The sequence below is a fragment of the Paraeggerthella hominis genome (assembly GCF_021044775.1).
In the GTDB taxonomy this organism is placed as follows: Bacteria; Actinomycetota; Coriobacteriia; order Coriobacteriales; family Eggerthellaceae; genus Paraeggerthella; species Paraeggerthella hominis.
Genome location: NZ_JAJNOQ010000009.1, coordinates 1 through 57,671, shown reverse-complemented (window position 1 = coordinate 57,671; position 57,671 = coordinate 1). Strand labels below are relative to the sequence as shown.

The following is a 57,671-nucleotide window of genomic DNA, read 5'->3' as shown; positions in this document are numbered from 1 at the left end:
GCCGTTCGGCTTCCGCCTTGTCAGCGACGCGCTGTTCGGCTGGGAATTCGCCGACGAAGAGGACTGGCGCTAACGCACAGGCAACGCGATCCCCGCAAAGGCGCGCCCTGCGCGGGGATCTTCGCAAAAAGCACCGGGGAGCGCGATCGAAACGCTTAGGCGCCCAGGCCGAAGAACGCGGCAACAAGACGCATGCCGTACAGCACCACGACTATCCCGCAAACCACATTCACCACGCGCAGCATGCCGTCGCTGAACCGGCTGCCCAACGCGTTCACGGCAAGGGCGATCCCCTGAAACCACACGAGCGACGCCGAGCACGCTCCAACCACGAACGCAACGCCTTCCGCACCGACGAACGTCGCGCGAAAGGCGCCCAGCATCAAGGCGCCGTCGATGAGCGCTTGCGGATTGCACCAGGTAACCACGAACGCCGCCGAAACGATCGACGCGAAGCCGGCTTCGCGTCCGAAGCGCGGAGCTTTTCTCGAAGCCCCGGAAGCCGCTTGTGCGGCGGGATCTTCGCGCTTCGCCGCAATGAGACGAACGCCTATCACGACTACCAGAAGACCGCCGACCAGCTGAATTGCACGAGACAGGCCGGGCACTGCATCCATAAGCAAGCCGATACCGAAAAAACTCGCGAGCGTCAACGTCATGTCGAACAGCGTAACCGCAAGCGAAGTCGCAAGAGCGCGCCGTCGAGTGCCGGAAACCGCCGCATTGATCACGAACAGGTTCTGCATTCCAATTGGCGCCAAATACGCCAAGCCCATCGCAAAGCCCTGCAGCAAGACGGCAACCATGGCCCTATCCTTCCAGCCTGGAATCGCCTTCGAGCAACAACGCGCTGGTAGCGGCAATCCGCATGCCCAGATCAGCAGCCGATTCGTCACGCAAATCCGCCAGATCGACCAGCGCGCGTTCAAGAAGCCCTCTCCACGCACCGGCTTCAAGGGACGCCCCCGGCGCAGAGGGCTCGTCGGTTTCCAGCAACAAACGCTCGCGGGGCACGGCCTGCGCATAGGCGCGCCCGCGCTTCGTGGCCAGCATGCGCGGGCCTACCGAAAAGAAGCAGCCGAGCCGTATCGCGCGCTGCAGATCATCGGACGAGCCCGAGAACCAATGGAACACGCATGCACTGTCCTCTGTCGCGCGATGCCGTTCGAGCGCATCGAGGACCGCGCCCGCCGCGCGCACCGCATGAAGCGTTAGCACCTTGCCGCCCAGGTTGGCGCATGCAGAGACCACGCGATCGAACGCACGCTCCTGCGCCTCGCGCGACGCAACGTGCCTTGCACCAAAGTCCAGTCCGATCTCGCCGACGAATCGGGTCGATCCCACCAGATGCTCAAACCGCTCCAGCGCCCGGTTCGCGCCGTCCGACTCGCCTTCGGCCACCCACCAGGGATGCAGGCCCAAGGCCACGCGCACGTTGCCGCACGCTGCCAACTCCTGCACGGCGCGCTCGTAGCCCTCGGGCGTCACCGTTGCCGAGAGGGCGCTCACGCCAAGCTCATCAAGGCCGGCTGCAAGCGAAGCCGCATTCGGTGCGAAGTCCACATGGCAGTGCATGTCGAAAAGGCGCATCGACGAAACGTCGCCGTCGATCGCCGAAGATGCCGTCCCCAAAATAGTCACTGACCGATTCCCGCCAGCTCGCGAAGCACCTCGCCCGCAATCATCTGCCCCATGATGGGCGGCACGTACGATGCGGTGCCCAGGTTCGATCGCTCGCGCCGCGCAGCTCCTTCGCGCACGGGCACCTCGACCGGCTGCTCGCATGAATACAGCACCCGCAGACTGCGAATGCCGCGCTTGCGACCTTCCTTGCGCATGATGCGGCACAGCGGGCAGTTCACCGTTTCGTACACGTCCGCCGCGCGAAAGCACTCGGGATGCAGCTTGTTCGCCGCTCCCATGCTGCTGATCAGGCGCATGCCCTCGCGGTCTGCATATTCAGCGATCGCCAGCTTCGTGGAAATGGTGTCGATCGCGTCCACCACGTAGTCGGCACGCGCGCCGAACTCGCCCAAAAGAGCGGGGGCGTTTTCGGCTAGCACGAACGTATCCAGCGCCTCTACCTGGGCGTTCGGGTTGATGTCGGCCACCATGGCGCGCACCACCTCCGTCTTCTTGCGCCCGATGGTGCTATGAAACGCAATGGCCTGACGATTGATGTTGCTCGCCTGCACCACATCGTGGTCGACCACGATCAAGCGCCCCACCCCGCCGCGTGCGAGCGCTTCGACGCAGTTCGATCCCACGCCGCCCAAGCCCAGCACCATGACGGTGGAGGCGGCCAGGCGCTCGACGCCTTCTCGGCCCATGATCAATTCGAGTTTCGATACGGCATCGTCTGCAGCGCTCATGGCAATCCTTTCTATCGGCGAACATGGTAGCATTGCGCAACTCCCAAACGAAGCAGAGGACGGAAGCTGGGCGCGAATCAGCGCTTTAGGACCGACGGCCCCGCCATGCGCTCGGAGCGCTTGCCTGCACGCCCGGACGCGTGCTACACTCGCACGACAACGTTTCGCGGACGCCCCCATGTCAAGCGCCCGCCACTCCAAGGAGAGCGATACATGAAGTTCTAGCGATGCCCCAACCCCGACGTATCCCGGCGCCTGCACGGCGCTCGGCCCTGCGCGGACTCGCATCGCAGATCCATACGCTCGATCCAACGCCCTCGCGCCGCTCAGCGCGCCGGCGAACCCCCTACGCGAACATCCGCATGCAGGGCCTCCAAATCCACAGGAGGTCTTCATGGTTCTCACCTTGCACGATATCGGCTACGCCTACCCCGGGTCGCCCGCACCCGCCATCGAACACGTCTCGGCTACGTTCGCCGAAGGTTGGTGCGGCGTCATCGGCGACAACGGCTGCGGCAAGAGCACGCTCGCACGCATCGCATGCGGCCTGATCCAGCCCGACATCGGCAGCGTCTTTCCCCAGCGCACGGCAACGTACTGCCCCCAAGACGCCGTCACCTCGCCCGATCTGCTGTACGACTTCGCATGCGATTTCTCCCGCCACGCAATCGCGCTGCGCGAAAATCTGGGCATTAAAGACGACATGCCCTGGCGCTTCTACGAACTTAGCTTTGGGGAGCGCAAGAAAATCCAAGTGGCCGTGGCGCTTTGGCAAGACCCCGACGTATTGGCGCTCGACGAGCCCACGAACCACGTGGACGCGCCTTGCCGCGCCGCCATTGCGCAAGCGCTCAAGGGCTATCGCGGCATCGGCATCCTCGTATCGCACGATCGCGAGCTATTGAACGCCCTGGTCGAACGCTGCCTCATGTTCGAAGGCGGAGCCTGGTCCATGCGCCCGGGAACCTACGACGAAGCGCGCACGCAGCATGAACGCGAGCGCGCCGAAGCCCTGGCCAAGCGGGCAACCGCCAAGCGAGAGGCCGAACGCCTGACAGCCGAAGCGAACGAGCGGGCCCAGCAAGCCGCGCGAACGGCCGCCCGGTTGAGCGCCCGGCACCTGGACAAGCACGATAGCGACGGAAGGGGGAAGCGTCGGCTTGCCGTATACTCCGGGCAGGACGGCAAGACCGGCGCACTCGCGTCGAACATGGACGCACGCGCCGGACGAGCCCGACAGGAAGCGCAGGGCATCCGCACGGCGAAACGCTACAACGGGTCGCTCTGGCTGGAGTCGAAACCCCATCCGCGCGCAACGCTCCTGCTCATGGACGAACACGCCATCCCCTGCGGGCAGGGTCGGCTCGAGCTTCCGAAACTCGCCCTCGGAAACACCGATCACATCGGCATCTCCGGACCGAACGGTGCGGGCAAATCGACGCTCGTACGCCACCTGCTCCAACAGCTTCCCAACGACATCGCCGTCCTGACGATCCCGCAGGAAGTGTCGCCCGCCGAAGCAAGGCGCCTAGCGAACGACCTGCTTTCAACCGACGAAGCCCGCATGGGACGCCTGCTCTCGATCGTCACCCAGCTCAACTCGAACGCAAAACGCATCCTGGCCGGGAGCGAAGTGAGTCCGGGGGAGCTGCGCAAATTGATGCTGGCCCAAGGCATGCTGGACGAGCCGGCGCTCATCGTGATGGACGAACCCACCAACCACCTGGACCTGCATTCGGCAGAAGCGCTCGAACGCGCGCTTGCGGCTTACCCCGGCGCGCTCGTTGCCGTATCGCACGACCAGGCGTTTCTGAACGCTTGCACCAGCACGCGCTGGCACGTGGAGGGAGGGCGCGTGAGCGTGCGATGATCGAGCCCTTCCCAAGCGCTCCACGAAGCGTAGGTTGCCCGCACGCGAAAGCAGCCCCATAATCGATGCAATCGAAACAGGGTCGTTGCAGACCGCCACAACCACCGAACGGAGCACTTCATGTCCACCTACATTACCGGCGACACCATCCGCAAGCTGCGCGAGCGAAAAGGATGCACGCAACGCGAGCTTGCCAGCCGCCTCGGCGTCACCGACAAAGCGGTTTCCAAATGGGAAACGGGAAAGGGGCTTCCCGACATCACGCTGGTCGAGCCTTTGAGCGCGGCGCTCGACGTGTCGGTGGCCGAGCTGCTTTCGGGAGAATGCGCCCACAACTCGAATCGCTGCGCCAACATGCTGCGCACGCGGTTCTACGTCTGCCCTCTGTGCGGCAACGCCGTCCATGCAACCGGCGAGGGCGCGTTCAGCTGCTGCGGCATCCTGCTCCCCGCCCTTGACGCCGAAGACGCAGACTCTGCCGACAGCGTCCATCGTCTGGAAATCGACGTGGTAGAACATGACTTCTACGTAACGATGGACCACCCCATGACGAAGCAGCATTTCGTCAGCTTCATCGCCTACGCTACAACGGACCGCCTGCACCTGCGCAAACTGTACCCGGAGCAAAACGCCGAAGCGCGCTTCCCCATCATGGGGTCGGGAGCCGTCTACGCTTTCTGCAACCAGCACGGCCTGTTCAAGGCGAAGGCCGCACGACCTAAGCCGTCACGCTAGCCGAACCGCCCGACGGACTCGCAGGCGGTTGCGAGCCCGTCGGGGTGGTCGAGCCTGCGGACGACCCCGATCCCGATCCAGAGCCCGATCCCGATCCGGAACCCGTCGCGGAGCCCGAACCGGACGACCCGGAACCGCTGCCCGGCGTCGCTTCCGACCCGGAACCGCTGCCGCCGGTCGACCCGCCGGCATCAGAGCCGGAACCAGATCCCGACCCGGTGCCGGACCCCGATCCGCCCGACGCGTCCGATCCGGATCCCCCCGTGCTCGACGAGCCGGAACCGGAGCCAGCACTGGAGCCCGAACCGCCGGAGGTCGACCCGCCCGCGCTCGGCGAACCCTGCTGGCCGTTCGAGGACCCCGACCCCGCCGAGGAGCCGCTTCCCTCATCGGAGCCTTGCGAGCCGCTGTTCGCCGCCGAACCCGCCGACCCGGATTGGCCCTGTCCGCCCGAAGCGCCGCCCGCGTCCTGCGGCGCCTCCTGCTTCTGCACCGAAACCAGGGGCTCCGGGCGCGCACCGAAACCTTCGCCCTGCGTGATCAGGTTGATCGCAAAAGCGGATACCAGCACCGCCACCATCGCGGAAACGGCGGAGACGGCAACGATCCTGCGCTGGGCCCTGCGCTTGCGCTCGCGATTGTCGCGCACCCGCTGCGCCGTCACGTCACCGAGAAGCGCGGCATCCCCGATCCGGGGCGTGAGCGACCGACGCACGGTAACCGGACGCAGCACCGCGGTTTCGCCAGCGGGCGGCAAGACGACGGTCGGCGCGTCGTCCGAACCGTCGTCGGGCACGTAGCCCGGCTCGCCCGGCTTCAGCTCGCGCAGCTTCTCGGCCGAAGCGGTGAAGAACTTCTTGTACAGCTGCGACGCCACCGCCGAGACGATGGAGCCCACGCCCACGCCGATCACCGATCCGTAGATGCCTATCTGAGACGCCAGCAGCATGGAGGTGACGGCTGCAAGCGCACCGGCGACCACCTGCGGCAACGACAGGTCGTCGAACAGCGCGCGCAGCGAACCGCCCCTCCCGGTGTTGTCCTCACGTGCATTCCGTTCCATCGTGCGCCCTCCTCGCGAACCCCAGCGTTCGCCCATTCGTTTTCTCGTCTTCGAACATACCCCACTCATGTCGTATGCTTATGTGGTTCATCTAAACGTTATCTGCAAGCCACAGAACGTCCAATCCTCCACCGCGATGCAGTACCGCGCAGAGCTTGGACGGTCGAAACGAACACGGAATGCGAGGCTCCATGCGCCTGAACCGATCAAAGCACTTCGACGTCTTGGTGGTAGGAAGCGGCATCGCCGGAACCATGGCGGCGCTCTCGGCAGCGCGTGCAGGAGCGCGCACGGCAATCGCCAGCCTGGGACCCCTGTTCTCGGGCTCGAGCTTCTACCCGGGCACCTGGGGCCTGGGGCTCATCGGCCCCGAGTCGCCCTCCGACGAAGCCGACCTTGCGAAGCAGATCCTCGACGTAGGCTGCGGCATGACCGATCCCGCGCTGGTCGCATCGTTCGTCGGCGGCATCTCCAGCGGAATCGAGCAGTTGGAAGCGCTCGGCGTAACGCTCAAGGAGCCAAAGCGAGCGCAGGAGCGCGAGTTCGTCCCCTGCTTCGATCGCAAGCATCGCCTGTGGCGCGGCATCGAGCGCGCGCCCTTCGAACGGGCCGCAGCCGCCGAACTTGCGCGCCTGAACATCGACGTGCTTTCCCCTTGGGAGCTGATCGACCTGGTCATGCAAGAAGGAACCGCCACAGGCGCCGTGCTGTTCGACCATGCGACTCGTTCGTTCGAGCTGGTCGCATGCGGCGCCGTCGTGCTGGCGACGGGAGGCTACGGCGGGCTGTTCGAGCGCCGGCTCACGGCGGACGACGTGCAGGGAACCGCCCAGGCCCTTGCGCTGCGCAGCGGCTGCACGCTCGTCAACCTGGAGTTCATGCAGATGATGCCCGGCCTCGTCCGCCCGAAAAGCGGCATCGTGTTCAACGAGAAGACGTTTCGCTTCGCCCAGCTGCTCGACACCGAAGGGCGCGACGCGCTGCGCGAGGTCGCAGACGCTCGTTTCGCGCTGGAGGCGCGCTCGGGGCACGGACCCTTCACGGCGCGGCTCGCATCACGCGACGTGGACCTTGCGCTGGCGAACGCAGGTCCGCGCGGGCTGACCGTGCGCTACCGTTTTGACGGCGCTTCCCCGCTGCCCGAGTTCGTGCGCACGTACTTCGACTGGCTGAAGCGGGACAGAGGCATCCAAATCGACGACGAGCTGGTCATCGCTCCGTACGCCCATGCGGCGAACGGCGGCATCCTCATCGACGAGCACGCGGCAACCGGCGTCGACGGGCTTTACGCCTGCGGCGAGGCGACGGGCGGCATGCACGGAGCCGACCGCATCGGCGGCCTCTCAAGCGCGAACGGTATCGTGTTCGGCCTGCGGGCGGGAGCTTCGGCGGCGTCACGAGCCGCAAGGGCGAATGCGCAAAGCAATCGACAGCCGCAAGCTCACGCCGCCTTCGAAGGAATCGGCATCGAGCACGGCTCGGACATCCGGGCGGCGCTGAGGCGCATCATGACCGAAAGCTGCATGATCGTGAGAAGCGAGGACGGCCTGAGCGCGGCTCAGGAAGCCCTGGAGAACCTGGCCGCGCAAACCGAATCCGCGAAACGCCGAACCGAAGACCCGCGCCAGGTTGCGGAAGCGGCGCGCATCACGGCCCAGCTGACGCTTGCGCGATCCATCGTGGAAGCGGCGCGAACGCGCACCGAAAGCCGCGGCGCGCACTATCGCCTCGACTTCCCCGCCTCGGATCCCGCCCAAGCGCGGCCGCTCGCCGTCAGCCTGGGAAGCAACGGCAGCCCCGCGGCGCGCCCGTTGCGCCAACGGCGCTGAAGCGGCGCTACGAACGCACCGCCGGGACCACCGCCAGATCGGCCAGCGTCACGCCGTCGACGTAGTCTTCTATCGTCTTGTCCAGGCCCGCCCAAAAGCGGACGGTGGTGCACTCCGACAAGCGCGGACATCGATCGTCGCCGTCAAGGCCCATGCACGCCACCGGAGCCGTGCTGCCTTCCACGGCGCGCAGCACGTCCCCGGCCTTGATGGCGGCGGGGTCGCTGGCCAGCACGTAGCCGCCTCCCTTGCCGCGGACGCTGCGAAGCAGCCCCGCCTGAACGAGCGGGCGGGCAAGCTGCTCAAGGTACTTGAACGAGATATCCTCCCGCTCGGCAACCTCGCGCAGCGCAACTTTCGCGCCGTCGCCCGCCTGGGCTACGTACACCATGAGCCGCAACGCGTAGCGGCCTTTCGTCGATACGAGCATCGAAACTCCTTCCCTCTGCGCCGCGCGAGCTCCGGCGAAATCAGCACGCCGGCCATCTGCCGGGCACCGAACGTTTTGCATAAATTCTATCAACTTTCTAGGATTAATGCTTGACTTTTCACGGTATCGGATTATTTTAATCCTAGCAAAATTATATGATTAACTCACGACGAGAGATTTCGGGCAATGCACCTACCAAAGCATACTATCCGCCCCGAAACGAAAGGAACGTTCGCATGATCGGAGAGAGCACGCTCCTGTCCGTACAGGGGCTCACGGCATCGGCCAACGACAAGACCATCCTGAACGCGGTTGATCTGAACATCGGATCGGGCGAAACCCACGTCATCATGGGTCCGAACGGTGCCGGCAAATCCACGCTCGGACACGTTGTCATGGGCAGCCCCGTCTACACGGTCGAAAGCGGAACGGTGGAATTCGACGGCCAGGACATCACCGACCTCGCCCCGGACAAGCGCTCGCGCGCGGGGCTGTTCCTCAGCTTCCAGGCACCGGTCGAGATTCCGGGCGTCCCCGTTTCCAGCTTCCTGCGCGCCACCACGACAGGCCGCGAAGGATTCGACATGAAGGGCAAGCTGTTCCGCAAGCACGTGCGCGACCTCGCACGCGAGCTGGACATGGATCCCGCCTACCTCGACCGAGAGCTGGGCGTGGGCTTTTCCGGCGGCGAGAAGAAGAAGCTCGAGATGCTGCAGCTTCTGCTGCTGCGACCGAAGCTGGCCATCCTGGACGAAACGGACTCCGGCCTTGACGTCGACGCCCTGGGCGTGGTTTCGCGAGGGATCGATGCGTACCGCCGCTCGTGCGAGGGCACGCTGGCCATCATCACCCACAACACCCGCATTCTGGAGCGATTGGACATCGACCGCGTCCACGTGCTGGTGCGCGGGCGCATCGTCGAAAGCGGAGACGCGTCGCTCATCCGCGAGATCGACTCCCACGGCTTCGAGCGCTTCGAGCTCATGGACCAGGCCAGCGACGCTCCCGCCGACGCGGTGAGCGCCGGTTGCGCCGCACAGCATGGCTGCGCCGCAACCGCGTAGGGAGGAAGCCATGACGAAGCAACGAACGTACGTCGACGACATCGACCGCAGCCTGTACGATTTCGCGAACGACGAAACCGGCATCGAGCGCCTTGACGCGGGGCTTACGCCGTCCATCGTACGCGAGATATCCGAGCGCAAGAACGAGCCCGGCTGGATGCTGGACTTCCGCCTGCAATCCCTCGACACGTACCATCGCATGAAAAACCCTGATTGGGGCCCTGGGTTGAGCGGCCTCAACATGGACGACATCGCCACGTACGTGAAGCCCAACACGGAGATGCAAAGCGACTGGGACAGCCTTCCCGACGACGTCAAAAACACGTTCGACCGCCTGGGGATACCCGAGGCCGAGCGCGAGTACCTTGCCGGCGTGGGGGCGCAGTACGATTCCGAGCTGGTCTACCACAGCATGCAGGACACCGCCGCCAGCATGGGCATCGTCTACTCCGGCATCGAGGAAGCGCTCCTTGACCCGGATTGGGAGCCGCTCATCAAAGAGAAGTTCATGACGCTCATCCCGCCCACCGACCACAAGTTCGCCGCGCTGCACGGCGCGGTGTGGAGCGGCGGGTCGTTCGTCTACGTTCCGAAGGGCGTCAAGCTGGACTTTCCCTTGCAAAGCTACTTTCGCCTGAACGCGAAGGGAGCCGGTCAGTTCGAGCACACGCTCATCATCGTGGAAGACGGCGCCGACCTGCATTTCATCGAAGGCTGCTCCGCGCCGAAGTACAACGTGGCGAACCTGCACGCCGGAGCGGTGGAGCTGTTCGTGGGCAAGCAGGCGCGCCTGCGCTATTCGACCATCGAGAACTGGTCGAAGAACATGTACAACCTCAACACCAAGCGCGCCCGCGTGGACGAAGGCGGATCCGTGGAATGGATCAGCGGATCCTTCGGCAGCCACGTCGGCTACCTCTACCCCATGTCCATCCTTGCCGGACGGAAATCCACGTCGAGCTTCACCGGCATCACCTTCGCCGGAGCGGGACAGAACCTGGACACGGGCTGCAAGGTGGTGCTCGCCGCACCCGATACGTCCGCGTCCATCGAAACGAAATCCATCTCGAAAGGCGGTGGCATCTCGACGTTCAGGTCGTCCATCGTAGCCACCGAAGCGGCGAAGGGATCCGCGGCCAGCGTGTCGTGCCAGTCGCTCATGCTCGACGACATCAGCCGCTCAGACACCATCCCGGCCATGGACATTCGCTGCAAGCACGTGGACATCGGACACGAGGCCACCATCGGCCGCATCGGAGACGACAAGGTCTTTTACCTGATGAGCCGCGGCATACCCGAAGAAGAGGCGCGCACGATGATCGTGAACGGCTTCGCCGACCCCGTGTCGAAAGAGCTGCCCCTTGAGTACGCCGTGGAAATGAACAACCTGATCAAGCTTGAAATGGAAGGGGCCATCGGATAATGGAAACCCTCACGATAGAACGCGCGAACGCCATGCCCGCCCCCACGTGGCACAGGCTTCGCATGAACGATGTCGACATAGAACTGCCCGCCGGCTTGACGCACGCGCGCTGCGTGGAGACACTTGCGCCGCCGTCGCTCATCGGCAAGGCGAACGCGTTCGAGCGCGTGGTCGAACGCGCCCAGGCGGCGCTCGACGAAAGGACGCCCGCATCAGAGACCGCGCCTCGAGCCATCGTCGCGGCAGCCTGCGGCACGACCGATCCCGCCGACCTGGACGTTCCCGCGCTCACGCCCTTTCAGCAGATCGCCGCCGAAAGGGAGCTGGAAGGCAGCATGGTGGAGGCATTTGAAACGGGCATGGGCCACCAAGCGCGGGAATATCTTGAATTCGCGGCAGGAGAACCAATTGTGCTGGCCACGAGCCCTGGGGAAACCGCGCGCGCATCCATTCGCATCGAAGGCGTTGACGGCGCGGTCAACGCAGCCGCCATCGACCTGGTCGCGGCCCCGAACTCATCGCTTGCGCTTACCGTCACGATGGACTCCCCTCATGCGGGCGAAGGCGCAGTCGGGACGCGCATCCGCGCATTCGTCGGCGAAAACGCCCGCATCGACCTTGCTTGCACGCAAACGCTCGACGACTCTTGGACGGCGCTCGACGACACCGGCATCGTGCTCGACCGAAACGCTCGCATGACCGTGCGCCACGTCGTGCTGGGCGCGGGCCGCAGCTACACGGGCCTCGCGGCCGACCTGCGAGGAGACGACGCGCGCCTGGATGCGGACACGCGCTACCTGGGGCACGCCCAAGAGCAGCGAGACTTCAACTACGTGGCGCACCAGCGGGGACGACGCACCGCCTGCGTCTTCAACGCCAACGGCGTGCTGGCCGGAGCGTCCTCGAAAACGCTGCGCGGGACCATCGAGCTTGCGCACGGATGCAAGGGGTCCGAAGGGTCCGAGCAGGAAACCGTGCTTCTTGCCGACGAGCGCGTGGAGAACCGCACGGTGCCCGTGATCCTCTGCGACGAAGACGACGTGGCCGGAAACCACGGAGCCACGATCGGCCACGTGCGTCCGGAGCAGCTGTTCTACCTGGCCAGCCGAGGGGTATCCCCCGATGCAGCCGAGCGCCTGTTCGTCACTGCCACGTTCGAGGAAGCGGCGCTCAGCGCCGAGGACGACAGAACCCGCGCCGCCGTAGCCCGTTTAGCCGCCGCACGCAGCATCGTTTTCGAGGAGGCAACCGCATGAGCGTCGACATAGCCGCCAATCCGTACCGCAAGGACTTTCCGCTGCTCGCGGCAAACCCAAGCCTGGCGTTTCTGGACAGCGCCGCCACGGCGCAGCGGCCCGCCGCGGTTCTGGACGCCCAGCGCGCATTCTACGAGACCATGAATGCGAACGCGCTGCGCGGCCTGTACCGGCTTTCGGTGGACGCCACCCAGGCCATCGACGATGCCCGCGCGCGCATCACGCGCTTTATCGGCGCCCATAACCCCCGCGAGCTGGTATTTTGCCGCAACGCCAGCGAAGCGCTCAACCTGGTTGCAAAGGCTTTCGCGCCCACGGTGCTCGAGCCGGGCGACGAGGTGTGCATCACCATCATGGAGCACCATTCGAACCTCGTCCCCTGGCAGCAAGCATGCCGCGACGCAGGAGCCGACCTCGTGTACTTGTACCCTGACGAAAACGGCGTGATCACGAACCAGGAACTGGATGTCAAAATAGGGCCGAAGACCAAGATCGTGGCTGCCGCGCACGTATCGAACGTCCTCGGGATCGAGAACCCTCTGGCGGCCATGGCCGAACGCGTCCATGCTCAGGGGGGCTACCTGGTGGTCGACGGCGCCCAGTCGGTGCCCCACATGCCCGTGGACGTGCGCGCGCTCGGCTGCGACTTCTTCGCCTTCTCGGCGCATAAGGCGTTCGGCCCCTTCGGCGTGGGCATGCTCTGGGGCAGCCTGGACTTGCTTGAAGAGATGCCCCCGTTTCTCACGGGCGGCGAGATGATATCGTCGGTCACGCAGGCCGACGCCGTCTGGGCTCCCGTGCCCGAAAAGTTCGAAGCGGGCACGCAGGACGCTGCGGGCATCGCCGCGTCCGCCGCGGGCATCGCGTACCTCGAGAGCATCGGCTGGGACGCCGTGCAAGCGCGCGAGCAGGCGCTCGTGCGCGCATGCATGGACCGCCTGGCGAAGCTTCCCTACGTCCGCGTTCTCGGCCACCCCGACCCGGCGCAGCATCATGGCGTCATCAGCTTCAACGTGGACGGCATACACCCGCACGACGTGGCCAGCATCCTCGACGAGCACAACGTTGCCATCCGCGCCGGTCAGCACTGCGCGCAGCCGCTGCTGACATGGCTGGGAGAAGAGTCGTGCTGCCGAGCCTCGCTGGCGCTCTACAACGACGAAAGCGATATCGAGGCGCTTGCCGAGGGCCTCGACACCGTCTGGAGGATCTTCAATGGCTAGCATCTACACCGCGGCGCTCATGGAGCACAACGCGCACCCCGACTACAAGTACCAAATGGACGAGCCCACGTGCACGCACGACGGCGTGAACCCCAGCTGCGGCGACGAGCTGACGCTGGCGCTGCGCCTAAACGGAGACGTGATCGAAGAAGCCGCCTTCACCGGCCACGGCTGCGCCGTGAGCCAGGCGGCAGCCGACATGATGGCCGACCTGATCACCGGCGAAACCATCGCCGAAGCGCAGCGCCTTTCCAGCCTCTACCTGGACATGATCAAGGGTCGCCCGCTCACCGACGAGGAGCGCGCCGACCTCGACGAGACCGCCGAGCTCGAGTCCATCGCCCGCATGCCCGCCCGCGTCAAGTGCGCCGAACTCGCCTGGCGCACGCTGGAGAAGCTGCTCGAGCAGGAAACGGAGGCAGGACGCAAGGCGCAGTGACGTCGAAACGACAGCGCGCACTCGTTCCACCACTGCACGGGTCGTGCGGATGCTTTTGGCAAAGAAGGGGCGCCTCCGTCAGACGGGGGCGCCCCTTTCATGCCGCTACTCGGCATAGTCGTGGAGCACAGCCTCGATGTTGTTGCCCTCGAGGTCGTAGACGAACGCCGCATAGTAGCCAGGATGATAGTCGCGGAGACCGAACGCGCCGTTATCGGCGCCACCAGCGTGAAGCCACAACCGACTCTACACAGCACCCTCTCCGATTTCGTCATCGCGCTCCGCCAGGCAGCGCTCCAGCATCCTCTCGATTTCGCCTACGTCGCGCTCCCTACCCCTGCTGTCGGTTGGCAACCTGAGCAGCGGGAGCCCGCACCGCTTGAGAATCGCATCCTTCATCCGATCCCGTTTGTACTGCTTTGTACCTTCCTTGTGGAATCGCCAGGCATCGACCTCGACGGCCAACAAAGGACGCTTGTTCATCTCGCGGAAGAAGAGGAAATCCACGTGCGTGCGCGGATCCCTCACGTACCTCTCCTCGAGCGGCGAAAGGGAGATGCCCTCGCCTACCAACGTGGACAATCCCACATGGCACCGGAACGACACCCGCGCGAAACGACCCGTTGCGAGCATATCCTCCAAAGCCGTCGCCATGAGGTCCTCGGAATCGTAGCGGGAGACACGCGGATACTTGCCCAAATACCTCGCTCGCTCTTCGGCGTATTCCTTGTACAGCAGGTCGAACACGGACCTGATGTTGCTCTGGACGATTTTGAACCCGTTGTACTCGATATAGCGTGCAAGCTCCTCGATGTCGTTGTCCTTACGTCCGCGAGGATTCTGCGACGCGACGACGCGAAGTTTCTTGACCGCACGAGAAACCGCGACGTTGACCATTTGGGGGTCGCCGACGAAGGCTCCAATGTTGTTTTCGACAGTGGAGAGTATGATGGCGTCGTTCTCGCGTCCTTGGAACTTATGAACCGTCGCCACGGAAACGCCTTCGGGGACCGCCTTTTTCAGCTCGCACACCTGGGGGTTGAACGGCGCGATCACGCCGATGTCCCGAATCTCCGAATCGACCAGCTCGGGAATGATCTCGTCGCACACCACAGAGACTTGGCGCATGTTCCTGCGCCCTCGCTCGTGGTTGCCTGGCACGGTGCGATGGAAGGAGAGCACGTCCCGCTCGCCCTCGTCCTTCGTCATAATGACAAGATCGTCGTCGTAGTACATCTTGTTGCAGAAGCCGATAATTCGAGGATGACAGCGATAGTGCTCTTTGAGCAAAGTCGGTTCCAATGCAGGCCAAAGGCCGAGAACCGACGTGAGCATGCTATGCTTCGCATAGCGGTAGCAATCCGGGACGCGATATTTATCGGCAATACGGTCGGTTTCGTCCGCGCGCTCCCTCTTCACCACATTGGCAAGCTGCTTATGATCGCCGACAACGACCACGTTTTTAGCGCATGCGAAAGCCAAAGCTCCAGCCGCCACGCTTATCTGGGAAGCCTCGTCCATGAGAACGCTGTCGTACCTGAAGCCTGGACCGAGGGAAGTCGTGATCGAATGCGTGGTGCTCAACACCACCGGATACTCTTCCGCGAACGCCGCCGATCCGCTCCGCAAGCTCCTTAGCTCGAACGTCCTACGATCCCGATTCGGCGAGTAACGCTTTGCAAGCTGGGCTTTGAACGCCCGCATGGACTTCTCCTCGATAGTCGCCATGTTCGCCTCGAAGTCGTACGACCTTTCCTTTAGGAGGCGAGCCTCGTCCCTCAACTCTCTGAGTTTCGCCCGATAGAACGCGTCTTGCAGCAAAGGCACAACGAGGAAGTCATCGCGCTCGATCGCATCGAGGTAGAACCCGCCGAAGAAGGCCCTGACGTAGGCGCGGTACAGAAAACCAACGGAGCGGCCCTCCTCGACGCGTCGACCTTCCCGCACCCAAAAACGCAAGATGTTTCGTGAAGTCCGTCCGAAGCGCGGATCATGAGGCTCGACTGCTCCCTTGCCAAGGCTCTCCGCATAGTCCTTGAAGTACTCGTATTCTCTTTCGTACGCGATTATCGATGCCTCGATTTCGGCGAGGCGCCCGCGATCTTCGAGAGCTCGCCCCAATCCGCTCACCAGCTCTCTCACCTCGGCGATAAGTCTTTCGCGCTCTTCCGAGGCTATGCCCCAGGCCTTGAGGTCGTGTGGGTATGCCGGCTGGTTTCCAAAGAACTCTTTCTTGATTTTGCTTCTACCTAACAGAGCGCAAACGAAACCCACATCGTTTCGGCCAAGCTTGTCCGCAACATTCTCCACAGCTGACACGTTGTTCGATACGACGGCCGTAGTGCGACCCTGCATAATGTTATTGGCGATGATATTGAGGATCGTCTGGGTTTTCCCCGTTCCAGGAGGCCCCTGCACCACGCTGAGCCTATCAGAGAAGGCCCGCTCGACAGCCGTCTTTTGGCTCGCATTGAGGCCGAAGGGGTAAATGAGCGTCGCAGGGTCGTTCTGCTGGGAGCCGGGAACGTCGCCCGACAGGTAGCAGGAGAGCATCGTGCTGCTCGCGACCGCCCCCACACCATCGTACCGCTCTTCGAGCACAGGCCTATCCGTTTTCTCGTTCAGGAGCTCGTCCGTGGATGCAAGGGCCCGAAGGTACTCGAACACGTTCTTTGGCCGCGGGTCTGCGAGCACATCCTTTTCAAGGGACACCTCGTTCATTGCATACACTCTGCAACTGCCGTTCGAGAAGCGCACGGCTAGATAGCCATCGTACATCGCAATGCGCTCCACATTGTCGAACGCCCAACCGCTCCTCCTGACAACCGTTGAACGCGGATCCCTCGTTTCCCTCGGGTGAACTTCTTTCACGCGAACCCTTCCGTAGGGGTAGGCCCTCTTTCCTTCTTTGTGCCTGATCCAGCACTTCTCCCCTACGTATTCGTATTCGTACACCTCGGCAGGCTCGTTATCGAAAGGAACCGATCCGTTATCCCTAATGAAGAATATTCGCTCGACTGGGTCCGCTAGCTCCATACGGCCACCTCCTGGACAGCCAACGATACGAGAATGGCCGCCGCCGTGCTCGCAAGGGTGCCGACAAGGTAGCATTCGGCGAACTCCTTGTCGTCGAGCATCTTGAAACGAGCGATACTCTTGGCCGTCAGCACGAAGGCGATCGCGCCGAACTGACCGCAGAGCGCTAGTACGGATATGATGGTGCGCTCGAGCATGCCTATCCAGCGTCCCGCTCGCAACTCTGCGATCGCACTCTCGCCATCATGCGTCGCATCGGCACCTTCAAGCCTCACCGCCCCGAGTAGGAGGCGGACGAGAATCGCCGCCGGACGCCAGACGATCAACAGCACCAAGCCCGTCGCCAAAGCCATCGCGGCGGATGTCGGGCCCATGACGCCGGCGAGAACCCCAACGATCCCGATCATCGGCGAGCCATCGCAGAACGCCGCGACCACCACTGCACACAATAATATGTGCAACGTCTGATCGACGCCGAAAACGGCCAGCGACGAGCCGATTCGATTCTCGAGTCGAGCCTTGCCGAAATCTATGAGCGCATGAGATATCGACAAGATAAGCCAAGCAAGGACGATACCGTCAAGCGGAAGCGCTACGGAAACGAAAAACGCCATGCACAGCGCATAGCATCCGCAATGAAAAGCAAGCAGAACCCCGCTTTCGCCCTTGCCTCGAGCGACGCGGTTCGTCTGCAGATAGAAATCGGCGATGACGTGCCCCGTCAGCACAAGCACCAAAGCGAATCCCAGCGTCATAGAGCGCTCACCACCCGAACTCGCGCGTCGAGCAATAGGAAAACAAGGCCGTGGCATTCCGTTCTTCGGCGACGCACCCCTGAGCGAGAAGGCGGTCGATCCCCTGGCGCGACATACCGGAACGCTGGGAAAGCGCATACGAGACCCCCACAAGGTCCCCTTCGAGACAGCGAAACGAACCGGCATTCCTTCCGACTTCGAGCTGCACCGGCTCGAAGAAGCCGTCTGCTCTGTCGTCAAAGGACGACAACAAGCCTTTGAATAGCTCCGATTCGGCCCGGCGGCATGAAGAGCCAAGCGTGCGCAACTCCAGCAGATTTTTGAGACGTGTTTTCAAGCTGTCCGAAAACACGTCACGACCGCAAGCGATCAGCATCGGGTAAAAGAGCTCGACCGCAAGCGCCATGTCGTTCTGGGTCGCCGTCCTCATCTTGCCTATGCTCAGCGAATGATCCGCAAGGGTTGTGAGGACCTCGTCCGAAAGCCCCCTGGATCGGAAAACGAAATCGAAACGTCTCCTTTTCTGGGCCTCGAGGATAGCGGAGCGCGCGTAATGGTAGGCTTCGCCGTCCTGGCTTGTAGATGCCCCTTCTTCAAGACGCACGTCCCACGTCCCAATTCCCAAACCGCCACGAAGCACCCCAGGACCAAGCAGAAAGCACAGAAGGCGATAGTAGAGAAACGCCGTTGCAGGCTCTCGGAAGAGCCCTTGGACCTCGTCGCCCGCGCTGAAAACAACGTCCTTCTCAATGCCCCCATTAAAGAGTTCGTTGGCAAAGAACAACGATTCGTTTGTCAGATCTTGTAAATATTCACGTTCTTCTGCCCGGTATTTGCGAGATCCTTTGATGTCCGCAATGAATGCCACATAATGCTGCACGACCGTCTCCTTGAAATTGAAGCCACCTGATCGGGAGTTTTATTATAGCAGCAAGATATATTGCTTTTACTAGTACCAATGTTTTTTGTTGCTAATATCAAATAGCAACAAAAAACATTGCCATTGCACGTTAGCGCGCAATGGACGAACCAGATGTCTGGGAGAGTCGCGAACCGCGGAGCCGTAACGCGGCATTTCAAGATATTGTCGCCCGAAACGGACGGTTTTCGGCTCGATTCCGTACGTTTCGGGCGACAATGCATCTCACAACAAGGAGGGTCCACCGCAGGTCGTTCGAACCTGCGGTGGACCCTCCTTGCTGTATCGTCGCCGAACGTTAGAAGTCGAACATCGCCGTCGAGAGGTAACGCTCGCCTGTATCGGGAAGAATCACCACGATGGTCTTCCCCTCGTTTTCCGGGCGGCGCGCCAGCTCGGTGGCGGCGGCCACGGCCGCTCCCGAAGAAATGCCCACGAGCAAGCCTTCCTTCGCCGCCAGTTCGCGCCCCGCCGCGAAAGCGTCCTCGTCAGCCACGGTGATCACCTCGTCGTACACCTCGGTGTTCAGCGTGTCGGGCACGAAGCCCGCGCCAATGCCCTGGATCTTGTGCGCGCCCGCACGTCCCTCGGACAGCACCGGCGAAGTCGCGGGCTCCACGGCAACTACCCGAACGTTCGGGTTCATGCGCTTCAGGTACGCGCCCGTGCCGCTCACCGTGCCGCCCGTGCCCACGCCCGCCACGAAGATGTCCACATCGCCGCCGGCAGCTTCCCAGATTTCCGGGCCCGTGGTGGCCTCGTGCACCGCCGGGTTCGCCGGGTTCACGAACTGGCCGGGAATGAACGAATTGGGAATCTCGGCCGCCAGCTCGTCGGCGCGCGCGATGGCGCCCTTCATGCCCTGCGCGCCCTCGGTCAGCACGAGTTCCGCACCGTATGCCTTCATGAGGTTGCGGCGCTCGACCGACATCGTTTCCGGCATGGTGATGATAAGGCGCATGCCGCGCGCAGCGGCGATAGCAGCCAAACCGATGCCGGTGTTTCCCGACGTAGGCTCGATGAGCACGGTGTCCTGGTCGATAAGCCCATCGGCCAACGCCTGGTCGATCATGGCCTTCGCGATGCGGTCCTTCACCGACCCGCCCGGATTGAACGATTCAACCTTGCCGACGATCTTCGCCTTCAGGTTGTGGTTGCGCTCGTAATTCGTCAGCTCCACCAGCGGCGTAGCGCCGATCAGCTCCGACACGCTCTTGTAAACCGTCATATCTCGCCCGCTTTCTCATCTGCGCCCGGCAAGCTCCCGGCCGACAATCGGCCTCAACCCCAGGCTTCCCTTGTGTCGCAGTAAATCCTACTTTCTTTATAGGTTTTAGTCAAGAACCCCTTCCGGCAAAATCTCGAATCCCTCGGCATCCAACTCCGGCGCGCCCTCGGCACGTCGCCGGGCAACCAGCCGCTTCGCTGCAGGAATGGACGCCAGCAGCGCCGCTCCCATGACGACGCTCGCCACGATGACCATGATCCACACCGGCGCGAACGACAGGTAGGCGTCGAACATCACGCCCGACACCACCGCTCCCACCGCGGCGCCCAAAAGCTCGAACGCCGTGACAATGCCCGTCACCGTGCCAAGATCCTTCTTGCCGTACTCCTTCACCACCATGATAGGCGGCGCCACCGTGCCCATGCAGGTGGCGAACCCGAAGAACAAGCAGGCCAAAATCGGGCCCCAGTCGGTAGCGGGAAACAGCAGCATGACACCGGCCAAAACCGACGTGATCGTGCCGAGGATCGTACCCGTGCGCATGCCCCATCGATCGTAGATGGCGCCGAGCGCCACCTTCGCCACGATGACCACCGCCAGGTAGAACGACCATACGCTGCCGGCCCACAGGGTCGAATGGCCGCCGGTGACCACTTCGGTGCCCCCTACGGTCACGCTCGTCATGTTCGCAATGGAGTTCGTGATGATGCAGCCGTTCGTGATGCCCATGGCCACGAACCCGATCACCAGCAACCAGAACGCCGAGCTCGAGCGCAAGGTCTTCCATCCCACCGAAACGTTAACGGGAACGTCGGGCGAGCGATCTTCCTTCACCTCCTCGACCTGGCCCGCGCCGTAAGGGACCATGCCCTTGTCGCTCGGGCGCGTGCTGAACGTCGCCAGCACAAGCGGCAGCGCAGCCACGAAGCACACCACGGCCAGCAGCAAAAACGCCGCACGCCAGCCCGACGCCTCGATCATGGCGCTCGTAACCGGGGAAAGCACCACCCCGCCAAGACCCGATCCTGAAAGCGCGATGGACACTGCCAAGCCGCGCTTGAGCGTGAACCAGTTCGAGATGACCACCGAAACCAGTAGGCGCGTGCCCGCGACCACCACCATGCCAGCCACCACGCACAGCGCGTACAACTGCCAGGCGGCCGTGATGAACGAGAGTCCCACCAGCACAAGAGAGCTGGTCAGCACCGTCACCGTACCCAGCACGCGCGCCGAGCACGTATCGGTAAGCCGCCCGATCACCAGCGACGCGAACACCGCAACCACCGTGGTGATGGAAACGCCCGTGTTGAATTGCCCCACCGTCAACCCTAGGTCGCGCACGATATGCGTCTGGAACAACGGGATGCAGTTCACGAACACCGTGTAACACGTCGCCATGATCAGCAGGCCGCCCGCAACGATCCACCACCCGTAGAAGATCTTCCCCTCGCTCGACCCCTTTTCAGCCATGCTTCCTCATTTCCCCAGCTTATCCAAATGCCGAATGAACTCGATGTAGAACCCCACTCCGCGCTTGAACGCGTCCACGTCCAAATTCTCGTCTTGCCCGTGAATACGCGTGCGCTGATCGCCCTTGAACAAGATGCCCGCGAACCGGTACGTGCGCGGGCACGCGCGGGCAAAATGACGCGCATCGCTGCAGCTGGTTTGCACGTACGGCGCGATGCCCGCCTCGGGATAGACCGCGTGAATCACGCGACGCAGATAGTCGAACGCCGGGTCGTCCTCAAACGGCGAGACCGGAGACGGCTCGCTGACCTCGAACAGCTCGTACGCGGTATCCTCGTCGAAGCGCTGCTTGATGCGAGAAAACGCATCGTCGACGGTCTCGCCGGGATCGACGCGCACGTTAACGGTGGCTTTCGCCTGCTTGGAAATCACGTTGTGCGCCTTCGATCCCTCAAGCTGCGTGAGCGCGTACGTGGTGCGAACCATGGCGGCCGTTTCGGGGTCGCGCTGCATGATGCGAACCACTAAAGGCCGAAACAGCCACAAGTTGCCGAACACCAAGCGCAGGCCGAAGCCGCCGCGCGCGGCCAGCTCCTTGAGCATGGCCGCCACCGGATCGGACAGGCGCGACGCGGGAGGATTCTGCTGCAATCCGTCCAACCCCGCCACCAGCTTCGCCGCGGCGTCTTCAAGCGAAGGGGTTGCCGCATGGCCCCCTGCGGAGCTCGTGGTGACGCGCGCGTTGAAAATACCCTTTTCCGCCACGCCCACAACGGCGAATTGGCCGCTCACGCCTAGCGGAGGGTTGTCGATAACCGCCCCGCCTTCGTCAAGCACCAGGTAAGGAACTCGCCCGATGCCCTTCAGGTACTCGACCATGCGCGGAGCCGTGTCGCCGCCGTCCTCTTCGGTGTTCGACGAGAAGAAGTAGATGTCGCGCGGAGGAACGTATCCTTCCGAAAGCAGTTGCTCGGCCGCCTCAAGAAGCCCGGCCCAGATGCACTTCGTATCCACCGCGCCGCGCGCATAGATCTTCCCGTCCGCAATGTCGGCGGCGAACGGATCATGCGACCATCCATGCGGGTCGGCCTCCACCACGTCGTGGTGCGCCATGAGCACCACCGGGGCAAGCGCGCGATCGGATCCTTTCCAAAGAAGCGAGATGCCGTATCCGTCGATCATTTCAAGATCCATAGACGCGAACACGCGCGGATACAATCGGCGCAGCTTGGGCACGAACTCGTCGAAAGCGCTGTGGTCGGCCTCGGGGCTGCCCGCACCCCACACGGTAGCGCTGCGAAGCATTTCGCGAAAACGTTCGACAGCCTCGTCCGATCCCATCGCCTGACTCTCCGGCAACGGATCGGAAACGGGCGTCGGCCTAAGCCTTACGGCATTCACCGTCAATACGACTGCGAACAGCGCGACAATCGCAACAGCAAAAACGAACACGGTCATATACGAACCCTTCTCTGCGGCACCATGCGGCCATTATAGACCCAACTGCTATAATCCCCCGCAAGGGGAAGGGGATCGGATGGCGCTCATCGACAGGGTTCACGGAACAGCGGGCATCAAAATCATCGTAGGATCGGCGTTTCTTTGGGCCTGGCTCGACGCGCTGTTCATGAGCGCGTTCTTCACGGCGCCCGACACGAAAGGGCTCACGGCCGAGTTGGCCGCCGTGGCCGTGTTCGGCTTCAGCGCATTCGGATACGCAGCAGCCCTCAAGAAACCGGCCGCGATCAACAGGCTCATCGCCGGGAAGCGCTTGCCGCTGATCGCAGCCTTGTTGGGAACCGCAGGTTCTTTGCTGCTCGTGTTTTCGGGCTTCGGATTCGGTTGGATGCCGCTTGCTATCGGAAGCGCGCTCGTCGCCCTGTTCGTCGCCGTGTTCCAGATCGGATGGGGCGCCGCATACTGCCAAGAAGGGGCCCGCACCGCCACGCCCTACGTCGCCGGCGCCTTCGCGTGCGCCGTCGTCATCGACACGCCCATGCTCTTCATGATCCCGGAAGCGTCTGCGGTGTTCTTCTCGCTGCTGCCCCTTATTTCGGGCCTGATCTTCACCACGGTGCCGCCCGACCAGCGAACCTATCGCCGAACCGCGGAAAGCTCGGTCCCCGCAAGGCGCGGCGTGTGTGCCCACCTGAAAACCCACCTGGGAATCTCGATGATGCTCCTGTGCGCCGCGGCGCTCGTGCTGACCAGCTTCGGATACCTGCAGCACCTCGTTTCCTTCTCGTCCGTCGCCAGCAACGGATCACCCGGCGGCGTGATCGTGCAAGTGGCCCGCGGCATAGCCGCCATCCTCATGTTCGGCATCGTCTGCATCGCCCCGCAGCGAGCAAGCGCCGTTTATCGCGTGGGGCTGCTGGCGATGATCGCCGGTTTCATGATGATGTCGTTTCTGTTCGGCTCCGAGTTGTTCTGGATTGCGGGAGCGGTCATCATCAGCGGCTATACCGCCTTCGATCTGCTGGTATGGGTCGTTTTCTCCCAGATTGCCCACACGCAGTCCCGCGATCCGCTCAAAACCGTCGCCGCCGTGCGATTGCTTGCGGTCATCTGCTACGTCGTGGGCGCCCTTGCGGGCATCCTTTTGGTGGGCAACGACCAATCCACGCACGCGTTCGTCTTCCAGGAAACCACGGCCATCGGCTATCTGGTGGTCATCGCAACCGTGCTGCTGCTCAGCAGCGAGGATATTTGGATGCTGTTCGGCTACACCGCACGCGCAGGGTCGGCCAATCAGGAAGGACTGGGACAGGAGGAACGCCTTGCCGCATGGTTCGACCGTATTGGCCTTACCGCGCGCGAGCGCGACATCGCGTCGCTTCTGGCCGCCGGTCGCACCCAGCCCTGGATCGCCGACTGCTTGAGCATATCCGAGAACACGGTGGGAACCCACGTGCGCCACATCTACCAGAAAGCGGACGTCCACAATCGCCAAGAGTTTATCGACCGCGCCATTTCACCTGATCATCCAGCATCACCTGAATCACGTGACCGCGTCTCAAGCGTCACGGATGTCACCTGATATTCCAAAATACGGGCATTCGGGCGTTGCGCGGCGCAATCCCTATCCCCCATCTTGAAGCCACGCGAACGAACTCGCGTGCCGCGCTTCTTCGCATCGGCGAGGATCGCGGGAGGGATTGAAAGGGAAGGGGAATTCCATGGAAATCAATCGCAGGAACTTCTTGAAGGGCGCGCTCGTCACCGGTGCCGCAGCAGCGGCCGCCGTTGCGCTGCCGGCGTGCAGCCCCGCCGCTCCGTCCGACTCGTCGGCCGACGCAAGCGGCTCGGCTCAAAGCGGCGCAGGCGCGAAGCATACGTGGGAAGTCGCTCCCGAACCCATCGCCGACATCGCCGAGACGCAGGACTTCGACGTAGTCATCGTGGGCGCCGGCCTCGCAGGCGTCAACGCTGCAGAAGCGGCAGCGCGCAACGGCGCCAAAACGGTGGTCATCGAACGCAACACCGGCATCTCCATCCGCGGCGTGGACGTAGGCCACATCGGCAGCAAGTACCACAAGTCGAACGGCTTCGACCTGGATCCGCGCGTGGCCACGCGCTACCTGCACCACGCGTCTCACCAGACCACGAACTACGACCTCATCTACGTATGGGCCTCGCGCTCCGGCAAGGTGTTCGACTACATCGAGGAGTTGGGCGCAGCGAACGGCGTGAGCATGGTGCCCGCGCTCTCCGGTACCGCCAAGTACGGCAACTGGTCCAAGCTTTCCGACAACTGGCGCGTCTACCCCGATGCCGTATCGTTCGTGCGCGGCGGCGAAACGTACGACATGCGCGACGACGGGCAGCCCGTCAACATCACGTTGGGCGAGCTGGTATACGATTCCGCCAAGAAGAACGGCGCCGAGTTCGTGTTCGAGGCGCGCGCCGAGCAGTTGGTGGGCAATGCGCAAAGCGGCATCACGGGCGTTGTCGCAACCACGAAAGACGGCAAGCACGTGCAGTACAACGCCAAGAACGGCGTCATCCTGGCCACGGGCGACATCGGCGGCAACCAGGAGATGGTAGACGTGTTCTGCCCCATCTCGAACCGCTCGGACGCGAACGTGTACGCCCCCGCCGGCTTCAACAACGGCGACGGCATCCTCATGGGATGCTGGGCGGGCGCGGCCATGTCGAAAAGCCCCGCTGCGCCGATGATTCACCAGTTCACGCTCGACACGCTTGAGTTCAACCTCACGTCCTTCATCATGAGCTGGCTTGCGGTCAACGCCAACGGCGAGCGCTACGGCGCCGAGATGCCCTTCGAGCCCATGTTGACCAACGCCCGCATGAACACGCCTGGCAACGTTGCCTGGTCCGTCTTCGACAGCGACTACGAGACGTACGTCATGCAGCAGCAGCCCGAGCGCTTCGATCGCTTCACCGACGGCCTGGACGCCGTCATGGAAAAGTGGCTGGGCAACGGCAAGCTCATCAAGGCCGACACGCTCGACGATCTGGCGAAGCAGCTCGACATCCCGGCGGACGCGTTCAAGGCCACCGTGGAACGCTACAACAGCATGGCCGAAGCCGGCGAGGACATCGACTTCGACGTGCCCGCGCAGTGGCTCGCACCGGTCAAGACCCCGCCGTTCTACGCGACGAAGAACGTGTGCAGCACGCTGACCATCCCGTTCGGCCTGCACGTGAACGCCGACTCCCAGGTGCTCACGGCGGAAGACCAGCCGATCGACGGCCTGTTCGCCATCGGCAACGTGCAGGGCGACTTCTTCGGCAACGACTACCCCGTGCACTGCCCCGGCGTCAGCCATGGCCGCTGCGTGACGTTCGGCCAGTTGGTCGGCGAAGCGTGCGCGAAGGACACGGTCATCAGCAAGATCTAGCGCAACCGAGCGTCACCGTACTCCCTCCCGCGAAAAGGCCGCATCAAGCGGCCTTTTCGTCATCTTGGATCTTGGAATGTCGAGCGAAAAGCAACAAGGGCGCCCTCCGCTCTCCTGCAACGGCAAGGAAGATACCCTGCGCCGTCCTGCAACGCCGCGCCCCTACAACGCCGTGCCGCGCGTTGGCACGTAGAGGCCCTTCATGTTCGCGCCCTCGTGCTCGAGCAGCCAGATTTTGCGCTCGATGCCGCCCGCGTACCCCGTAAGACTGCCGTCCGACCCGACCACACGATGGCACGGAATGATGACGGAAATGGGATTATGCCCAACGGCTCCGCCCACCGCCTGGGAAGACATCTTCTCTCTGCCGTCTTCTTGCGCGATCTCGCACGCCAGCTCGCCGTACGTGCGCACGCAACCGTAGGGGATCTCCATGAGTTTGCGCCAGACGCGCAGCCGAAACGCGGTGCCGTTCGGCTTCAAGGGCAGCTCCGCGATCGCAGGCTGCTCGCCAGCGAAGTACCGATCGAGCCAATCCTTCGCCTGCGCGAATATCGGCAGATCGTCGTTCGGGGCCATTTCGCCGTTCACGGTGCCGCCGAAGTACTTCTGCCCCGCCATCCACAGCCCGACGATGCCCTCGCCGTCGCTCGCAAGCGTGACTTCGCCGAACTCGGGGTGAGCGTAGTTCGTCCGATATACCATGCGCGTTCCTTTCGTCCATTCGGCAAGCGAATCCCGCAGGCAGCCGCCCGCGCACCCGCGCGCAGACCCTTCTCGCACAAGTCTACCGCGAAAAGGGCGCTACTGCCCCGCCGCTCGCTGTTCGGCCAAAAGCAGATCCACCATGCGTCCGTAGCTTTGCATGCCGTCGGCTTGGTCGTTCGCCTTCAGGTACGTATCGTTGGCTGCGTTGGAGACGTTTTGAACCGGCCCCTCGTACTTCGCCCAATGCTGCGCGCGCTCAGCAAGATCGCGCTGCACCGCCGCCGACAGTCCCAAGGAAATCGCACTTGCCGCATCCGAGTCGACCCTCCGCAGCGCCGAGATGACGTTGTCGTACGCCAGCACGTATCCGCTGTAGCGCATCAGCGCGTCATCGGATTGCCTGCACGCCAAATACGCGATGAAGTTCGCTTCGTCCTCGCGCATGAATCCGCACTGGTGCGCCAGTTCGTGCGCCATGGTCCAGGGGATCACGAACAGCGGATTGTCCACGTTGATATTCGATTCCATCGTGAAGGGGAAGAACATGCCGCCGATGTTCGCGTACGACAGCAGCTTGGAGGCGATCACTGGTTTCGGCGGCGAGTACAGCGGCCGCTCCAACGCCGGATACTGTTCGGCAAGCTTGCGCATGGCCTCAACCGACTCCCGCGCGTAGCGCTCGAACTGGCCCGGATGGGCGTCGAACAGGTCCGCGTCGTCGCCCAGCTGCGCCCGGGTTCGCCCCAGCTCGTCAGCAAGCGAGGCGGCAAGCGCCACAAGCTCTTCCTGGCGCTGCGCGGCATCGACGCCGGCTTCCTCCACATTGTAGCCAGCGTGCTCGGCGAAGGTATGCCGATAGTAGTTCAGCCCGCACAACGCCGTGAACAGGAAGTACACCGTGCAGCAGATGGCCGCCGCGCCCATCGCGGCGCGGTACGCCACCATAAGCCGCTCCCCCTTGCCCACAACGAGCTTGCGAACGCAGAAGCCCAGATAACCTGCGCAAAACAGCAGGAACAGCGCCACGACCCACTCGGCCACGGAAAAACTCGCAAGCGAGGGCAGAAACCCCACGACCGACGACAACGCCGGATACGCCGCCTGGCTGTACACCTGCTCCGTCCAGTCGGGATGCTGCCGCGCATACGCGGTCATCGCCAGCGCGACAGCCCCAAGCGGAAGGAACAGCATCCGTTTGAGCAAGAAGTCCCGCACGCCGCGTTTCGATTCGTTGGTTTTCATACGGGACAGTATACCCGCGCCGTCAAACCGCAAGGTCGTCAACCGATCAAGAACGACCCGCGAGCAAGCCGCGTCCCTACAGGTCGTCCACCAGCGCGCTCGACTTCGCATAGGCGGTGCTGCGCGCCTCGAAGAAGTCCGTCTTGATCATGTTCGCGTTCGCGAATTGGCTCACCCACGACATGCTCTCCGGCTCGCGCTCGTGACCTTCGTACAAGGGATCGAATCCCAGCTGAGCGCAGCGAAGGTTGCCCAGGTACTGAATGTAATCGGTCACCATCTGGCGGTTAAGACCGACCACGTCGTCGCCGATGGCGTAATGACCCCAGCGAATCTCCTGCTCGCACCCCTCCTTGATCATGGCGCGGTACTCGTCGATCAGCTCGGACGTGAACAGCGCGGGCTCCTCTTCCTTGAGTTCCAGCAAAATGTTGCGGAACAGCCACAGGTGCGTGTTCTCGTCGCGGTTGATGTAGCGGATCTCCTGCACCGACCCCGGCATGAGGTTGTTGCGGCCCAGATTGTAGAAGAACATGAAGCCGCTGTAGAAGTACACCCCTTCCAAAATGTAGTTCGCCACCAGCACGCGCGCGAGCGCTTCGGGGCTCTTGTCGTCCTGGAACTCGTTGTACAAATCGCCGATGAACTCATTGCGCCTCAGAAGATGCTCATCCTCCTTCCACTGGTACAGCACGTCGTTGCGCTCTTGCGGCTCGCAGATGGTATCGAGCATGTAGCTGTAGCTTTGGCTGTGCACGGTTTCCTGGAACGTTTGGATGGCCAGGCACAGGTTCACCTCGTTGGCGGTGATGTACTCGCCCACGTTGGGCAGGTTCGCCGACTGCAGGCTGTCAAGGAAGATGAGAAACGACAGGATCTTGTCGTAAGCGCGCCGCTCGGGCGCGGGCAGCTTGCGGTAATCCTTGATGTCCACGCCAAGGTTGATCTCCTCGGGTATCCAGAAGTTGTTCATGGCCTGGCGGTACCAGTCGCTGGCCCATTCGTACTTCATGTTGTTGAAGTCGTTGAGGTTCGTCGTGTTCCCGCCGATCATCCGCCGGTCGAGCACATCGGTGTCCCCCAGCGGGTTGAACAGGGGCTTCTTCTTGAGTTGAGACATTGCAGGCTATCTCCTTCCATGCGCCCGCAGGGCGCATATCAAACGCGCAGGTTGGCGCAGTAGGTCAGCGAGGGGCACCAGGGTGCCCGAGATCGTGGGGAGAGCGAGGGCGAAGCGTACTTCGGTACGCGAGGCCTCGGTCTCGCCGCGAGATCGGGTACCAGGGCGCCCCGCCCCCTTCGGGGACTTGCTTCGCGGCGCAGCCTGTCGGCAGGTTCCGGCGGCCGACAGGCCGACGGAACCATCACGACGAGCACGCTTCGCACTCTTCCACTTCCAAGCTCTTCGAACGCACGTAGTAGATGGTTTTCACGCCCTCTTCCCAAGCCAGAAGATACAGGTCGAGCACGCGGCGGAACGTGTACTCGTTCGTGATGTACAAGTTCATGCTCTGCGCTTGGTCGATATGGCGCTGACGCGCGCCGCACGCGCGCACCGACCACGTCTGATCGATAAGATGGGCGTTCTTGTAATACCAGAACGTGTCCACCGACAGCTCGGGCGCAACGCGCGGCATGAGCCCGTTTTTCTTCTCCTCCAAAAAGTAGCGGTTCATAACCGGATCAAGTCCCGCCGTGGTACCGGCAATGATGCTCGTGGAACTGGTGGGCGCCACGGCCAGAAGGTAGCCGTTGCGCACACCGTGCTCGGCTACGTCGCGCGCAAGGTCCGCCCAGCGCCCGTCGGTCAAGCCCCTGTCGAGAAAATACTCGCCCGTCTGCCAACCGCTCCCCTCGAAGAACTCGTACGAGCCCTTTTCCTGCGCGATGGCGCAGCTGGCGCGCACCGCAGCGTAGTGCACGTCGCCGAACACGCGATCAGCGAACGCCAGATGCTCCTCGCTTTCCCATCGAATGCCGTTTTTCGCCAGCAGATGATGGTAGCCGCTCACGCCCAAGCCCACGGGTCGGTACTGGCGGTTGCTGATCTGCGCGTACGGCACCGGGAAGAAGTTGAGGTCGATGACGTTGTCCAGCGCGCGCACCGCGCTCTCGGTGATCTGCGTCAATTCGCGCGCATCGTCCATGTCGATATGCCCCAGCGACAAGCTTGCCAGGTTGCACACCACAAACGCTCCGGGCTTCGTCACCGTCACTACCACCTGCTGGCCGTCAACGTCTTCGATGCGCTGCTCGATCTGCTCGATGGCCTCCATGTTCTGCGCGATCTCGGTGCACAGGTTGCTGCAATAGATCACGCCCCGATGCTTGTTCGGGTTCGCTCGGTTCACCGCATCGCGGTTGAACGTGAACGGCGTTCCCGTTTCCACCGCGCTCTTGATGATCAGCCGGATGACGTCCTTGATGGGAATGACCCGCTTCTTGATGCGCGCGTCGGCCACGCATTCCAAGTACTTGCGCGTCCATTCCTCGCCGAAGCAGTCCTCCAGCGCGTAGCCCTTCACCGCAAGAATCTCGTGCGGGCACATGAGATACCAGTCGCCTTCGATGTTATCGCGCGCCTGCTGCCAAAAGTAGTCGGGATAGCACACGGCCGGGAACACGTCGTGCGCCTTCATGCGATCATCGCCGTTGTTCGTGCGCAACGCAAGAAACTCCGGCAGATCGCGATGCCACGCATCCAGGTACACCGCCACGGCGCCCTGGCGCATGCCCAGCTGATCGACCGCCACCGCCGTATCGTTGGCCAGGCGAATCCACCGGATAACGCCGCCGGCCGCACCGTCGAACCCGCGTATGGCGCTGCCCGAAGCGCGCACCTTGCCGAAGTACAAGCCCATTCCGCCGCCGTACTTGCTCACCTTCGCGAAGTTGTCGATGCTGCGGTAGATGCCGTCCAAACTGTCGGGCACCGTATCGATAAAGCACGACGACAGCTGATGAAACGGCTTGCGCGCGTTCGACAACGTGGGCGTAGCCATGGTCACCTTGAGCGTAGACAGCATGTCGTAAAACCGACGCACCCACTGCATGCGGTCCTCCACGCGCTCCTTCATAGCCAGGTGCAGCGCAATGCCCAAAAACATCTCTTGCGGCGATTCGAGCGGCGCGCCTTGATGGGTGCGAATGACGTAGCGATCAAGCAGCAGCTGCAAACCCGCGTACGTGAACAGGTCGTTGCGGCGAAGATCGATGAACGCCGCGGCTTCGTCCAGCTCGGCCGGCGTGTAGCTTTGCAGGATATAGTCGCCGTACAGGCCCTCTTCCGCAAGGTAGGCGACCTTTTGCGCGAAGCCGTCAATGCGGCGCACGGCCATGCGCTCGGCAAGCGCACGCTCGAATTGAAGCATGAGCAGGCGCGCGGCGATCATCTCCCACCGCGGAGCCTCCTGCGTGGTCAGCTCGACCGCCGCCTTGATGAGCATGGCAAGCTTCTGGTCGTCCGAAGCCTCGGGCTTCGCGAACGACTGGAACTTCGCCTGCAAATGCGCAAGCTCGTATTCCTCCTCGGGAAACTCTTTTTGCGCGGCGGCAAGCGCCTCGGCCAAGCCGGAAACGCCCGCGAGCTGCGCGCACAGCTTCTCGCGCGCCATCCGTTTGCGCGCGCGCTCTTCGCGATACAGGATGTAGCTTTTCAGCTCTTGGTAATAATTGGCCTCCATAAGAGCGCGCTCCACCAAGTCCTGCACGTCTTCAACGGCAACGGCGCCGTCGCGAGAAACGGCCTCCATAGCGCGTTCGACGTTCGCCACGAGACGCACCGCCTCGTCATCGGTCAAAGCGCTGCCCACGCTGCGGAACGCCGCGCCCATGGCGCGCTTGATCTTGCCGGCGTCGTACGGCTCCGTCGTGCCGTTGCGTTTGGAAATCTGCATGATGGTCCGTGTCCTTTGCACTCTTGCGGTTGGAACATCCATCCTAGCACGATATGTTGCTAAAATCACAACATATTGGGGAACGAATAGGCAACACACGCTATCGGTGCGACGAGGATCCGAAGGGCCCGCGAAGAAAATCGAACGTTGAGCTGGCCGATCCTCCAGGTGGAGCGCCAAAATCGCACCCTTTCCCGCATGTCTCTGCCCAAAGCACAACGACCCGACCGTGATCTGCGCTCCGACGAGCCCGTTGCCAGAGCGCAGATCACGGTCGGGTCGCCCCGCCTGCCGACTAGCCCACCAAGTCGAGCAGAGTCCCCAGGTTCTTCTTGCCGAAGCTCACGCGTTCGCCGTCGTTCATCACGACGCACGGCACGCTCATTACGTTGAAGCGCTCCTTCAAGTCCGGGAAGTGGTTCAAATCGTACACATCCGCGCGCACGTGAGGGTTCTCCGCCGCGATACGCTGCGCGGCCACCACCGCGTCCGGGCACATCGTGCACGAAAGCGAAACCAGCACCTTCAGGTCGATCGGCCGAGAGATCGCCGCGATAGCCTCGCGCGACTCGTCGTCGATAGGCTGCCCCGGACCCGCGGCGTTGTACAAGCCCAACACGAACGAGGTGAACTCGTGGCCTCCGGGAACGCCGTGGAACGCCAGGCCCGTCGCAGTCCCGTCCGCCCGATGCACCCGCACGCACGGGGCTTCGGCCTCTTCACCCGCATCCTCGCTCACCTCGACCGACAGCTTGTCCGTCAAACGCGCAAGCTCCTCCATGTAAGCTCGAAGCTCTTCGGACGCAGCGCCTTCGCCTAGCGAAAGACGCAGCACAAGCGAGCTCTCCATGCGCCCGAACACCGCATCCAACTGCGCGCGAGCCGCCTGGTCGAACAGGCCGCCGCCCTCTTGAGACGCATTCGCGGCAACGGGCAAGCTTGCCGCCCGTGCCGTCGCACGATCGGGCCGCACGGGAACCAAGCCCGTCCGCTCCTGCATCGCGGCCACGTAGCGCTCCATTTCCGTGGCGGCAAGCGCAGCCTCGCCCGTAGCCGTAACCACTTGGCGCAGCGCCTTTACGCACACGTCGCCTGCAGCGTACAAGCCCTCGACGCTCGTGCGCTGCGATCGGTCGGTCACGATGTAGCCGAATTCGTCAACCTCCGCCGCCTCGCGCACCAGCTCGGTTGCAGGCTCGTATCCGGCGAACACGAACACGCCGAACGAATCGCCCTCGGAGGCGCAACGCTTCGTCACCTCGCCGGTTGCAGCGTCGCGATAGCGCACGCACCGAACGGCGTCGTCACCCGAAACTTCCTCCAGCTGCGTATGGGGCAGCACCGTTATCTTGTCATGGGCACGCGCCTCGTCGGCAACCGAAGAGGCACAGGTGAAATCATCCGTAACCATGAGGATGGTCACGTGCGTCGCGTACTTGGTCAGAAACACGCCCTCCTCGGCGGCCGCGTAGCCGCCGCCCACCACGAACACTTCCTTGTCCTGGAAGAACTCGCCGTCGCAGGTGGCGCAGTACGCCACCCCGCGCCCTTGGAACGCGTCTTCGCCCGCAAAGCCCACGCGACGAGGATGCGCGCCCGTGGCAAGCAGCACGGCAAAGCACTGCAGGTCGCCGCGCGTGGTGCGCACGGTTTTCACGTCGCCTTCCAGATCAACGCCCACCGCCTCGGCCAGCAAGAACTCCGCGCCGAACGCTTCGGCTTGGCTGCGCATGGACTCCGCAAGCTCCTTGCCGCTCGAGCTCGGCACGCCAGGATAGTTCACGATCTCCGAGGTAATGGTTATCTGCCCGCCAAAATGGTCTTGCTCGACGACGATCACCCGGTAGCGGGCCCGGGCCAGGTACAACGCGGCGGTGAGCCCCGCAGGCCCACCGCCAACGATGACGGCGTCGTAAAGCGTCTGCTCGTTCGCCATATTCGGAAGAACTACAGCTGACCGACCAGGTCCAAGCTGGGCTTGAGCGTTTCAGCGCCGGGTTGCCACTTCGCAGGGCACACCTCGTCGCCGTGCTCGGCCACGAACTGGCTGGCCTGCACGCGACGGAACAGCTCGTCGGCGTTGCGGCCCACGTTGCCCGCGGTCACTTCGTACGCGACGATCTTGCCGTCGGGGTTCACGATGAAGCTTCCGCGCTCGGCCAGGCCGTCCTCTTCGATAAGCACCTCGAAGTCGCGCGCCAGGGCATGCGTCGGGTCGGCCAGCATGGGGTACTGGATCTTCTGAATACGCTCGGAAGCGTCGTGCCACGCCTTATGCACGAAATGGGTGTCCGTGGAAACGGAGTAGATCTCGCACCCGGCGGCCTTGAACTCGTCGTACTTGTTGGCCAGGTCCTCAAGCTCGGTGGGACACACGAACGTGAAGTCGGCCGGGTAGAAGAAGAACACGCTCCACTTGCCCAGGACGTCACCCTTGGTCACCGTCTTGAATTCGCCATCCTGAAACGCCTGCACGCTGAAATCGGCTACCTCTTTGTTGATCATAGACATGCTGAGCTCCTATCCACTAATGATATTGATTACTGATAAGGTCTTGCGGATATGATACTGCATCTATGCCATTTTGCTATGCGCTTCACAACATGCGCACAAGGGAGGAACGCAGCGCCGACGAAGGTCGGTTCGCAGCCCAAACCCCAAACTCCCGGCAGCGCCCGCTCCGCTCGCTGCTCAACCACAGCCCGCCCCCATCCCCGGGTCGACAGCAAGCCTTACGCAACCAGCCCTTCCAGGTCGAACCGATGCGTGCAGCACGCGCGCATGAACTCGTTGTCGTGCGTCACCACCACAACCGCAGCGCCCTCGTCGGCCGCGCATCGCAAAGCATCGGCCAGTTTGCGCATGCTGACAGCATCCAGGCCGCTGGTAGGCTCATCCAGCATGAGCACCGATCGACGCGAAACCAACCCGCACGCAATGGACAATCGCTGCTTCTGCCCGCCCGACAACGAAGCAGGATGACGGTCCCGGAGCCCATCGAGGCCCAACCGCTCGAGTATGCGCTCGGCATACGCCGCGCGCTCTTCGCTTTTCTCAACGAACAGCAGCAGCTCCTGGTCAACGCGCGCCGCAAAGAACTCCATGCTCACGTCGTTAGGGCTGTACCAAACCCGTTCGCGCAATCTTCGCCGGGAAAGCGCCGCGCCGCCTATGCGCACCTCGCCTGCATCGGGTCGCCGCAGCCCAACCACAACCTGAGCAAGGCTGGTCTTCCCCACGCCGTTGCTCCCCGTAAGCGCAAGAATCTGCCCCGAACGCACCTCGAAGCAAGCTCCCGAAAAAAGGACCTTCCTTCCGCGGGAAACCGTTAAGTCGCGCACGTCCAACACAGCCGGTTCCGGCACTGGACGTGCACCCTTCGAAGCCTCTTCCGAACGCACGGTCGAAGAATCCTCCGCCTCGAAGCCGGGTGCATGCAAAAGAGGGCGCCGCACGGGAGTCGGGCTGCGCACGCCCATCGCAGCGCGCTCGGCATCGGACATGCCCAACACGTCCGATCGCGAGAGCACCGCCTTCATTTCCCCGTGCTCCATATAGCAGAACCGATCGGCGCAATCCATCAGATAGGCAATGCGATGCTCCGCCACCACCAGCGCGTACCCTTGCCGCTTCAAGTCCATCAATACGGCGCCCAGCTCTTGGGCGGCAGCTTCGTCAAGGTTGGCGGACGGCTCGTCCATAGCAACGATGCGCGGCGCAGGAGCCAAAGCAGACGCAATGGCCACGCGCTGCTTCTGCCCGCTCGAAAGCTGATCCACGGGAATCCTGCGCAGATCGTTCAGCCCCAAGCGCCGAATAGCCGCGTCGGTTCGGCTCACCACTTCGGCGTGGGGATACCCGATGTTCTCGCAGCCGAACGCAACCTCTCCGGCAAGCTGGCTGGAGAAAAACTGGGTCGCCGGGTCCTGGAACACGCTGCCAACCAGCTCGGATCGCTGCCAAGCCGCAAGATCGCCCGCAAAACGGCCGCCCAGGAACACCTCGCCGGAAACGTCCCCACGATAGTACCCTCCGGCCAGCCCGTTCAGAATTCGCACGACCGTCGTCTTCCCGCTGCCCGATGCGCCCATCAGCACCACGCATTCCCCGGGCTTCACGCTCAAGTCCACGCCGTGAAGCGTCTCGGGCGCATCAAGATACGAAAAGCGCACCTGCACAAGCTGCGCAATAGGATCTTCCTGCATCCTCATCCACGCTCCTCACGAAAGCCAAACATAGGCGGCAATCGCCGCCGTGAACACAACCAAACACGCCGCATCCGCAAGCTTCACGGGGCTGCGATAGTAACTCGTTCGCCGCGTCGGAGCCTCGGCCGCACGAGCAACAGCCGAAGACGACAGCCGATCCGCGCTATCCACCAGCGAAAACATCAGGGGAACCAGAACGTGCTCGAACGCCTGAACAGGATCGCCCGCCACGCAGCGCAGCGAAAGCACGCCGCGCCTTCTGCACGACTCGCGCAAACGATGGACGCTCGAGCGAACCGTCGGCGGAAATCGCAGCAAAACAAGCGCGCCCACGATGAACTTCTTGGGAACGCGCGCCCTTGCCAGCGCAGCGCTTATCAAGCCCGGCGGCGAGAGCGCTACCGCAAGAGCCGCCACCATAACGGGATACGAGTTCAAGCCGGCATACAGATGCACCGGAGAAAACACCAAGATCCGGGCGTTCAGATACACCAGCAGCAGGTACACCCCGCCCAATACCGCATACGCGACAAGCAGCTTGAGCGCCATGCCGGCCCGCCCGCCAACGGCAAGGTAGGCCAGCAAAATCCCAGTCAGGAAAGGCGTGAACGGCGAACTGCCCGCAACCGAAACCGCAACCGCCGTCAAAACCAGCACCGCGGCCTTGGTGCCCATAGCAAACCCCGCCTCGCTCCAAGCGGGAGCAAGACGCATGACCTGCGGCTCCGACGCACGAGCGAACCGATTGCCTTGAGCATTTCCCTCCATGCTAGATAGCACCCGCCTTCGCAAAGTGCTTCTTCATAAGGCGCTTGCCCACAAGCGCGCCCAGCAATCCTCCGATTGCGGTGATCGCCACAATGCCGACCAGCCACTCCCAGCTTGTATAGTACTTAAGGTACGCGTCGATGTACGCCTGCCCCACTTGCCGGACTTCCAGCGTTTCTTGGATGTAGGCGGTCAAATTCACATATATGGGAATAATGGACGACAGAACGTACAAAGAGCTGTACGTCGTCCACGCCCCCACCACGCAATTGGGCTTCGACCGAAGAGCGGGCGTGCGCAAAAACAGCAGTTCGATGATCAAGCCGCCGGCAAAGTAAAACGGGATCATGTACCAGTAATTGCCCATCAAGCAAAACGCCAACGAAGTCAAACCCGCAAGGAATATCGTGGTGCCGAAGCGGTTGACCCTCATGATCATGAGGAAGTACAAAGGCGCGACGGCAAATGAGGAAATGGCCGTGCTGGCAACCATCGATACATCGATGTTGATCGTGCTGATGGCAGCAATCGAAATCTGAATCACGATGATCAAGGCGCTGAACAGCACCGCGGTCACCACTTCCTTAACGCCCCATCTTCGCGACTCGGCCCCGCCCTGAGCTTTCGGGGTGTTTTTCGCTGTCTGTTCCATATCAATCCTACTTTCAAACGTCATGTGTTCATACAGCTTCGGAGCCCGGCCGCCCACGCCGCCGGACTCCGGCCCAACCGCTAATCCCGGTCGGTGAGCCTCCAGCCTTCCGCTTGTTCGCGTTCGCGCCAGAACGACCGATACCGTCCGGGAACCCGCACCAACTCGGCATGGATTCCCAGTTGCGTGACCCGCCCATCCTCCAGAACGGCTATCTGGTCAGCTGCCGCAATGGTGGACAAGCGATGCGCGATCGCGATAACCGTGCGGTCCTTCGCCAGTTCGTGCATGGCCTCCACGATTGCCGCCTCGTTCTCGGCGTCGAGCGCCGCCGTCGCCTCGTCGAACAGCACGATGGGAGCATCTTTCAGAAGGGCGCGGGCAATGGCAACGCGCTGGCGCTCGCCGCCCGACAGGCGGCAGCCCCCCTCCCCGACCGGCGTGCCCCATCCCTGCTCAAGACGATCGGCTACCTCGTTCAAGCGGGCTGTGCGGGCGGCTCGGCGAACCTCTTCGGGAGAAGCGTCAGGACGCCCGATCAGCACGTTCTCCTCAATGGTGCCGTCGAACAGGTACACATCCTGAAACACCAACGACACCTGGCGCATCAGTTCGTCGGGCAGCATGTCCCGCACGTCCACGCCGCCAATGCTCACGCTGCCGCTGGACACGTCCCAGAATCGGGCAACCAGCCGGGTCAGAGTCGTTTTGCCGGAACCCGAAGGCCCGACCAGCGCCGTAAGGCTGTTCTCGGGGCAAACCAAGCTCACGTCCTTCAGCACCGTGCGGGTCCCATCGTAGGAGAACCCGACATTGTCGAAGGAGATGCGCGAACCGGCTGGAATCCGAGGATTCTTCGTCTCCGGCAGAGGAGCCTCGTTCAGAATCTCTTCCGATTCGTCCAGGGAGTTCTTCGCCACGCGCAAAGCCATGCCCTGCTGGCCGATCGAGGACAAGGGGTCGATGAACCGCAAGGAAAGAACGGCTACGAACACGTACGAGGCGACGTCGATCTGCCCCCAGCCCAGCAAAACCGTAGACACCGCGAACACGAGGGCAAACGTGGCTTGCACGAACAGCGTGTATTGCCCAACCGGAGCAGCGCACTTTCGCAACGTGTCGATCGTCGCTTTACGATCGTCCTCGAAGGCTCGCTCCAAAACGTCCCATCCGTCCACCGAACGCTTCGTCGCGCGCAAAACCGGTTGGGCATGGGCGAATTCGAGCACGCGCGCCGCAACCTCGGCGCTCGAACGCTCTTCTTCCCGATGGTTCGTTCCCGCAGCCTTCGCCATGCGACGCGAGCCCCAGAACAAGAACGGCCCCATGATCACGAATGCAAGGCCGATGCGCCAATCGATGAAGAAGAACAGCAGGCAAACCGCCGCAGGCGTCGTCACGGCCAAGATCATTTGGCGCATGAATACGCTTGGCATGTTCATGGCCATCTGCAAGTTCTTCGTAAGCAGAGTGGAAACCTGACCCGATCGCTCCTTCGTGAACCAGCCAAGCGGCAGGCGCACGATATGATCGCCCAGCTTGTCCTGAAGCGAATGCATCACTTCCTCGATACCGATGAGGTACCCGCGATTGTCGGCCCAGAATCCAATTCCGCAGTTCAGCAGCGCCAGTGCGGCCGCCAGGGCCAGCAGGTACGCCGCTGCAGCGTAGTCGCCAGCAACAAGCAATCGCAGCAAGGGAAGCAGCGCCACGTATATGGCCGCTTCCGACAGACCGCACAGCACGTACAAGAACGCTTGCAGCTTCACGCCGGTAGGCTTGCCCACCAGGTTGTCCATTTGAGTGGTTATCATCGGTCCTCACCTCCGAACGAACCCTCTTCCGAAGAGCCCGCGCATTCCGTCCCGCACGAAGCAGCATCGGCATGCGGGGCCTTTCCAATCGCATCCACCTGCTGGGACTTCCACAATGCCGCATAATGACCGTCCGCCGCCAAGAGCTCCGCATGGCAACCGCGCTCGATAATCCGACCGCGGCTCAACACCAGAATCTGGTCCGCATGCACGATAGTGTCCAGCCTATGCGCAATCACGATGGTCGTACGCCCCGTTGCAAGGGCGGTCAGCGCCCTTTGGATAGCCGTTTCGTTTTCGGGGTCCGCATGCGCCGTCGCCTCGTCGAGCACCAGGATGGGAGCGTCCTGCACGATGGCGCGCGCGATGGCAACGCGCTGCGCCTCGCCGCCCGAAAGGTCGGCGCCCTCGCTTCCCACCACGGTGTCGTAGCCGCAGGGAAGCTCCTCTATGCGTTCGTGAATCTGAGCCTTGCGCGCCGCCGCCACCATGTCCTCGTCGCTTGCGCCGGGCTTTCCCAAGCAAATGTTGTCCCGAATGCTCGCGCGCAGCAGCATGCTGTCCTGAAACACCACGGCAACCTGGGACAGCACGTCGCTCGAGGCAAGATCGGAAAGCGGCGTGCCGTTCATGCGCACCGCACCCGAAACCGGATCCCAGAATCGCGGGACCAAACGCGCGAACGTGGTCTTGCCGCTTCCGGAGTCGCCGACCAGGGCCGTCACGGTTCCCGGCTCAAGCTTGGCGTCAATCCCCTCCAAAACAAAAGGCGAGTCCGGGCCGTACGCAAACGACACGTCCTCGAAGTCGATATGCAGCGAACCGTCGCCCACGGACAGCGGGCTCTCCGGCTCTGCAAGCGGGGCAACATCCAGGACAGTGGCAAGGTGGTCGGCAGCCTGAACCGACTGCTGCAAAAAGCGCACCGACACGAACAGGGCAAGAATCGCCGAAGGGATTCCCACTCCCAGCACCAGAAACGGAATGCACTGTTCGAGCGTTATGATGCCCTGCGAAACGAAAAACAGCGTGGCGGCAGCCATGACCACCAACATGGTTGCAGGAGAGAACAAAGCTGAAATCAGGCTAAACGGATTGGAAGTGCTCTTGGTCCATTCGTAGCAGATCTTGGCCAACGCAGCCGTCGCCTCTCGATACCGCACACCGGCGCGGCTCGCCGAACCGAAGGTCTTCACCACGGCTATGCCGTCGATCATCTCGACGCTTGCCGAAGACACTTCGACCAATGCCTCGTTGTACTGCTTGTTGAGCGGACCGAAGTCCTTCATCATGAAGGGCCACGCCACCCCAATCACCGCAGCAAGGTAGACGACGACCAGCAAAGCGAATCGAGCGTCCACGGTAAACAGGTACACCAGGGGAATAAGCGGGGAAAGCAGCGCCGTGGTCACGTCCACCGGCGCATGCCCGACCGACTGATGCAAGTTGAGCACATCGTCGGTGGCAGCCTGCTTCACCTGAGCCGAGTTGTTGTCGCTGAACCATCCCAGCGGAACCTTGCCCAAATGCTCCACCAGCACGGTGCGCACGTGCACGCGGAAATCAGCATCGGCGTAATGGCAGCTGCTCGTGGCAAGCGCGAACAAAATCCTTCCCGCTACAGCGCCGGCAACGGCCAGAAGCACCCAGAAGGCAAGTTCGTCAAGCGAAGGCACGCCTTCGACAATCGAAATTTGCGCCACGCGCGTAATAGCGAAGTAGGGAACGAACCCGCACAGCGAGAAAAGCGCCGCTATCACGATGTTCTTGACAATTCGCCCCCTCACCGGCTCTATCAGGCGCACGTACACGCGCTGCGCGGCGGCCTTGTCTATAGATTCCATACGCAACTCTCTTCTCTCTTGGGAAATCGTGCGGACGAATCCGCCCTACGTTCATACGCCTCGATGTTAGTTATAGCTAACTTTAATTGGAAAGCATACCATGTTCAACACAGAAAATCCATGCTCTCGGAAACGCCTCGCAATCGCCGCTTCTTCAACCGCGAACCGCGTTCACGTCCTACCTATCGAGCCGCATCAACGCGTCCATCCCCTCCTCGTCCTTGACAGGCATGCGCGCTCTGTCTATATTCTGGAATCTAATTTCGATTTCAGATCAACTCAGGAGAGACCGTGACTCCGCGAACCGCCTATCGAACCAAGCAGAAAGCGCTCGTAGCCGAGTGCATGGATCGGCATGCGGACGAATTCCTCACCGTCGACGAAGTCTGGGGCAACCTGAAATCCCACGGATCAGCCATAGGCCGCACCACGGTGTACCGCACGCTCGAAGCAGCCGTCGCCCAAGGAGCCGTAGTCAAAGTTGCCGGCATCAAAGGAACCGCCGCGCGCTACCGCGCACGCAGCACCGACCAAGATCGGCAGGGACAGCTTTCGTGCATTCGCTGCAAAGCGGTGCTGCCGCTCGACTGCTCGATGCTGCAATCGTTTTCGCACCACGTCAAAGAACGCCATGGCTTTGAAATCGATCAGCGCAGAACCGTCCTGTACGGCCTGTGCGCAGCATGCGAAGCGCGCGATCGCCAAGAATCGGGGTCCTATGCAACCTAGCATGCGCTCAAGGCTCGCAGCCTGCATGATTGCAGCAAGCCTTGCCCTGGTTTCCCTGACCGCAAGCCTGACCATCGCCGACAAGGCGGTCCACGAATGCACCGGCGACGCATGTCCCCTCTGCCACCTCGTCGCATCCGGGCACGCCGCGCTCGCCCTTGCCTCATCGGAAGGCGCAAGCACGCTCGGATACGAAACAAGCCCGTCGTTTCTCGCGCATCCGAACGAACCCTCGTCCTCTCTAGAAACTTGCTGGTCACTCATCCACCAGAAAACAAGGCTGGACATCTGATCCTCCGCATGCATCGCGGCGCATCGGTCAACTCTTCGCGCTCGCGCACAACCCGTGCATCGCGCACAACCCACACCCTCTCCTTCAAATGATAGGATCGTATATGAACGCCTTTTCTCAGCGCGCCGCAAACGCGCCCCGAACTCCTGCACCCCTTATCGCCATCCTGGCAGTGCTGGGGCTTTTGATCGCATCGATGCTCGCAGGATGCGCTTCCTCCCAGACCGCCTCGCAGCAAGACGATCAGGGCTCCCGAAAAGTCCACGTGGTAGCCAGCTTCTACCCCTTGTACGACTTCGCCCAGAAAATCGGAGGAGACCGAGTCACGGTCACGAACCTGGTTCCCGCCGGAACCGAACCTCACGATTGGGAGCCTTCGACCGCCGACATGAAAACCATCGAGTCCGCCAACGTGTTCGTGTACAACGGAGCGGGAATGGAGCATTGGACCCACGACGTGCTCCACAGCATTCAGAACAAGCACCTGGTAAGCGTTGCAGCTTCCGACGGCATAGCGCTGCTTCCGGCTGCTTCGGAAGACGAGCATGACCACGGCCATGCCGACGACCACGCGCACGAGCACGGCGAAGACGCCGACCACGGTCGATACGACCCCCATGTGTGGCTTGCCCCCGAAAACGCAAAACGAGAAATGAAGAACATCCGAGATGCCCTCGTGCAAGTCGACCCCGACGGCAAAGACGTCTACGAAGCGAACTACCAAACCTGGTCTGAAAAGCTTGACGACCTGCACAAAGCGTACGAAACCAAGCTCTCCTCGGTGCCGAACAAGACCATCGTGGTGTCGCATCAGGCTTTCGGATATCTGTGCGATGCCTACGGTCTCACCCAAATGCCCATTGAAGGCATGGAGGCGGATGCCGAGCCGAACGCCAAGGACATGGCGCGCATCGTCGACTTCGTGAAGGCCAACAACGTCAGCGTGATTTTCTCCGAAGAACTCGTCAGCCCCAAAATAGCCCAGGCGATAGCCGACGCAAGCGGCGCTTCATGCGAACAGCTCAATCCGCTCGAAGGCTTGACACAAGAGCAAATCGACGCGGGGCAGGATTACGTCTCGGTAATGACGGAAAACCTCGACAAACTGGTCAAGGCGCTCTCGTGAACCAGCGCGTTGCGTCTTCGCCTCATCCCGCAGTCGTTTTCGACAACGTACGGTTCTCGTACCGAACCTCGCCCGTACTCAAGGGCGCGAGCTTCACGCTCGCGCCCGGCGGGTTCTACGTGCTTGCCGGAGCAAATGGATCCGGCAAATCAACCTTGATCAAGCTGCTGCTTGCCGAGCTCTTCCCGAACGAGGGCGCCATCCAGCTGTTCGGGCAGGACGCGCGATCGTTCAAGTCATGGCAGCACGTGGGCTACGTCCCCCAGCAGGCGCCCGCGGACTACCGCCGCTTCCCCGCAACCGTGCTCGAGACGGTTCGAGCCGGCCTCTATGCGGAATCGAAGCCGATCCTTCCCTACCGGTCCGCGCATCGAGCGAAAACGCTCGACGCCCTGCGCCAAGTCGGGCTGACGGGTTTCGAGCAGCACCTGATAGGAGAGCTTTCCGGAGGGCAGTTCCAGCGCATGCTGCTCGCCCGCGCAATCGTGGCGAAGCCGAAGCTGCTCGTGCTCGACGAGCCCACGAGCAACCTCGACGATGCCAGCGCGCAGGCCCTTGCGCGAACCGCCAGCGAAGCAGCCTCTTCGCTGGGAACCACCGTGCTGCTCGTCACGCACGATCGGGCGCGGCTGCCCCGCCTGCACGCGAGCATGCTCGTGCTCGAGTCCGGCACGATACAGGAAAAGCCCCTGAACGCCATCAAGGAGGAGGTGCCATGTTCGAGTACTTGTTCATGCAGCGAGCCTTCGTCGCCGGCCTGATCCTTGGCATCGCGGTGCCGTGCGTAGGCGTGGTCGTGGTTCTCAAACGCCTGTCGATGATGGGCGACGCGCTCTCCCACACCGCTTTGGCCGGCGTGGCGGGCGGCCTTATCGCGGGAATCAACCCTGTGCTGGGAGCGACCATCGCCTGCCTGGGAGCCGCCGGGGCCATCGAGGTGATCCGGCGTCGGTTCGAAGGGCACGCAGAGCTTGCCATCGCCATCGTCATGTCGTGCGGCATCGGGCTGGCCGGCGTGCTTTCCGGATTCGTCCCGAACGCCGCCAGCTTTTCCAGCTTCCTGTTCGGCAGCATCGTCACCGTCAACGACGACGACCTGCTTGCCGTGGCGGCCGTAGGCGCAACGGTGCTTTTGCTGTGCGCGCTCATGCGCAAGGAGCTGTTTTTGGTCACGCTTGACGAACGAGCTGCACGCCTTGCGGGCGTGCGCACCAAAACCGTGAACGCGGCCTTCATCCTGATCACCGCGCTTTGCGTATCCGTTGCGGCCCGCACCGTCGGAGCGCTCATCGTTTCGTCGATGATGGTGGTGCCCGTTGCCTGCGCCCTGCAGATAGCCCGCAGCTGGAAGCAGATCGTCATCCTGTCGTGCGGGATCGGCGTGACCATAACCGCCATCGGCTTGACGGTCTCCTACGAGCTCGGGCTCAAGCCCGGCGGAACCATCGTGCTCATAGGCATCGGCGCCCTTGCGCTCGTGCTCGTTGCAAAGCACCTCCGCATGCGTCTCCGCTCGACGACGCGCCGTTCAACCCGCTGACGCGCGCACTGCAACGTCACCGCCGCAGCAAAAAAGACGACCCGCCCGGCCAACGGCACCGGTGCGGGTCGTCCAACGAAAAGCGATAGGACCTATTTCCCCGATCCGCCCACGTCGTCCAAGCGCGCCTCCAAAGGCAGCGGCTCCTCGAAGGCGCCGCCCGCCCCCTGACCGCCCTTCGATTCGTCGTCGCCCCACGGCAGGATCATGTTCAGCGCAATGCCCACGACCGAGCCCACGGCCAAGCCGGACAGCGAGATGGTCACGTCGCCCACGGGAACCACGATCGCGCCCGCAGCGCTGTAGGCGATTCCCAGCGACAGCACCAGGATGAGCGCCGTGATCAAAACGTTGCGGCTCTTCATGAAGTCCACGTGATTCTCCACCAGGTTGCGAATACCCACTGCGGAAATCATGCCGTACAGCACCAGCGACACGCCGCCGATAACGCACGCCGGCATCGCAGCGATGACCGCCGCGAACTTCGGGCAGAACGAAAACGCGATGGCGAAGCAAGCGGCTATGCGAACAACGCGCGGATCGAACACCCGCGTCAGCGCCAGCACGCCCGTGTTCTCGCCGTACGTCGTATTGGCCGGAGCCCCGAACAGCGATGCCAGAATAGTGGCCAAGCCGTCGCCCAGAAGCGTGCGGTGCAGCCCGGGGTTGGCAATGTAGTTGCGATTGCACGTGGAGCTGATAGCCGACACGTCGCCGATATGCTCGATCATCGTAGCGAACGCGAGCGGCATGATGGTGATGATGGCGGTAATGGCCAAGCCGGTGTCGAAACCAGGGCCGAACAGCGAGAACACCGTGTTGTCCCACAGCACCGGCAAGCCGATCCAGGAAGCCTCGACAACGCCGGAGAAATCAACCTCTCCCGCAAACGACGCCACCAGATACGATCCCACCACGCCCAGCAAAATGGGGATGATCTTCACCATGCCGCGACCCCAGATGTTCGCCACCACGATGATGGCGATGGCAACCAGCGCGATAGGCCAGTTCGTCGACGCATTGCCGATGGCAGAGCTCGCCAGGATCAGGCCAATGGAAATCACGATGGGGCCGGTCACCACCGGCGGGAAGAAGCGCATGACGCGCGTCGGCCCGAACACGCGGAACAGCGCCGACAGCACCAGGTACAAAAGGCCCGCGCAGGCAACGCCCAAGCAGGCATACGGTAGAAGGTCGGCCTCGCCGTTCGGCGCGATGGCCGCATAGCCGGCGATGAACGCGAACGACGATCCGAGAAACGCCGGAACCTTCCCCTTGGACAGCAGGTGGAACAGCAGCGTCCCCACGCCCGCGAACAAAAGAGTCGCCGAAACCGAAAGCCCGGTCAGCGTGGGAACCAGGATAGTGGCCCCGAACATGGCGAACATATGCTGCAAGCCGAACACCGCCATCTTGGGCGCGCCCAGCGAACGAGCATCGTACACGGCATCCGGACTGTCTTGCGCCCCCATGGTGGGCACGGCGTTTTTGTCGCTCACGTGTCAAACCCCTGTCTGTCGAATCCCTCCGCTAGCCTGCCCGGAACCGGACGCGGCACAAATCCTGCCTATTGTGCCACAACAGAGAGCCCCGTGCGCGCTCAATGCCGCCGAGTTGCAGGACCCTTCTTCCGAGAGCCCTTGCCTCGACGCCCGTCATCGGGCTTCGCCTTCCTGCTCGGATGATCCCGCTTCTCGCCCTTATCGGGCCTTATCAAGCACGTCGGGCCGTACCCGATCAGGTCCATCCTCCCCGCGCGGCGCAAGGCTTCAAGCACCAATGCGTGGTTCTTCGGATCACGATACTGAATGAGCGCTCGCTGCAGAGCCTTCTCGTGCGGCTGCTTCGGCACGTACACGGGCTGCATCGTGCGCGGATCCACGCCCGTGAAGTACATGGCGGTCGACATGGTGGAAGGCGTCGGGTAGAAGTCCTGGACTTGCTCGGGCATGTAGCCCAGATCCCGACAGTACTCGGCCAGCTCGATAGCCTCGTCCAGCGTCGATCCCGGATGCGACGACATAAGGTACGGCACCGCGAACTGCTTGAGCCCCAGCTGCCGATTGACCTGGTTGAACTTCTCCAGGAACCGATCGTACACAGCGCGTCGAGGCTTACCCATCACCGAAAGCACTGCGTCCGACACGTGCTCCGGGGCTACGCGCAGCTGCCCGCTTACATGATGCGCGCACAGCTCCCGCACGAAGTCGTCGCCGTGTTCCCTGTCCGCCAGCACGTAATCGAAGCGAATGCCCGAGCGCACGAACACCTTCTTCACGCCGGGCAGCTTGCGCAACGTGCGCAGCAGCTCCAAGTAATCCTCGTGATCAGCCTCGAGCTGACGGCAAGGATCGGGAAACAGACACCGCTTCCCCAGGCAGGCCCCGTGCTTCATCTGCTTGGCGCAGGCCGGCGCGCGGAAGTTCGCCGTCGGGCCGCCCACGTCGTGAATGTACCCCTTGAAGTCAGGATCCTGCACGATAAGCTCGGCCTCCGCCACAAGCGACTCATGGCTGCGAGCCTGCACGATGCGCCCCTGATGAAACGTCAGCGCGCAAAACGAGCATTCGCCGAAGCACCCGCGGTTGCTGGTCAGGCTGAATTTCACTTCCTTGATAGCCGGGACGCCGCCGGCGCTCTCGTACATCGGGTGGTACGTGCGCGCGAACGGAAGCCGCGACACCGCGTCCAGCTCCGCCTGGGTCAAGGGGGCGGCAGGCGGGTTCTGCACCACGAACTCGTGATCGGAATACGGCTCTACCAGACGCATGCCCGTGAACGGGTCGCTGTTTCGGTACTGCACGGCAAAGCTGCGCGCGTAATTCAGCTTGTCGGCCTGCAAATCATCGAAAGACGGCAACATCTCGGCATCGTACACATGGTCCAAGGAACGCGCACGATACGCGGTGCCGTCGATGAACGTAAGGTCCTCGATGGAAAGGCCCGCCGCCAAAGCGTCGGCTATCTCCACCACCGAATGCTCCCCCATGCCGTACGACACCAGGTCGGCGCCGGAATCAAGGAGTATCGACCGCTTGAGCTTGTCCGACCAGTAATCGTAATGCGCCATCCGCCGCAGGCTCGCTTCGATTCCGCCAAGCACGATGGGAGCCTTCTTGTACGTTCGCCGTATCAGGTTGCTGTAGACCACCGCCGCATGGTTCGGACGCTTCCCCGCTTCGCCTCCCGGCGAGTACGCATCGGTGCGGCGGCGCTTCTTCGCAACCGTGTAGTGGTTCACCATGGAATCCATGTTACCCGCCGAGACGAAAAACGCCAATCGCGGCTCCCCGAACACGGCGATGCTGTCCGGATCGTTCCAGTCGGGCTGCGCGATAACGCCCACCTTGTACCCGTGCGCCTCGAGCAAACGCGTGATGATGGCCGTCCCAAACGAAGGGTGGTCCACGTACGCGTCGCCCGACACGTACACGAAATCAACCTGGTCCCAGCCTCGCTGCTCCATATCAACCCGGCTGACCGGTAAAAATCGCTCCCCCACGCCTGCGCCTCCGTCTTCCTTGCCGTCGCAACGCAAACAGCCCGCCGAAGCGCTCGGCTTCAACGGGCTGCACTTACCGTTCCATACTACCAGGTTTGTCGGTTCTACCGAGGCGGTTGCTGGCCTGCGGCCCTTGCTTGCGCCGCCTCGATCTCGAACGGCATCGGATCATCTTGGCCGCGCCATGCTGGAACCTCGAACTGACGCGTCCAGTACCCCAGCGCGCGCGAAACCATAGCCAAAACGAACACGCTCAGCATCATGGACAGCACGCCGCATGCCACGGCCAGCACCACGATCAGCGCCAAAAGCCCGGGGAGCGCCGCGAACAGAACCGCGGGGCTGTCCGTATGAACCACCGGAATGCCCGCAACCAAGCCAATCGCCAGGCCCGCCAGCATGATGCCTATCGTAACCACCGATATGACGAACCCCGCAACCACCCATAGCAGCAACGCCATGCCCAAGATGCGAGCCAAGCCGCCGAAATCATGGCGTATCATGGCCCAGATCTTGCCGAACTGCAAGCCTGGAGCCAGTCGGCCGTAAATGCTCATACGCATGATGCCCACCGCCGCGAACACCACGGCGAACAACGTTCCGGCGAAAACGACCACCGAGAACAGCAACGAGAACAGCCCGAAAAACGCAAGCGTCCCGCCGTATCCGTAGCCGTAACCCGACCAGTTCGCGCCAATGCCCGTGACCATAGCCCAAACAAACTCCAGCACCCAGGGAATAAGCATGCACACCAAGCCTATGACCAGCGCAAAAAATCCGCGGCTGTACAGCTTGCCGTCTTCGTTGCCGAATATGCGAGCAGGCATGGGCGCATGCACGTTCCAAGCAACATCGCGCGCCCATCCGAACAAGTATCCGAAAACGACAATCCACCCGAACACGGGGATCAGTCCAACCAGCGACAACACCGCAAGCTTGCCGAACCAACCCGGCGAGTTCTTGATATCGTTCCAGGCGGCGCTAAAATAACCTGTCTGCATAGCGAGCCTCTTCTTCTCTTGCTTTCGTTTTTCCCACCATACACGCGCGGGATTGCTGCGCAATAATTCGTTGCCATTCCGTCAGCGGCAAAGAGCGTAAAAGAGCCCGCTGCAGTGCAGCGGGCTCTGTGCAAAGTTCGTTGAACCAGCGAGTTACTTCAGGGTAACAGCAGCGCCGGCTTCCTCGAGCTTGGCCTTGATCTCCTCGGCCTTCTCCTTGTTGACGCCCTCCTGGACAGCCTTCGGAGCGCCCTCGACGACCTCCTTGGCCTCCTTCAGGCCCAGACCGGTGATCTCGCGGACAACCTTGATGACAGCGATCTTGTTGTCGCCGAAGCCCTCGAGGACAACGTCGAAGTCGGTCTTCTCCTCAGCGGCAGCGCCACCGTCGGCAGCCGGAGCGGCAGCCACGGCCACGGGAGCAGCGGCGGACACGCCGAAGGTCTCCTCGATGTCCTTAACCAGCTCGGAAGCCTCGAGCAGCGACATTTCCTTCAGGGCCTCGATGATCTCTTCACGAGTAACAGCCATGTTAGTTTCCTTTCAAAACGGCCGGAGGTTCCGGCCTCTTCTGTTTCATACCATCAGGCGGCATTTCCTATGCCGCCAACGCTGCATTTACGCAGCTTCCTTCTGATCGGCCACAGCCTTCGTGACCTGGGCAAGACCGCTGGGCACGCCGTTGAGGGCAACAGCAAGACCGCGGGCAACACCGGAAATAGCACCGGCGATCTGAGCGATGAGCTCTTCGCGGGACGGCAGAGAAGCAATAGCTTCCACCTCGGCAGCCGAAACAGCTGCGCCTTCCATCAAGCCGCCTTTGATCTCAAGGTTCTTGTTGGTCTTGGCGAAGTTCTTGACGGCCTTAGCAGCGGCAGCCACGTCCTCACCAGCGAACACGAACGCGCTCGGACCTTCCAGCATGTCCTCCAGCGTGGGCAGCTCGGCCTCGGCCAGGGCGATGTGCATCAGGGTGTTCTTGTACACCTTCAGGCTCGCGCCAGCTTCACGGATCTCCGAGCGCAGGGCCTGGATCTCCTTCACGCTCAGGCCGCAGTAATCCACGACCCACACAGCGGAAACGCCGTTCAGATCTTCCTTGATCTTGACCAGCGTCTCTTGGTTCTTTACGTTGGGCATTGGTACACCTCCTTTTCCTCAAACTCGGGTTCCGCCCCTTGCGGGTGGGATCGTCGCTTGAAGAAAAGAAACGACCCCTGCCGTCCAAAGACAACAGGGGCCGTCAAAGCGCGAAACTTATCAGAACCACCTCGGCGGGCCGCGTCTCTTCGCGATTAAACCTTTCGGTGCCTGCTGTCTTGGGCAGCGGAACTGCATCCATTAACGCCGCTTCGAAGAAGCAGCCCTTATATTCTGACAGGCTTTTTCAGAATGTCAAGAAAAAAGTGCGGGGCCTCCCATTTTTCGGAAAGCCCCGCACCTGTCGTTTCATGCAAGCGAACTACGCCGCATTCCCCTGAGCATCGCCCGTTGCCTGAGCCTGCTCGGCGGTCTTTTCCGCCGCATCGCTCGAAGACTTGACGCTGCCGGAGCCGCCGATGATCTCCTGTGCAGGATTCGTCGGCTCGGCCTCCACGTAGGTGAACTCGATCGTGTCGCCTTCCTTGTATCCGACGATCTCGATCAGCCCGGGCAACGCGAAGTCATAGATGCTGGAACCCTCGGCAAGCTTCACGTAGAAGTGGGAGTTGCCTTCCACGACCGCCTGGGCAATGTGAGAGATCGTGCCCTTCGCCTCGAGCGCGCCCGTATCCACGTCGCCATCGGAAAGAACGCCGTTCGTTGCCAACAGAGCCTGGTATGCCTTCTGGCATTCGGCAACCGTGTTGCCCACGGCCACATTCTGGTAGCGCTGGATATCGAGCATGGCGAACTGCTTCACCAGACCGGCGTCGTCCTTCAAAGCCATGAAGTACGTCGGCTGCCCCGAGACGTTGATCAGAAGCGGGAACGTCGCACGGTAGCGCAAGTTCTGAACCTGGCCCTCTGCGGACTGCATAGCCGATTCTTCCGTCGCGCCCGAAACCGAGTAGAAATGCGATTCGGCCGTACGCTGGTTGATCAGCACGAAGCCCACAATGGAGTTGTCCGCCGTGGCCGAGGTCACGCCCGTGTACACCCACACGTCATCGTCTTTGGCAATGTAGTTGTAACCCAGGTTGCCATCGGTTCCCGGCGTGGTCTGCACCACGTTGCGCTGACCCAGAACGGAGTTCAGCCAGCCGTCCTTGTACTTGCCCGACCAGTTGTACTGCTCAAGCAGAAGATCGGTCGGATACGCATGGTCGACCCACTGCGGAACGTCCTGGATGGCCAGATCCTGCGTCTCGCCCGTGGTGGCGTCAACCATGACCACGCGCTGGATGGTGGTGCCGCCGAACAGCCCGATGGTGCGGGTCTGCACCGGGCAGATCCACCACGGATGCCCCTCGTCGTCGATCTCGAAGGACTTCTGATCGAACATGTAGAAGGGGTAGCTCAACTGCACGTGGCGATCGATGTTGCGCGCAAGCGGCTCGGACTCGGAATAGTAGATGGGGCTATCGCCAAGCTTGACGATCTCGGCATCCTGCGTCGTCATGTTCACCAAGGCGTAAGCCGGAATGCCGCCATCGCGGTTCGTGAACCACTTGAACAGGTCCGCGTAACCAAGCGGGCTCACGCGAACGGGCGCGCTCTGGTAATTGATCTGGCTGTACAGAGGCGAGATCTCGAACTGGCTCACGAACTCGGGAATGGAACCCATCTCGCGGTTGCCCAGCAGGATGGCCGAGCTGCGGTCGATAACGGGAATCTCCGAGTAATTGACCTCTTTGATGTCCTGCGCGAAGTTGTCTTCGGTCGTCTGCAGCACGTTCGCGTACTTCGCGGCGTTGCCCGGGAAGATGGACAGCGACGCCACCGCTCCCACAACGCCCAGCAGCGCAACCAGAATCGGCAGGTACGACGCCCACTTGAACGCCTTCGCCTTGCCAGGGCTCGGATCCACCTTGCTCGTGCCCGTCTCATAGCTGCGCGACTTGCCCCAGAACAGCAGGAACAACGGCAGCAGGATGAACATGGCCACGAACATCCACGTGTCCGTGCTGTGGATGTTGATGGGCGGATGGAACCACCAATACGCGCACAAGCCCACGATGACGATGAGGATGGCAGCCCCGATAAGAGCCTTCTTTCCCCAAGCAGCCACCTGGTCGGCGAACGGGATCTCCACGTTCACGTGCGGCGGCTTTCCACCGCCGCCATTGCCCGAACCCGCAGCGGAATCGCTTGCGCGCCCACCGCGTCCGGCGTTGTCTCCGTCGTTGTTGAACGGCGAGCCGGTGCCCGAACCGCCGAAACCTCCGTCGACGTCCACGCCCGACTGTTTAAGCGCTTCGAGCAGCGCTTCAAATCCGGATGTCTGTTTCACGGCATCCCTTTCAGTCTTTCCCCGATACTAAATGCTTAACTATACACCAAGGCGCTCGATCGAATGCGACGATCAAGCGCCCTCGTTACCTTCTTCTTACAAAAGATTCCGAAGCACGAACTGAAGAATGCCTCCGTGCTCGTAATAGCGCCCCTCGGTCGGCGTATCCACCCGCACGATCGCCTGGAACTCCACTGCCGTTCCGTCTTCGCGCTCGGCCCGCACGCCCACCACGCTCGGCTCGGGCAGCCCTGCCGAAAAATCGATCGGAGCTATCGTGTACCGCTCCGATCCGTCCAGACCCAAGCTCTCGGCGTTCTCTCCGTCCAGGAACTGCAACGGCAAAATGCCCATGCCGATCAAATTGCTGCGATGGATGCGCTCGAAGCTCTCGGCGAACGCAGCCCGAATGCCCAGCAGCATGGGGCCCTTGGCCGCCCAGTCGCGGCTCGAGCCGCTGCCGTACATCTTGCCCGCCACCACGACCAACGGCACGCCGGCATCCCCGTACTTCATCGCAGCATCGAACAGCGGGCGAATCTGCCCGTCCGTGAAATCGCGCGTCCAGCCGCCCTTCTTGCCCTCGGCCAAAAGGTTCTGCAGCTTCACGTTGGCGAAGGTGCCGCGCATCATCACTTCGTGATTGCCGCGGCGTGCGCCGTACGTGTTGAAGTCAGCCGGCGCCACCCCGCGCTCCTCAAGATAGCGAGCAGCCGGAGAGTCCGCCGCAATGGATCCGGCCGGAGAGATGTGGTCCGTCGTGATGAAATCGCCCAAGCGGCCCAGCACGCGCGCTCCCTCGATGGCCTCGGGCGCCGAAGGCTCGCGCTCCATGCCGTCGAAGTACGGGGCGCGACGCACGTACGTCGACGCATCGTCCCATGCGAAGGTGTCGCTCGGTTCTTTCCCGAGCGCCTGCCAGGCAGCATCGCCGTCGTAGAGCCCGCGCGTGCCCGCCTCGTACAGCTCGCGGGTAACGCACCTCTCCACCAAAGCGTCGATCTCTTCCTCGGTCGGCCAGATGTCGGCCAGCAGCACCGGCGTGCCGTCCGGGCGCGTGCCCAGCGCATCGTGCTCCAGGTCGACGTCCATCGTGCCCGCAAGCGCGTACGCGATGACCTCAGCCGGAGCAGCCAGGTAGTTCTGGGATACATCGGGCGAGATGCGTCCTTCGAAGTTGCGGTTGCCCGACAAAACGCTCGCCAGTTCCACGTCGTCAGCCACGTCGTGCAGCGCATCCAAAATAGGACCGGAGTTCCCGATGCAGCTCATGCATCCGAAGCCGCACGTGTAGAATCCCAAGCTACGCAAACCGTCCAACAGCTCCGCGCGCTCCAGCAAAAGCTCGGTGGCCTTGCTGCCCGGCGCCAAAATGCACTTGACCCACGGCTTCGGCGAAAGCCCCGCCTCCGCCGCCTTGGCAGCAAGCAGGCCCGCTGCCAGCATCATGCGAGGGTCGGTGGCGGTCGTGCAGCTGGTCACCGCTGCAATGGCAAGCGCACCATGCGTGATGTCGAAAGCCTGGCCCCGTACATCCACCTGGACGGTCTGGCGCAGATCCAGACCCCGATCGGCGCACACCGCGCGGAAACGCTCCTGCACGCCGGACAGGGAAATCCTGTCGTGCGGACGCGACGGCCCCGCCAACGACCGCTCGACCTCGCTCAAATCAAGCTCGATAACCTCGGCATAAGCACGCTCTTGAGCGGCGGGGTCGTTCCAAAAACCCTGCGCCTTCGCGTACGCTTCCACCAGTGCAACCTGCTCGTCAGAGCGTCCCGTCAGGCGCAGGTACGCCAACGTCTGCTCGTCAACCGGAAACAAGGTGCACGTGCTGCCGTACTCCGGCGTCATGTTGGAGATGCACGTACGCTGCGTGGCGTTCAAGCTGTCCAAGCCCGGGCCGAAGCATTCCACGAAGCACCCGACCACGCCCTTCGCCCGCAGCATCTGAGCGAACGTCAGCGCCACGTCCATGGCGGCAACGCCCTCGGACAACCGGCCCGTCAGCTTCACGCCCACCACGCGCGGCACGAGCGTGGTGATCGGCTGGCCGAGCGCCGCAGCCTCGGCTTCGATGCCGCCGACGCCCCAGCCCAGCACGCCGATGCCGTTGGCCGTCGGCGTATGGCTGTCGGTGCCCACCAGCGTGTCGAAGTAAGCTACTGGAGCTTCTCCTTCGGCAACTGCAACGCCCGCCGCATATGACGTCATGACCACGCGCGCGAACTGCTCGATGTTCAGCTGATGGCAAATGCCCGCTCCCGGCGGCACGATGCGCACGTTGTCGAACGACTCCTGAGCCCACTTCAGGAAGTCGTAGCGCTCGCGGTTGCGCTCGAACTCCAGCTCCATGTTGCGCTCAAGGGCGCCCGCGCAGCCAGCTTCGTCGGCTATCACGGAATGGTCGATCACCAAATCGCACGGGATCTGCGGATTGATCTTAGCGGGATCTCCGCCCAACTGCGCGCACGCTTCGCGCATCACGGCGAAATCAACGAACACGGGCACGCCCGTGAAGTCCTGGAACAGCACGCGCGCCGGGCAGAATTCAACCTCGCTGCCCACCTCGCCCGCATTTCCCGCAGCAACAATACGTCCCGCCAGCTTCTCCGCCGCCTCAGAGTCCTCGGCGTTGCGCAGAACGTTCTCGAGCAAAACCGTCAACGCGTACGGAAGGCGTTCGGAACCAGGAACCCCCGCAACGGGATAGTACGTGTACGCCGCGCCGTTCACCTCAAGCGTAGCGGCAAACCGATCGTTCTTGACCGTCATCGACGACCTCCTCCTCTAATCCATCTGCTCAAGCGCTTCTTCAAGCGCCGCAGTAAACTCAGAACAACGTGCAGCCCGCTCGCTCGACCTTGTAGCCTTGCGAATGTCGGCGGTCAGGTACTTACCGTCGGCATACACGGCGCGCACCGCGCGACGGATGCGCTCGGCCGCCTCGCGCTCGCCCACATGATCAAGCATCATAGCGGCGGACAGGATCTGCGCTGTCGGGTTCGCCTTGTCCTGCCCCGCGATGTCGGGAGCGCTGCCGTGCACGGCTTCGAACACTGCATAGCGCTTGCCGATGTTCGCCCCAGGGGCAATGCCCAAGCCGCCCACCAAACCAGCAGCCAAATCGCTTGCTATGTCACCGTACAGGTTCGGGAACACCACCACATCGAATTGGGAGGGGTCCACCACCATGTTCATGCAGAACGCATCCACTATGCGATCGTCGAACCCTATCGACGCCGCGCGCTCTTCGGCAACCTCCCGCGCAACGCGCAGGAACAAGCCGTCCGAGTGCTTCATGATATTGGCTTTGTGAACGGCGGTGACCTTCGTGCGCCCATGTTTGGCCGCATAGTCGAAAGCGTACTCCACAATGTCGCGCGTCGCCGTCACCGAAATAGGCTTCACGGAAATGCCCGAGTCCGGGCGAATCGCTCCCGCACCCGTCTCTTCGCAGAAGCGTATGAGATCGCGTGCAGCTTGCGAACCTTCCTCGAACTCGATGCCAGCGTACAGGTCTTCCGAGTTCTCGCGCACGATCACCATGTCCACGTCATCGTAGCGACCGCCCGCCCCGGGAAGCGACAACACGGGACGCAAGCAGACGTACAGTCCGAGCGCCCTTCGCAGGGCGACGTTAACGCTGCGAAAGCCCGTGCCCACAGGCGTGGTAATGGGTCCTTTGATGGCCACGCCGTTTCGCTTGACCGCTTCTATCGTCGAGTCGGGCAAAGGCGTGCCGCAATTCTCCATCGTATGCGCGCCTGCTTCGGCGACCTCCCACGCGATGGCGGCACCGCTCGCTTCAACCACGCGCTGCATTGCAGCCGAGGTTTCCAAGCCTATACCGTCGCCGGGAATCAACGTCACGGTACGCTTTGCCATGCCTCCTCCTTCTTGCCCCTTGCTGGCTCAGCTCTATCTGCCAAAAGAATAGGCGCCCGATTGGCGCAGAACGAAAGCGGGCCTTAGGCCCGCCTGGTATCGAGAATACGCTACTTCGATTGCACGTTGTCGAGGATTTGCTGCGCGCGGCGCTTGAGCGCGCCCTTGCCGTTCGAGGCGTCGAAAGCCATGCGCGAAGCAAGTTCGTCCTTCACCTGAGAAGACAGCTTGCCCGACGAAAAGTCAACCACGGCAACCAGCATGTCCTGAAATTCAAAATCCCCGTGATAGCACTGAATTGCCTCGTCGATAAGCGGCCATATACGCTCGGAGCGATTCTCCGTTGTAGCCCCCAGCTTGCACAAGAAGCGCATAGCCGCAAGGCGAACAGGGCCGCTCTCCTCATCGAACAGAGCCGTCTCAGCGCCCGGAACCGCCTTGTCGCAAGTGCGGGAGTCATGATCGACCATGCCAGCCAGCACGTCAAGACACTCCCAGCGCGTCTGGGCTTCCGGTCGGTTAAGCGCGTCGATAAACGCATCGCCGTACGGAACGAACAGATCGGCGTGGTCTTTCGAAAGGAAGGCAAGCGCAGCCGCAGCATTTTGACGGCCCCGACGAGACGGGCCCGAAAGCGCGTTTACCAGCTGGATGAATTGACGTTCGTTGCCAAGTGCTTCTTCTGCGATGGTTTTTGTCCCCTGCGTCTTTTCGCTCACCAGACCACTCCTCTGCCCTCATGTGGGAAAATGCAGCTACTAGTATTCGCTTTCATTATACCCTTCGCCCCGATCCCTCTTTGGATCCGGCGCAGAATCAACACGACGCCCCGGCGGACGGCCCCGCGCAGCTCTCGCGCGCGTCCCCCCAAGCGCAGAAAGGGCCCCGGAACCTGTTACGGCTCCGGGGCCCCTCCCCGCGATCGGCGGCAAACGCCGAGCGCCCTGCGCGAGCGCGACGTCCTATCCTCCCACAGCCTTGCGCTGCAGTACTTTCGGCGATGGCGGTCTTAACTTCCGGGTTCGGAATGGGACCGGGTGATCCCCGCCTC

General features: G+C 62.5%; 48 protein-coding genes, 1 rRNA gene, 1 pseudogene and 1 other annotated feature (1 of these 51 running past the window's edge). Of the genes and pseudogenes, 16 read left to right on the top strand and 34 right to left on the bottom strand.

The window, feature by feature from the left end:
- Positions 1 to 73, top strand: partial view of a hypothetical protein gene (locus tag LQE90_RS09910; RefSeq protein ID WP_216529602.1) — the final stretch only. 509 nt of this gene lie to the left of the window's left edge; the window shows 73 of its 582 coding nt (coding positions 510-582); the start codon falls outside the window, past its left edge; its stop codon occupies positions 71 to 73.
- Between the two features lie 82 nt (positions 74 to 155).
- On the opposite strand, the gene LQE90_RS09905 is transcribed toward LQE90_RS09910, so the two are convergent.
- From LQE90_RS09905 to LQE90_RS09895, 3 genes are read right to left on the bottom strand one after another with little or no spacing between them, the layout of a single operon-like run.
- Positions 156 to 806: a LysE/ArgO family amino acid transporter gene (locus tag LQE90_RS09905; protein ID WP_216529601.1), complete on the bottom strand. Its 651-nt coding sequence runs from the start codon at positions 804 to 806 to the stop codon at positions 156 to 158.
- A gap of 4 nt (positions 807 to 810) precedes the next feature.
- On the bottom strand, positions 811 to 1,641 hold the full coding sequence (qatD, locus tag LQE90_RS09900; protein ID WP_231088285.1) for a Qat anti-phage system TatD family nuclease QatD: 831 nt from the start codon (positions 1,639 to 1,641) through the stop codon (positions 811 to 813).
- Positions 1,638 to 2,372, bottom strand: a complete 735-nt coding sequence (locus LQE90_RS09895) for a tRNA threonylcarbamoyladenosine dehydratase (protein ID WP_216529600.1) — start codon at positions 2,370 to 2,372, stop codon at positions 1,638 to 1,640. The genes qatD and LQE90_RS09895 overlap by 4 nt, the downstream gene beginning before the upstream one ends.
- 394 nt (positions 2,373 to 2,766) lie before the next feature.
- Here LQE90_RS09895 and LQE90_RS09890 point away from each other — a divergent pair, with 394 nt between their 5' ends.
- A complete protein-coding gene (locus LQE90_RS09890) occupies positions 2,767 to 4,242 on the top strand; it encodes an ATP-binding cassette domain-containing protein (RefSeq protein ID WP_216529599.1) in 1,476 nt (491 codons plus the stop codon).
- A 120-nt stretch (positions 4,243 to 4,362) separates the two neighbouring features.
- Positions 4,363 to 4,977, top strand: a complete 615-nt coding sequence (locus LQE90_RS09885; RefSeq protein WP_216529598.1) for a helix-turn-helix domain-containing protein — start codon at positions 4,363 to 4,365, stop codon at positions 4,975 to 4,977.
- Here LQE90_RS09885 and LQE90_RS09880 read toward each other — a convergent pair.
- A complete protein-coding gene (locus tag LQE90_RS09880) occupies positions 4,961 to 6,040 on the bottom strand; it encodes a hypothetical protein (protein WP_216529597.1) in 1,080 nt (359 codons plus the stop codon). The two genes, LQE90_RS09885 and LQE90_RS09880, sit on opposite strands and share 17 nt — an antisense overlap.
- A gap of 191 nt (positions 6,041 to 6,231) precedes the next feature.
- On the opposite strand from LQE90_RS09880, the gene LQE90_RS09875 reads away from it, so the two are divergent.
- The gene (locus LQE90_RS09875; protein ID WP_216529596.1) at positions 6,232 to 7,869 is read left to right on the top strand and encodes an FAD-binding protein; all 1,638 of its coding nucleotides are present in this window, start codon (positions 6,232 to 6,234) and stop codon (positions 7,867 to 7,869) included.
- A gap of 7 nt (positions 7,870 to 7,876) precedes the next feature.
- Here LQE90_RS09875 and LQE90_RS09870 read toward each other — a convergent pair whose 3' ends face one another.
- Positions 7,877 to 8,299: an RrF2 family transcriptional regulator gene (locus LQE90_RS09870; RefSeq protein WP_216529595.1), complete on the bottom strand. Its 423-nt coding sequence runs from the start codon at positions 8,297 to 8,299 to the stop codon at positions 7,877 to 7,879.
- 236 nt (positions 8,300 to 8,535) lie between these two features.
- Between LQE90_RS09870 and sufC the strand changes: the two genes are divergently transcribed.
- The 5 genes from sufC to sufU are packed head-to-tail and all read left to right on the top strand — an operon-like array spanning position 8,536 to position 13,704.
- A complete protein-coding gene (gene sufC, locus LQE90_RS09865) occupies positions 8,536 to 9,363 on the top strand; it encodes a Fe-S cluster assembly ATPase SufC (protein WP_216529594.1) in 828 nt (275 codons plus the stop codon).
- A 10-nt stretch (positions 9,364 to 9,373) separates the two neighbouring features.
- Positions 9,374 to 10,786 (top strand): Fe-S cluster assembly protein SufB, encoded by a 1,413-nt coding sequence (gene sufB / locus LQE90_RS09860; RefSeq protein ID WP_216529593.1) that lies wholly within the window; start codon positions 9,374 to 9,376, stop codon positions 10,784 to 10,786.
- Positions 10,786 to 12,042 carry a SufB/SufD family protein gene (locus LQE90_RS09855; RefSeq protein ID WP_216529592.1) on the top strand — a complete coding sequence of 419 codons (1,257 nt, stop codon included), beginning with the start codon at positions 10,786 to 10,788 and terminating at the stop codon, positions 12,040 to 12,042. Before sufB ends, LQE90_RS09855 begins: the two co-directional genes overlap by 1 nt.
- Entirely contained in the window at positions 12,039 to 13,265 is a 1,227-nt protein-coding gene (locus tag LQE90_RS09850) for an aminotransferase class V-fold PLP-dependent enzyme (RefSeq protein ID WP_216529591.1), read from the top strand. The genes LQE90_RS09855 and LQE90_RS09850 overlap by 4 nt, the downstream gene beginning before the upstream one ends.
- Positions 13,258 to 13,704 (top strand): Fe-S cluster assembly sulfur transfer protein SufU, encoded by a 447-nt coding sequence (gene sufU / locus LQE90_RS09845; protein WP_216529590.1) that lies wholly within the window; start codon positions 13,258 to 13,260, stop codon positions 13,702 to 13,704. Before LQE90_RS09850 ends, sufU begins: the two co-directional genes overlap by 8 nt.
- 105 nt (positions 13,705 to 13,809) lie before the next feature.
- Here sufU and LQE90_RS12435 read toward each other — a convergent pair whose 3' ends face one another.
- From LQE90_RS12435 to LQE90_RS09815, 8 genes and pseudogenes are all read right to left on the bottom strand, one after another.
- Complete coding sequence (locus LQE90_RS12435) at positions 13,810 to 13,944, bottom strand: VOC family protein (protein ID WP_255713267.1); 135 nt, start codon at positions 13,942 to 13,944, stop codon at positions 13,810 to 13,812.
- Between the two features lie 6 nt (positions 13,945 to 13,950).
- Positions 13,951 to 16,740 carry an AAA domain-containing protein gene (locus LQE90_RS09840; protein ID WP_216529589.1) on the bottom strand — a complete coding sequence of 930 codons (2,790 nt, stop codon included), beginning with the start codon at positions 16,738 to 16,740 and terminating at the stop codon, positions 13,951 to 13,953.
- Complete coding sequence (locus LQE90_RS09835) at positions 16,731 to 17,495, bottom strand: DUF3307 domain-containing protein (protein ID WP_216529588.1); 765 nt, start codon at positions 17,493 to 17,495, stop codon at positions 16,731 to 16,733. The genes LQE90_RS09840 and LQE90_RS09835 overlap by 10 nt, the downstream gene beginning before the upstream one ends.
- A 7-nt stretch (positions 17,496 to 17,502) precedes the next feature.
- The gene (locus tag LQE90_RS09830; RefSeq protein WP_231088284.1) at positions 17,503 to 17,901 is read right to left on the bottom strand and encodes a hypothetical protein; all 399 of its coding nucleotides are present in this window, start codon (positions 17,899 to 17,901) and stop codon (positions 17,503 to 17,505) included.
- Between the two features lie 138 nt (positions 17,902 to 18,039).
- Positions 18,040 to 18,363 (bottom strand): annotated as a pseudogene (locus LQE90_RS12525) (hypothetical protein); the annotation flags it as partial.
- 349 nt (positions 18,364 to 18,712) lie between these two features.
- Entirely contained in the window at positions 18,713 to 19,642 is a 930-nt protein-coding gene (gene cysK, locus LQE90_RS09825) for a cysteine synthase A (RefSeq protein ID WP_216529586.1), read from the bottom strand.
- 105 nt (positions 19,643 to 19,747) lie between these two features.
- Entirely contained in the window at positions 19,748 to 21,112 is a 1,365-nt protein-coding gene (locus LQE90_RS09820; RefSeq protein ID WP_216529585.1) for an MFS transporter, read from the bottom strand.
- Positions 21,113 to 21,118: 6 nt separating this feature from the next.
- Positions 21,119 to 22,570: a M20/M25/M40 family metallo-hydrolase gene (locus LQE90_RS09815; protein ID WP_216529584.1), complete on the bottom strand. Its 1,452-nt coding sequence runs from the start codon at positions 22,568 to 22,570 to the stop codon at positions 21,119 to 21,121.
- A gap of 79 nt (positions 22,571 to 22,649) precedes the next feature.
- On the opposite strand from LQE90_RS09815, the gene LQE90_RS09810 reads away from it, so the two are divergent.
- Together LQE90_RS09810 and LQE90_RS09805 are read left to right on the top strand one after the other, a co-directional pair.
- A complete protein-coding gene (locus LQE90_RS09810) occupies positions 22,650 to 24,152 on the top strand; it encodes a LuxR C-terminal-related transcriptional regulator (protein ID WP_216529583.1) in 1,503 nt (500 codons plus the stop codon).
- Between the two features lie 139 nt (positions 24,153 to 24,291).
- Positions 24,292 to 25,977: an FAD-dependent oxidoreductase gene (locus tag LQE90_RS09805; RefSeq protein ID WP_114567518.1), complete on the top strand. Its 1,686-nt coding sequence runs from the start codon at positions 24,292 to 24,294 to the stop codon at positions 25,975 to 25,977.
- A 162-nt stretch (positions 25,978 to 26,139) separates the two neighbouring features.
- On the opposite strand, the gene LQE90_RS09800 is transcribed toward LQE90_RS09805, so the two are convergent.
- The 11 genes from LQE90_RS09800 to LQE90_RS09750 all read right to left on the bottom strand — a co-directional run bounded on the left by LQE90_RS09800 (position 26,140) and on the right by LQE90_RS09750 (position 41,109).
- Entirely contained in the window at positions 26,140 to 26,682 is a 543-nt protein-coding gene (locus LQE90_RS09800; protein WP_216529582.1) for a methylated-DNA--[protein]-cysteine S-methyltransferase, read from the bottom strand.
- Between the two features lie 99 nt (positions 26,683 to 26,781).
- Entirely contained in the window at positions 26,782 to 27,927 is a 1,146-nt protein-coding gene (locus LQE90_RS09795) for a DUF3810 domain-containing protein (protein WP_216529581.1), read from the bottom strand.
- 76 nt (positions 27,928 to 28,003) lie between these two features.
- Positions 28,004 to 29,047, bottom strand: a complete 1,044-nt coding sequence (locus tag LQE90_RS09790; RefSeq protein ID WP_216529580.1) for a ribonucleotide-diphosphate reductase subunit beta — start codon at positions 29,045 to 29,047, stop codon at positions 28,004 to 28,006.
- Between the two features lie 244 nt (positions 29,048 to 29,291).
- Complete coding sequence (locus LQE90_RS09785; RefSeq protein WP_216529579.1) at positions 29,292 to 31,823, bottom strand: ribonucleoside-diphosphate reductase subunit alpha; 2,532 nt, start codon at positions 31,821 to 31,823, stop codon at positions 29,292 to 29,294.
- A 295-nt stretch (positions 31,824 to 32,118) separates the two neighbouring features.
- The gene (locus LQE90_RS09780; protein WP_216529578.1) at positions 32,119 to 33,759 is read right to left on the bottom strand and encodes an FAD-dependent oxidoreductase; all 1,641 of its coding nucleotides are present in this window, start codon (positions 33,757 to 33,759) and stop codon (positions 32,119 to 32,121) included.
- 11 nt (positions 33,760 to 33,770) lie between these two features.
- Positions 33,771 to 34,334: an alkyl hydroperoxide reductase subunit C gene (gene ahpC, locus LQE90_RS09775; RefSeq protein WP_114567524.1), complete on the bottom strand. Its 564-nt coding sequence runs from the start codon at positions 34,332 to 34,334 to the stop codon at positions 33,771 to 33,773.
- A gap of 221 nt (positions 34,335 to 34,555) precedes the next feature.
- Positions 34,556 to 36,034, bottom strand: coding sequence for an ABC transporter ATP-binding protein (locus LQE90_RS09770; protein ID WP_231088283.1), 1,479 nt, complete (start codon positions 36,032 to 36,034; stop codon positions 34,556 to 34,558).
- A gap of 9 nt (positions 36,035 to 36,043) precedes the next feature.
- Positions 36,044 to 36,799 (bottom strand): energy-coupling factor transporter transmembrane component T, encoded by a 756-nt coding sequence (locus tag LQE90_RS09765; RefSeq protein WP_231088282.1) that lies wholly within the window; start codon positions 36,797 to 36,799, stop codon positions 36,044 to 36,046.
- A gap of 1 nt (position 36,800) precedes the next feature.
- On the bottom strand, positions 36,801 to 37,451 hold the full coding sequence (locus tag LQE90_RS09760; RefSeq protein ID WP_114567526.1) for an MptD family putative ECF transporter S component: 651 nt from the start codon (positions 37,449 to 37,451) through the stop codon (positions 36,801 to 36,803).
- A gap of 80 nt (positions 37,452 to 37,531) precedes the next feature.
- Positions 37,532 to 39,265, bottom strand: coding sequence for an ABC transporter ATP-binding protein (locus LQE90_RS09755; protein ID WP_216529577.1), 1,734 nt, complete (start codon positions 39,263 to 39,265; stop codon positions 37,532 to 37,534).
- On the bottom strand, positions 39,262 to 41,109 hold the full coding sequence (locus tag LQE90_RS09750; protein ID WP_216529576.1) for an ABC transporter ATP-binding protein: 1,848 nt from the start codon (positions 41,107 to 41,109) through the stop codon (positions 39,262 to 39,264). The genes LQE90_RS09755 and LQE90_RS09750 overlap by 4 nt, the downstream gene beginning before the upstream one ends.
- Positions 41,110 to 41,400: 291 nt before the next feature.
- Here LQE90_RS09750 and LQE90_RS09745 point away from each other — a divergent pair, with 291 nt between their 5' ends.
- The 5 genes from LQE90_RS09745 (at position 41,401) to LQE90_RS09725 (ending at position 44,796) form a co-directional block, all read left to right on the top strand.
- Positions 41,401 to 41,838 carry a Fur family transcriptional regulator gene (locus tag LQE90_RS09745; protein WP_114567529.1) on the top strand — a complete coding sequence of 146 codons (438 nt, stop codon included), beginning with the start codon at positions 41,401 to 41,403 and terminating at the stop codon, positions 41,836 to 41,838.
- 25 nt (positions 41,839 to 41,863) lie between these two features.
- Positions 41,864 to 42,130: a hypothetical protein gene (locus LQE90_RS09740; RefSeq protein ID WP_114567530.1), complete on the top strand. Its 267-nt coding sequence runs from the start codon at positions 41,864 to 41,866 to the stop codon at positions 42,128 to 42,130.
- A gap of 103 nt (positions 42,131 to 42,233) precedes the next feature.
- Entirely contained in the window at positions 42,234 to 43,256 is a 1,023-nt protein-coding gene (locus LQE90_RS09735) for a metal ABC transporter substrate-binding protein (protein ID WP_216529575.1), read from the top strand.
- The gene (locus LQE90_RS09730) at positions 43,253 to 44,017 is read left to right on the top strand and encodes a metal ABC transporter ATP-binding protein (protein ID WP_216529574.1); all 765 of its coding nucleotides are present in this window, start codon (positions 43,253 to 43,255) and stop codon (positions 44,015 to 44,017) included. Before LQE90_RS09735 ends, LQE90_RS09730 begins: the two co-directional genes overlap by 4 nt.
- The gene (locus LQE90_RS09725; protein ID WP_216529573.1) at positions 43,972 to 44,796 is read left to right on the top strand and encodes a metal ABC transporter permease; all 825 of its coding nucleotides are present in this window, start codon (positions 43,972 to 43,974) and stop codon (positions 44,794 to 44,796) included. Before LQE90_RS09730 ends, LQE90_RS09725 begins: the two co-directional genes overlap by 46 nt.
- 92 nt (positions 44,797 to 44,888) lie before the next feature.
- Here the strand turns inward: LQE90_RS09725 and LQE90_RS09720 are convergent, their stop codons facing one another.
- The 10 genes from LQE90_RS09720 to rrf all read right to left on the bottom strand — a co-directional run.
- Entirely contained in the window at positions 44,889 to 46,268 is a 1,380-nt protein-coding gene (locus LQE90_RS09720; RefSeq protein WP_216529638.1) for a uracil-xanthine permease family protein, read from the bottom strand.
- Between the two features lie 128 nt (positions 46,269 to 46,396).
- Positions 46,397 to 48,298, bottom strand: a complete 1,902-nt coding sequence (locus LQE90_RS09715; protein WP_216529572.1) for a YgiQ family radical SAM protein — start codon at positions 48,296 to 48,298, stop codon at positions 46,397 to 46,399.
- 104 nt (positions 48,299 to 48,402) lie between these two features.
- Positions 48,403 to 49,299, bottom strand: coding sequence for a DUF4013 domain-containing protein (locus LQE90_RS09710; RefSeq protein WP_114567535.1), 897 nt, complete (start codon positions 49,297 to 49,299; stop codon positions 48,403 to 48,405).
- A 153-nt stretch (positions 49,300 to 49,452) separates the two neighbouring features.
- Positions 49,453 to 49,830 (bottom strand): 50S ribosomal protein L7/L12, encoded by a 378-nt coding sequence (gene rplL / locus LQE90_RS09705; RefSeq protein WP_114567536.1) that lies wholly within the window; start codon positions 49,828 to 49,830, stop codon positions 49,453 to 49,455.
- Positions 49,831 to 49,917: 87 nt separating this feature from the next.
- Positions 49,918 to 50,439: a 50S ribosomal protein L10 gene (gene rplJ, locus LQE90_RS09700; RefSeq protein WP_114567537.1), complete on the bottom strand. Its 522-nt coding sequence runs from the start codon at positions 50,437 to 50,439 to the stop codon at positions 49,918 to 49,920.
- A gap of 59 nt (positions 50,440 to 50,498) precedes the next feature.
- Positions 50,499 to 50,641 (bottom strand) — a sequence feature (ribosomal protein L10 leader region).
- Between the two features lie 120 nt (positions 50,642 to 50,761).
- Positions 50,762 to 52,732 (bottom strand): putative periplasmic lipoprotein, encoded by a 1,971-nt coding sequence (locus tag LQE90_RS09695; RefSeq protein WP_114567538.1) that lies wholly within the window; start codon positions 52,730 to 52,732, stop codon positions 50,762 to 50,764.
- A 96-nt stretch (positions 52,733 to 52,828) separates the two neighbouring features.
- A complete protein-coding gene (gene acnA / locus LQE90_RS09690; RefSeq protein WP_216529571.1) occupies positions 52,829 to 55,507 on the bottom strand; it encodes an aconitate hydratase AcnA in 2,679 nt (892 codons plus the stop codon).
- Between the two features lie 15 nt (positions 55,508 to 55,522).
- A complete protein-coding gene (locus LQE90_RS09685) occupies positions 55,523 to 56,620 on the bottom strand; it encodes an isocitrate/isopropylmalate dehydrogenase family protein (RefSeq protein ID WP_216529570.1) in 1,098 nt (365 codons plus the stop codon).
- 110 nt (positions 56,621 to 56,730) lie between these two features.
- Positions 56,731 to 57,339 (bottom strand): HEAT repeat domain-containing protein, encoded by a 609-nt coding sequence (locus tag LQE90_RS09680; RefSeq protein WP_114567541.1) that lies wholly within the window; start codon positions 57,337 to 57,339, stop codon positions 56,731 to 56,733.
- A gap of 230 nt (positions 57,340 to 57,569) precedes the next feature.
- A 5S ribosomal RNA gene (gene rrf, locus LQE90_RS09675) occupies positions 57,570 to 57,671 on the bottom strand; the annotation flags it as partial.

What these genes read in the sequence shown, in the direction of transcription:
- LQE90_RS09880 (WP_216529597.1), bottom strand. Translation starts at nt 6,040, where the DNA reads ATGGAACGGAATGCACGTGAGGACAACACCGGGAGGGGCGGTTCGCTG.
- LQE90_RS09770 (WP_231088283.1), bottom strand. Translation starts at nt 36,034, where the DNA reads ATGAGGATGCAGGAAGATCCTATTGCGCAGCTTGTGCAGGTGCGCTTT.
- LQE90_RS09840 (WP_216529589.1), bottom strand. Translation starts at nt 16,740, where the DNA reads ATGGAGCTAGCGGACCCAGTCGAGCGAATATTCTTCATTAGGGATAAC.
- LQE90_RS09805 (WP_114567518.1), top strand. Translation starts at nt 24,292, where the DNA reads ATGGAAATCAATCGCAGGAACTTCTTGAAGGGCGCGCTCGTCACCGGT.
- LQE90_RS09820 (WP_216529585.1), bottom strand. Translation starts at nt 21,112, where the DNA reads ATGGCTGAAAAGGGGTCGAGCGAGGGGAAGATCTTCTACGGGTGGTGG.
- LQE90_RS09760 (WP_114567526.1), bottom strand. Translation starts at nt 37,451, where the DNA reads ATGGAACAGACAGCGAAAAACACCCCGAAAGCTCAGGGCGGGGCCGAG.
- rplJ (WP_114567537.1), bottom strand. Translation starts at nt 50,439, where the DNA reads ATGCCCAACGTAAAGAACCAAGAGACGCTGGTCAAGATCAAGGAAGAT.
- LQE90_RS09765 (WP_231088282.1), bottom strand. Translation starts at nt 36,799, where the DNA reads ATGGAGGGAAATGCTCAAGGCAATCGGTTCGCTCGTGCGTCGGAGCCG.
- LQE90_RS09800 (WP_216529582.1), bottom strand. Translation starts at nt 26,682, where the DNA reads ATGGTATATCGGACGAACTACGCTCACCCCGAGTTCGGCGAAGTCACG.
- LQE90_RS09815 (WP_216529584.1), bottom strand. Translation starts at nt 22,570, where the DNA reads ATGACCGTGTTCGTTTTTGCTGTTGCGATTGTCGCGCTGTTCGCAGTC.
- LQE90_RS09890 (WP_216529599.1), top strand. Translation starts at nt 2,767, where the DNA reads ATGGTTCTCACCTTGCACGATATCGGCTACGCCTACCCCGGGTCGCCC.
- LQE90_RS09795 (WP_216529581.1), bottom strand. Translation starts at nt 27,927, where the DNA reads ATGAAAACCAACGAATCGAAACGCGGCGTGCGGGACTTCTTGCTCAAA.
- LQE90_RS09810 (WP_216529583.1), top strand. Translation starts at nt 22,650, where the DNA reads ATGGCGCTCATCGACAGGGTTCACGGAACAGCGGGCATCAAAATCATC.
- LQE90_RS09870 (WP_216529595.1), bottom strand. Translation starts at nt 8,299, where the DNA reads ATGCTCGTATCGACGAAAGGCCGCTACGCGTTGCGGCTCATGGTGTAC.
- ahpC (WP_114567524.1), bottom strand. Translation starts at nt 34,334, where the DNA reads ATGTCTATGATCAACAAAGAGGTAGCCGATTTCAGCGTGCAGGCGTTT.
- LQE90_RS09855 (WP_216529592.1), top strand. Translation starts at nt 10,786, where the DNA reads ATGGAAACCCTCACGATAGAACGCGCGAACGCCATGCCCGCCCCCACG.
- LQE90_RS09850 (WP_216529591.1), top strand. Translation starts at nt 12,039, where the DNA reads ATGAGCGTCGACATAGCCGCCAATCCGTACCGCAAGGACTTTCCGCTG.
- sufC (WP_216529594.1), top strand. Translation starts at nt 8,536, where the DNA reads ATGATCGGAGAGAGCACGCTCCTGTCCGTACAGGGGCTCACGGCATCG.
- LQE90_RS09905 (WP_216529601.1), bottom strand. Translation starts at nt 806, where the DNA reads ATGGTTGCCGTCTTGCTGCAGGGCTTTGCGATGGGCTTGGCGTATTTG.
- LQE90_RS09780 (WP_216529578.1), bottom strand. Translation starts at nt 33,759, where the DNA reads ATGGCGAACGAGCAGACGCTTTACGACGCCGTCATCGTTGGCGGTGGG.
- LQE90_RS09750 (WP_216529576.1), bottom strand. Translation starts at nt 41,109, where the DNA reads ATGGAATCTATAGACAAGGCCGCCGCGCAGCGCGTGTACGTGCGCCTG.
- LQE90_RS09710 (WP_114567535.1), bottom strand. Translation starts at nt 49,299, where the DNA reads ATGCAGACAGGTTATTTTAGCGCCGCCTGGAACGATATCAAGAACTCG.
- sufB (WP_216529593.1), top strand. Translation starts at nt 9,374, where the DNA reads ATGACGAAGCAACGAACGTACGTCGACGACATCGACCGCAGCCTGTAC.
- LQE90_RS09785 (WP_216529579.1), bottom strand. Translation starts at nt 31,823, where the DNA reads ATGCAGATTTCCAAACGCAACGGCACGACGGAGCCGTACGACGCCGGC.
- LQE90_RS09895 (WP_216529600.1), bottom strand. Translation starts at nt 2,372, where the DNA reads ATGAGCGCTGCAGACGATGCCGTATCGAAACTCGAATTGATCATGGGC.
- LQE90_RS09755 (WP_216529577.1), bottom strand. Translation starts at nt 39,265, where the DNA reads ATGATAACCACTCAAATGGACAACCTGGTGGGCAAGCCTACCGGCGTG.
- LQE90_RS09720 (WP_216529638.1), bottom strand. Translation starts at nt 46,268, where the DNA reads ATGGGGGCGCAAGACAGTCCGGATGCCGTGTACGATGCTCGTTCGCTG.
- LQE90_RS09835 (WP_216529588.1), bottom strand. Translation starts at nt 17,495, where the DNA reads ATGACGCTGGGATTCGCTTTGGTGCTTGTGCTGACGGGGCACGTCATC.
- LQE90_RS09790 (WP_216529580.1), bottom strand. Translation starts at nt 29,047, where the DNA reads ATGTCTCAACTCAAGAAGAAGCCCCTGTTCAACCCGCTGGGGGACACC.
- rplL (WP_114567536.1), bottom strand. Translation starts at nt 49,830, where the DNA reads ATGGCTGTTACTCGTGAAGAGATCATCGAGGCCCTGAAGGAAATGTCG.
- LQE90_RS09875 (WP_216529596.1), top strand. Translation starts at nt 6,232, where the DNA reads ATGCGCCTGAACCGATCAAAGCACTTCGACGTCTTGGTGGTAGGAAGC.
- LQE90_RS09830 (WP_231088284.1), bottom strand. Translation starts at nt 17,901, where the DNA reads ATGGCGCTTGCGGTCGAGCTCTTTTACCCGATGCTGATCGCTTGCGGT.
- LQE90_RS09685 (WP_216529570.1), bottom strand. Translation starts at nt 56,620, where the DNA reads ATGGCAAAGCGTACCGTGACGTTGATTCCCGGCGACGGTATAGGCTTG.
- LQE90_RS09740 (WP_114567530.1), top strand. Translation starts at nt 41,864, where the DNA reads ATGATTGCAGCAAGCCTTGCCCTGGTTTCCCTGACCGCAAGCCTGACC.
- cysK (WP_216529586.1), bottom strand. Translation starts at nt 19,642, where the DNA reads ATGACGGTTTACAAGAGCGTGTCGGAGCTGATCGGCGCTACGCCGCTG.
- sufU (WP_216529590.1), top strand. Translation starts at nt 13,258, where the DNA reads ATGGCTAGCATCTACACCGCGGCGCTCATGGAGCACAACGCGCACCCC.
- LQE90_RS09735 (WP_216529575.1), top strand. Translation starts at nt 42,234, where the DNA reads ATGAACGCCTTTTCTCAGCGCGCCGCAAACGCGCCCCGAACTCCTGCA.
- acnA (WP_216529571.1), bottom strand. Translation starts at nt 55,507, where the DNA reads ATGACGGTCAAGAACGATCGGTTTGCCGCTACGCTTGAGGTGAACGGC.
- LQE90_RS09885 (WP_216529598.1), top strand. Translation starts at nt 4,363, where the DNA reads ATGTCCACCTACATTACCGGCGACACCATCCGCAAGCTGCGCGAGCGA.
- LQE90_RS09725 (WP_216529573.1), top strand. Translation starts at nt 43,972, where the DNA reads ATGTTCGAGTACTTGTTCATGCAGCGAGCCTTCGTCGCCGGCCTGATC.